The following is a 56,818-nucleotide window of genomic DNA, read 5'->3' on the forward strand; positions in this document are numbered from 1 at the left end:
CTGGCCTACATGACCGACGAAGCCGTCGAGGGCCGCGACGCCTTCCTCGAAAAGCGCGAACCCGACTGGAAGCCCTACCCCTGGTACTTCTGAACTGACCTGCGCTATTGCGGATTTCGCCATGCTGTCCGGTCGGACCCACCTCTGGACAGAGTGTGCTCGGGCCGCGACAGTAGGCAGAAAGCGCGGTTACGCTACGCCAATGCCGTACGTCAGTACCGATGGGGCTCGCATCTTCTACACCGACTCCGGTGCTCGCAGCAGCTCCGTCGTTGTGTTGAGCCATGGGTTCTTCATGGACCTGTCGATGTTCGCACCGCAGGTGGAATATCTGGAAGCGAAGGGCTTTCGGGTGCTGTGCTGGGATGCCCGGGGGCACGGTGGCACTGCTACAGAGCCGCATCGGTCTTTCAGCTATTGGGATTCAGCGCGCGACCTGCTGGCCGTGATGGACGCGGCCGGCGTGGACCGCGCGGTCCTGGGGGGAATGTCGCAGGGCGGCTACACGGCTCTGCGAGCCGCGCTGCTCGCACCGGAGCGCGTGCAGGCACTGATCCTGCTCGACACGGAGGCCGGTGACTCGCCCGACGAGCAGAAGGCAGAGTATCGCGAGCTGTTCGACGCCTGGACGAATCCTGAAGTGCCACTGGCAGTTCTGGCCGACGGTTTGGCGCCGCAGCTGATCGGCGGCACGGCTGCCGATCAGGCGCCGTGGCGCGCCAAATGGGCGGCCAGTGACCGTTCAGCGATCATTCAGGCGGCCGCCTGCTTGACCGAACGGGAGTCCCTCCTTGACCGGTTGGGCGAGATCACGTGTCCCGCAATAGTTTTGCGCGGCGAATTCGACGCCTCGAGCACCGCCGACAAGTCCGGTGCCTTGGCTGCCGGACTGGCCGGGGCCGGTCCCGTGATGACGGTTCCCGGCGCCGGCCACGCAGCCAATTGGACGGCCCCGGATCTGGTCAACGATGCGATCGGCGGATTTCTCAGTCGGTTAGCAAACTCGGCGGCCCGCTGAACGACTGGCGCATGCCGATGAACCACTGAAACGGTGCATCTACGCTGGGCACATCGGTAATCCGGACCCGCACACTGTAGGGCTCGCTGGTGGCCGGGTCACGCAGGTGCATCAAGGGCTGGTGGCGTTCGAAGTCGACGTGCTCGGCTAGATACATGGCCCGGAACTCCGCGCATGAGCTGAGCCTGCCGAGCAGATCCAGTGCCCACTGTGGGTTCTGGTATCTGCCCATGTGCCATCTGAACCAGTTCACGGTCAGCCGGGCTTCGTCCTCCCATTCGATCATTACCTGGTGCGACTCCGGGACCAGGAAGAACCAGACCAGAATATTCTCCACTTCCGACAGCCGCGGATACGCGCGGTCGTAGGCTTCGTTGGTCCACAACACATTCCATCGCTCGTCGATATACCCCGACAGATGTGGAATCAGGCCGTCGGCGGCAGCGCGTAGATCGTCGGAGATCAGTTCACGCATCTCGGCGACCGGCATCGGTGTGTGGGTACGCGGGCCCGGAGTCTTGGGTGCGGCGAGATTGTGCATATGCTGCCGTTCGGCGGGCGTCAGCCGCAGTGCGCGGGCAATCGCGTCCACCACTTCGGGACTCGGTGAGGTCTTCTCACGCTGCTCGATCTGAGCTATATAACTGGCGCTGACGTCACAGAGACCGGCCAGTGCCGGACGGCTGAAGCCGCGGGGATGGTCCGGGTGCCTCGGAATCGTGCGGTGGGTCCGGACGAAGTCACCGAGGTTGGGGGCCAGCAACTGGTCAACCTCGGTTCCCCCCGGTGCGGTGTAGCCAGCGTTCACGGCGAGCAGGATACTCTCCGGGAAGCGATACAGCCCGAATGAGTTTGAGCCCATGCACACCGGAAACCCAAGTGGGAGCGCGGGTCCCGCCTATGTCGAATCGACCACTGGCCAGAGGTACCTCTGGCCAGCGTGCGCCCGGCGTCTTTACCGGCGCAATCCGGGCGTGTTCTTATTTCCCTCGCACCGGCTCCTCGGACACCAACCTCGGAGTCGTCGGTGAGTAGTTGCATTCGGCTCCGCGTATATCGGAAGCACCCTGAATGGTGCGGAGCCCGATAGTTTCCCCGCCTCGCAGGAGGAGGACGGGGATCCCGCTGCGAGGGCTGCGTGAAGGGGGCGTAGCCCTCGCAGAAGGGCGTGCACAGGGGATTGGTACGAGATGTCCACGGTTTTGCCGTGTCCGGCGTGGTGCGTAGAGCACGACGACCCGGATCCGTTCGCACCCGGCGATGGCTGTCACCATTGTGGCCAGGAGCGGCCAGTGCTGGTTGAGATGCCGGCGCGGTCCGGGCTTCCAGCGTTGTTCGTGCAGTTGAACGCTCACGACTGTCATGGGCTGCGATACAGCTGGATCGATCTGGTTGCGCCGAGCCGCGTCCATTCCGAGATGACCGCCGCACAGGCACGGCAGCTTGCCGAAGCTCTCGTAGCGACCGGGGATTTATGGGATTCCCGAATTCTGGCAGACGGCCTGCTGCAGGCCCATGCCTGCCCTCCGTGGTGTAGACAGCACGACGAGGCGATGGATCCGAAGGCCGAACAGTGGCACAGCAGCAGGCCGTGGACGGTGCCGGTGATAGGACCTCAACTGTCCGGTAGCAGAGTCCGAGTGCGGTTGTGCGCCAAAGACACCCGTTTCGATCGCCGACTGGCTGTGGCCCTGACAGTGCGGGAAGGCGAAACAACGGAGCTTACCGGCCCTGAGGCCCGCCGCATCGCGGCAGCGCTTCTGAACGCCGCCGATGACCTCGACAGCACCCTTTAGCCCGGATCGTCATCGGTCCGATGTGCTGGCCCCTGAATGGACCGCGAGGCGATGGCGAGACCTGCTACCTACCAATAACACTCGATCGACCCCGGCCTGCCGGGGTTCAGCGATAGCCACTGGTTAGCCTTCCAGTGTCTGAGGGCACTCGAACACCGGGTTCGTCATACGTGGCACAGATGCCACGCTGCTGTGCGCGAGGCGGGACTTGAACCCGCACGTCCTAGGACACCAGAACCTAAATCTGGCGCGTATGCCAATTTCGCCACTCGCGCTAACGGTACGACCGTCCAAACTTTACCGGGTCTAACTGGGATCGCGAAGCACCGGGCGGGTGTGGCGTACTGGTCGGTAACCTCACCAGGGATTATAACGATTTAATAAACCTCAACGTGAGGGAGCCTCACATTTCCTACACGAACGTAACCGAGCCAACCAGCGGCTTCAAATATGAGGGAGAGTCATGTTTCGCGTCATTCTGGTACGAACGTACGGAAAAACTGCCCAGTAAGTACCCGGTTGGTGACCAAACATGAGGAGATCCTCATGATTTTGTGCCATCCTCGGCTTCTACCAGGGCCTGCGGGCCGGAGGGATACCTGCGCACCGTGAGCGCGGCCCAGTCCTTGGAGGCTGGCCGCCAGGAGAAGGAAGTCGAACGTCTTGACGATCAACGAGAGCACCGGAACCGGATCGAAGGCCAGGGCGGCGGGGAAGTCACGGGAGAGTGGTGTCAGGTCGTCACTGCTGGACCGGTTGCTGGGGGGTGCGCCGTATGCTCTCGCATTCGGTGGGCAGGGCGCGCAGTGGCTTACCGAGCTCGAGGAGATCGGGCGGGATTCCGCCCTGGAGCCCGAGCTGAGGGCGCTGGTCAACGAGGCCGCCACCACGCTGGAACCGATCGCGGCGCAGCTGCTTGTGGTCCGGCCGGTCGGTTTCGACCCCATCGCATGGATGCTGGAAGAAGAGATCGCCGACCCGGAACAGGGGGAGGTGTCGGGAGCGCCGTCAGCGCAGGTGTTGCGCTCCGCCGCCGTCTCGATGCCGGGTGTGTTCCTGACCCAGGTCGCCGCGCTGCGCGCGCTGCGCCTGCAGGGCCTCGACATCGTCGCGCACGCGCCCGCCGCCGTTATCGGCCACTCGCAGGGCCGCATCGCCGCCGCCGCCGCCGAGGCGCACGGGCAGCGGGACGCCGAACTGCTGGCCATCGCCCAGATGATCGGCGCCGCGGCCGGCCTGGTCGCCCGCCGCCGCGGTCTGCTCCCGGTGGGGGAGAAGTCCCCCATGGTCGCCGTCTCCAATGTCGACCCCGAGGACCTGGAAGCCGTTGTCGCCGAGGTCATGGCCGGTGTCGCGCCGGAGAAGGCCGCCGTACTGTCCATTCGCAACGGCCGCCGCCGCACCGTGCTGAGCGGCCCGGTCGGCCAGCTCGACCGCGTGCGCCAGCGTGCCGCCGAGATCAATGCCGAGCAGGCCGCCGAGCGCGACGCCAAGAAGCGCGGCGGCGCGGTCTTCGCCCCCGTTTTCGAGGACGTCCCGGTCGAGGTGGCCTTCCACCACCCGGCGCTGGCCGAGACCGTCGACCTGGTCGAGGGCTGGGCCCAGCAGTGTGGCCTGGACACCGAGCTGGCCGCGCGCCTCGCCCGGGAAGTGCTCGTCGACCCGATCGACTGGGTCGGCACCGTCGACGACACGGTCTCCCGTGGCGCGCAGTGGATCCTGGACCTCGGTCCCGGCGACCTGCTGACCCGCCTCACCGCCGGCTCGCTCAAGGGCACCGGCGTCGGTGTGCTCGCCGCCTCCACCCGCCCGGGCCAGCGCAGCCTGTTCACCCCCGGCGCGGCCCCCGAGGTCGCCGCGGCCTGGAGCGAATTCGCGCCCAAGCCGGTCCGCCTGCCCAATGGCCGCATCGTGGTCGAGACCGCGTTCACCCGCCTCACCGGCCGCTCGCCCATCCTGCTGGCGGGCATGACCCCCACCACCGTCGACGCGAAAATCGTTGCGGCCGCGGCCAATGCGGGCCACTGGGCCGAGCTGGCCGGTGGCGGTCAGGTCACCGAGCAGATCTTCGCCGACCGGGTCGAGGAGCTGAAGCAGCTGCTGCAGCCCGGCCGCGCGGTGCAGTTCAACTCGCTGTTCCTGGACCCGTACCTGTGGAAGCTGCAGCTGGGCGGCAAGCGCCTGGTGCAGCGCGCCCGCAGCGCCGGCGCCCCGCTGGACGGCGTCATCGTCACCGCCGGCATCCCGGAACTCGAAGAGGCCGTCGCCCTCATCGAGGAGCTGTCCGAGGTCGGCATCACCCACGTGGCCTTCAAGCCCGGCACCGTGGCCCAGATCCGCGCCGTGCTGCGCATCGCCGACGCCGTGCCGTCGTACCCGGTGATCATGCACATCGAGGGCGGCCGTGCCGGTGGCCACCACTCCTGGGAAGACCTCGACGACCTGCTGCTCGCGACCTACGCCGAACTGCGTGGCCGCGAGAACGTGATCGTCTGCGTCGGCGGCGGTATCGGCACTCCCGAGCGCGCCACCGAATACCTCACCGGCGAGTGGTCGCAGCAGCACGGCTACCCGGCCATGCCGCTGGACGGCGTCCTGGTCGGCACCGCCGCCATGGCCACCCTCGAGGCCACCACCGCCCCCGAGGTGAAGCAGCTGCTGGTCGACACCCCCGGCACCCCCGACTGGGTCGGTGCGGGCACCGCGGTCGGCGGCATGGCTTCCGGCCGTAGCCAATTGGGCGCGGATATCCACGAGATCGACAATGCCGCCTCCCGCACCGGCCGCCTGCTGGACGAGGTCGCCGGTGACGCCGAGGCCGTGGCCGCCCGCCGCGCCGAGATCATCGCGGCCCTCGACGCGACCGCCAAGCCGTACTTCGGCGATGTCGCCACCATGACCTACCTGGAGTGGCTGGAGCGCTACGTCGAGCTGGCCGTCGGACTGGACCGCCGCAAGGACTTCGACTGCGGTGCCGACTTCTCCGACGCCATCGTCGACGCCACCCGCTCGGTGTGGCTGGACATCACCTGGCGCGACCGGTTCGCGGAGATGGTGCGCCGCACCGAATCCCGGCTCAACCCGGCCGACCGTGGTGAAATCGCAACCCTTTTCGCGGACGACTCCGCCTTCGAGACCCCGGTCCAGGCCATCTGCACCCTGAAGGAGCAGTACCCGGCCGCCGCCGGCACCGTCCTGCACCCGGCCGACGTCCCGTTCTTCGTCGCGCTGTGCAAGACCCCCGGCAAGCCGGTCAACTTCGTCCCGGTCGTCGACCAGGACGTGCGCCGCTGGTGGCGCTCGGATTCGCTGTGGCAGGCCCACGATCCGCGCTACACCGCCGACCAGGTCTGCATCATCCCCGGCACCGTCGCCGTCGCGGGCATCACCCGCGTCGACGAGCCGGTCGGTGAGCTGCTCGACCGTTTCGAGCAGAACACCGCCTACTCCCTGGTGCGCGCGGGCGTCGTCCCGGCCGCCGTGGACGGCCGCCGCCGCGCCGAGGTCGCCAACGGCCTGCTCGACATCGTGCTCGCCGCCCCCGACGTGCAGTGGGCCGGCCGCACCACCGTCAACCCCATCCACCGCCTGGGCGACCTGGACGAGTGGGAGATGAACGGCAAGGGCGCCAAGCACCCGCGCACCGGCTCCACCCTGTCCGCCACCGAGGGCCCCGAATCCGATTCCGCCTACGTGGAATTGACCGTCCCGCTGCTGGGCCAGGATGCCGTCCGCATTCGCATCACCGTCCCCGGCTCCGTGTACAACGGTGGCGCGCCGGTCATCACGGACACCGATGCCGAGGCCGCCATGTCGGCGCTGCTGGCCGTCGCCGCCGGCCAGTCACTGCCCGAGGTCAAGGCCGTCGACGGCGCCCAGGTGGCGCACGTCAACCTGGCCTGGAGCCCGGACCTGATCGCCGACCACGCCGGTGTCACCGGCGCGGGCCTGCCCGACAACCTGAGCACCATCGGCCGCACCGCCCCCGACGTGCTCGTCGGCGCCTGCTGGCCCGCCGTTTTCGCGGTCCTGGGCGCTACCCGTACCGCCGACGCGCAGAGCGTCATCGAGGGCATGCTGGATCTGGTCCACCTGGACCATCAGATCGAGCTGCTGGGCGAGCTGCCCGCGGAGCACGCCGTGCTCGCCGTCCGCGCCGAATCCGCCGAGGTGCTCGACACCGACCTGGGCCGCGTGGTCGAGGTCAAGGTCACCGTCGGTGTCATGCGCGACCACGGCCTGGAGACCCCGGCCGTCGCGAAACTGGTGGAGCGCTTCGCCATTCGCGGTCGCACCGGCCGGGCCGAGCTGGCCGACCCGCCGCGCGCCGCGGGCTCGCTGTCCGAGGCCGCCTCCGACACCCCGCGCCGTCGCCGGCGCGACGTGGCCCTGGTCGCGCCGCGCGCCATGGGCGCCTTCGCGCAGGTCTCGGGCGACTTCAACCCGATCCACACCTCCGACAACGCCGCGAAGCTGGCCGGTCTGGGCAACCCGATCGTGCACGGCATGTGGCTGTCGGCCGCCGCGCAGCACGCCGTCTCGGCCATCGATCTGAGCGACAAGGTGCCGCCGCGCACCATCACCGCCTGGACCACCCGCTTCCTGGGCATGGTCCGGCTCGGCGCCAAGATCGATGTCCGCGTGGAACGCGTTGCGGTGGACCGGGGTTCGGAGATCGTCGAGGTCTCCTGCCGCATCGACGGCAACCTGGTGATGACCGCCACCGGTCGCATCGCGCCGCCGAAGACGGTCTACGCCTTCCCGGGACAGGGCATTCAGGCCAAGGGGATGGGTCTGGAAGCCCGGACGCGGTCCAAGGCCGCCAAGGACATCTGGGATCGCGCCGACAAGCACACCCGTGAGGCCCTGGGCTTCTCGATTCTGGCCGTGGTGCGCGACAACCCGACCTACCTCAAGGCGCGCGGCGTCGAGTACCGCCACCCGCAGGGCGTGCTGCACCTGACCCAGTTCACCCAGGTGGCCATGGCCACGCTGGGTGTCGCGCAGGTCGCGGAGCTGCGTGAGGCCGGCGCCTTCATCGAGGGGGCCATGCTCGCCGGGCATTCCGTCGGTGAGTACAACGCGCTGTCCGCCGCGGCGGGCGTGCTGCCGCTGAACGCCGTGCTGGAGGTCGTCTTCCAGCGCGGCTCGGCCATGCACGAGTTGGTGCCCCGGGATGCCCAGGGCCGCAGCGACTACCGCATGGCGGCCATCCGGCCCTCGCAGATCGGCATCGCCGACGACCAGGTCATCGACTGGGTGAAGAACCTCGGCGAGCAGGCCGGGGAATTCCTCGAGGTGGTCAACCTCAACCTGCGCGGCGCGCAGTACGCCATCGCGGGCACCGTGAAGGGCATGGAGGCGCTCGAGACCGAGATCGAGCGGCTGCGCGCCGAGACCGGCGGCAAGCGGGCGTTCGTGCTCATCCCGGGTATCGACGTGCCGTTCCACTCCACCGTGTTGCGCGCCGGTGTGCCGGAATTCCGCGGCAAGCTGCTGGAGCTGCTGCCGCAGGACCTGGACCCGAGCCTGCTCATCGGCCGCTACATCCCGAACCTGGTGCCGCGCGTGTTCAACCTGGAGCGCGAATACGTCCAGGAGATCGCCGATCTGGTGCCGTCCGAGCCCCTCGCGGAGGTGCTGGCGAACTGGGACGAGTGGTCCGCCAAGCAGGTGGAGCTGTGCCGCGTGGTTCTGGTCGAGCTGCTGGCCTGGCAATTCGCCAGCCCCGTCCGCTGGATCGAGACCCAGGACCTGCTGTTCACCGATGTCGAGCACGGTGGTGTCGGCATCGAGCGGTTCGTCGAAATCGGTTTGGCCGCAACGCCGACCGTCGCGAACCTGGCGTCCAACACGCTGAAGCTGCCGCAGTTCGGCAGCGCGGTGGTCGAGGTGCTGAACATCGAACGCGAGCGCGGCGTCGTCTACTCGACCGATACCGATCCCGCGCCGGTGGAGGAGCCCGAGGAGACCCCGTCCACTGAGACATCGAAGGACACCGCTTCCGCCGCACCGGCTCCCGCGGCCGCCGCTGCCCCGGCCCCCGTGGCCGTGCCGACCGGTGGCCCCACCCCGGACGACATCGCGTTCTCCGCCGCCGACGCCACCCGCGTGCTCATCGCGCTGTGGACCAAGCTGCGCATGGACCAGATCGGCCCGGTGGACACCATCGAGGGCCTGTGTGACGGCGTGTCCTCGCGCCGCAACCAGCTGCTCGTCGACCTCGGCGCGGAGCTCTCGCTCGGCGCCATCGACGGTGCCGCCGACGCCGACATGGGCGCGCTGTCCGGCACGGTCGACCGCCTGGCCCGCACCTACAAGCCGTTCGGCTCGGTGCTCTCCGACGCCATCGGCGACCACCTGCGCAAGGTTTTCGGCCCCTCCGGCAAGCGGCCCGCCGCCATCGGCGACCGCGTCAAGAAGGTCTGGGGTCTGGGCGACGGCTGGGTCAGCCACGTCACCGCCGAGGTTTCGCTCGGCACCCGTGAGGGCCAGTCGGTCCGCGGTGGCGACCTGGGCGGCCTGGTCTCCGGCGGCCTCTCCGATGGATCGTCCGTGGATGCCGCCATCGACGCCGCCGTGCAGGCCGTGGCCCTGCGCCGCGGAGTCGCGGTCTCCATGCCGTCCGCCGGTGGTGGTGGCGGCGCGACCGTCGACGCGGCCGCGCTGGGCGAGTTCACCGAGCAGATCACCGGCCGCGACGGCGTGCTGGCGCAGGCCGCCCGGGTGATCCTGGAGTCCCTGGGCCACGCCGAGCAGGCGTCCGCGCCGGAGGCGACCACGGACACCCTGGTGGACCTGGTCTCGGCCGAACTGGGTTCGGACTGGCCGCGACTGGTCGCGCCCGCCTTCGACGCCCGCAAGGCTGTGCTCATCGACGACCGGTGGGCCAGCGCCCGTGAGGATCTCGCCCGCCTGTGGTTCGGCAACGACGGCTCGCTGCCGGCCGAACCGGTGGTGGACGGCTACCTCGGCGCCGGTGAAGCCGTTGCCGCGCAGGCCACCTGGTGGCGCAACCGGGCCATGACGGAGGCCCGCTCGGTGCTGGCCGGTGTCTACGGCGCGATCGCCGAAGCCGCCCGCAGCAGCGCGGATCCCGGCGTCTGGTCCTCCGACATCGCCGTGATCACCGGTGCCAGTAAGGGTTCCATCGCGGCGGCGGCCACCGGCCGGCTGCTCGCGGGTGGCGCCACGGTCGTGGTCACCACCTCCAAGCTGGACGACGAGCGCCTGGGCTTCTACAAGCAGCTCTACCGCGAGAACGCCCGCAAGGGGGCCGCGCTGTGGGTGGTCCCGGCGAACATGGCCTCCTACACCGATATCGACGCGCTCATCGACTGGGTCGGCAACGAGCAGGTCGACAATGCCGGTGGTGCAAAGGTTCTCGTCAAGGAGGCGATGACCCCCACCCTGCTGCTGCCCTTCGCCGCGCCGCGCGTGGCCGGTGACCTCTCCGACGCCGGCGCTCGCGCCGAAATGGAGATGCGGGTGCTGCTGTGGTCGGTGGAGCGTCTCATCGGCGGCCTGTCCAAGCTGGGCGCCGACCACGACGTGGACGCGAAACTTCATGTGGTGCTGCCGGGTTCGCCCAACCGCGGCATGTTCGGCGGGGACGGCGCCTACGGTGAGTCCAAGGCCGCCCTGGACGCCATCGTCGCCAAGTGGCGCGCGGAGAAGTCCTGGTCGGAGCGGGTCACCCTGGTGCACGCGCTGATCGGCTGGGTGCGCGGCACCGGCCTCATGGGCGGCAACGACCCGCTGGTCACGGCCGTCGAGAAGGCGGGCGTGCACACCTGGTCCACGCTGCAGATGGCCGACGAACTGCTCAAGTGGTGCAGCTCGCGGGCCCGCGTGGTGACCGCGGCCGGACCGCAGCAGATCGACCTGACCGGCGGTCTCGCCGGAGCCAAGCTGGATCTGCCGGAGCTGGCCCGTGAAGCCCGCGAGCAGGCCGAGGCCGCCGCCGACGAGTCGGAAGGCACTGACGGCGCGACCATTTCGGCCCTGCCCGCCCCGCCGACCCTGTCCTCCAAGCTGCCCACCCCCGAATGGGGTTCGGTCACAGCCGATCTCGACGACATGGTCGTCATCGTCGGCGCCGGCGAGCTCGGCCCCTACGGTTCGGCGCGCACCCGCTTCGAGATCGAGGTCGCCGACCAGCTCTCCGCCGCGGGCGTGCTCGAGCTGGCCTGGACCACCGGCCTGGTCACCTGGGAGAACGACCCCAGGCCCGGCTGGTACGACACCGAATCCGGTGAGTACGTCGAGGAATCCGAGCTGGCCGACCGCTACCACGACACCGTGGTGGAGCGCTGCGGCGTGCGCCGCTACGGCGACGACGGCGCCATGATCGACAATGCCGCCCCGCTGCTCACCTCGGTGTTCCTGGACAAGGACCTCACCTTCGTGGTCAACAGCGAGGCCGAGGCGCGGGCCTTCTTCGCCGCCAACCCGGAGCAGACGGTCGTCACCCCGGTCGCGGGCACGGACGACTGGCAGGTGACCCGTAAGGCGGGCACCGAGATTCGCGTGCCGCGCAAGGCCAAGCTGTCGCGCACCGTCGGCGGTCAGATCCCGACCGGCTGGGATCCCACCAAGTGGGGCATCTCCGCCGATATGGCCGGCTCCATCGACCGGGTGGCGCTGTGGAACATCGTCTGCACCGTGGACGCCTTCCTGGGCTCGGGCTTCAGCCCGGCGGAACTCATGAGCTGGGTGCACCCGGCCATGGTCGCCAACACCCAGGGCACCGGTATGGGCGGCATGTCGTCGATGCGCTCGCTCTACATCGACAACCTGCTCGGTGAGCCGCGGGCCAACGACATCCTGCAGGAGGCGCTGCCCAACGTGGCTCTGGCGCACGTGGTTCAGAGCTACGTCGGCTCCTACGGCGGCATGATCCACCCGGTCGCGGCCTGCGCGACCGCGGCGGTCTCCGTCGAGGAGGGTGTGGACAAGATCCGGCTCGGCAAGGCCGACCTGGTGGTCGCGGGCGGCTACGACGACCTCGGCATCGAGGGCATCGTGGGCTTCGGCGACATGTCCGCCACCGCCGACTCGGCCGTCATGTCCGCCAAGGGCATCAGCGACCGTTACTTCTCCCGCGCCAACGACCGCCGCCGCGGCGGCTTCGTCGAATCGCAGGGTGGCGGAACGGTATTGCTGGCCCGCGGCTCGGTGGCGCTGGAGATGGGCCTGCCGGTGCTGGGCGTCGTCGCCTACGCACAGTCCTTCGCCGACGGCGTGCACACCTCGATTCCGGCTCCGGGCCTGGGCGCCCTGGGTGCGGGTCGCGGTGGCCCGGAGTCCAAGCTGGCCAAGGAACTCGCCAAGCTCGGCGTCACCCCGGACGAGATCGCGGTGATCTCCAAGCACGACACCTCCACCGCGGCAAACGATCCCAACGAGTCCGAGCTGCACGAGCGTCTGGCCACCGCCATCGGCCGCTCGGAAGGCGCTCCGCTGTTCGTGATTTCGCAGAAGACCCTCACCGGTCACGCGAAGGGCGGCGCGGCGGCGTTCCAGATGATCGGCCTGTGCCAGGTGCTCGAGCATGGTGTCATCCCGCCCAACCGCAGCCTCGACTGCGTGGACGAGAAGATGGCCCAGTACCCGCACCTGGTGTGGCTGCGCGAGCCGCTCGCGGTGGGAGATCGCTTCCCGCTCAAGGCCGGTCTGGTCACCTCGCTCGGCTTCGGGCACGTGTCCGGCCTGCTGGCCATCGTGCACCCGCAGGCGTTCGTCGAGGCCATCGCCGACGCCGAGCAGCGGGAGGCGTACCAGCGCAAGGCCGAGGAGCGGCAGCTGGCCGGCCGCCAGCGCTTCGCCGAGGCCATGTGCGGCGGCGCCCCGCTGTACGAGCGGCCCGCGGACCGTCGCCTCGGCGGCGACGGCACCCCGGCCAAGCAGTCCCGGCAGCTGGAAGCCGACATGCTGCTGTCGCAGCAGGCCCGGCTCGGCGCCGACGCCGTCTACGTGGCGGTGCCGAAGGGACCGGCCTGCCAGTAGGCCACACAGACCGGCCTGTCGGTAAGTAGCCCCCGGCAGGTCTGACACAGCGGGCTCGCGCCGGCGCTCCTCCGAGTGCCGGCGCGGGCCCGCTGTTTCCACGTCCGCGAGCGGACCAAATGGCACTGCGACGACTGGGACATGTGTTCGAGGGAGCCTACGGTGCCGTAGGTCCGCTGGTATGTTCGCAGCCAATTCGACTGCACGCACAAGGAATCTAGGAGTCCCGCACTGTGACGATCCTGGGTATCGGCCTGGACTTGGTCACCATCTCCGAGTTCGCCGAACAACTGGAACGCACCGGAACCACCATGCTCCGGGAGAGTTTCACCGCTGGGGAACGGCGCTACTGCCAAAGCAAGGGCACCGACCCGGCCCGCAGTTACGCCATCCGGTGGGCCGCGAAGGAGGCGGTCATCAAGGCGTGGGCGACCTCTCGCTTCGCCCGCAGCCCGCAGATCGGGGACAACCCGTACCCGTTGATCGAGGTCGTGAACGACGCCTGGGGACGGCCCAGCATCAAATTGCACGGGCTGGCAGCGGAATTCCTGCCCCGGGTGCGAGTTCACCTGTCGCTCACCCACGATGGCGACACCGCCGCCGCCATGGTGGTGCTGGAGGATCCGGGCGAACTGGCCGATCTGATGCGCGACTGATCCGCGCGGATCCGCAACGGGAGGGTCGCGGTTACTCCGGATCGAAGGTGGTGCGCTGCCCGCCGGAGCGCGATTCCTTTTCCGCGATCAGCAGATACGCCACCATGAGGCGCTTGAGCTCGGCGACGGCGTCCTCATGGCTGAGCCCGTCCTGCACCGAGAAGTTCAGCATCGAGTACACGACGTGCACCAGCACCTGCGCCATCATGGAACGGCGGCCGCGCGGGGTGCGCGGCATGAGCGGGCGCAGCATCTGCGAAACCGCTTCGGCGAATTCCTTTTCGTGGATCGCGCCGGTCGCACGCGTGGACGGGGTGGACTGCATGGCCAGCCACACCTCGCGCCGTGACGGGTCGGTCATCCACAGATCGGCCAGGTGATCGACCAGCTGCGTCATGTGCCGCAGCCAGTCCATGGACGGGATCTCGCCGTGGAAATCGGCCAGTTCCTGCGAAACCGCCACCAGGTCTTGTCGATTCAGCTCGCAGACGATGACGTACTTGTTGGCGAAGAACTGGTAGAGGGTGCCGATCGGCACTTCGGCGCGGGCCGCGACCTCTTCGCAGGTGAACGATTCGAAGCCGACCTCGACGAGTAATTCCCGGGATGCCTGCAGCAGGGCGTCGAACTTGCGTTTTGATCGTTCCTGCGTCGGGCGGCGACGGGGCATCAGCTCCTGTGGATCGTCCTGCAGCTCCAACGCAGGGTCCGGTCGTCGCGTCGACCCGGTTCCCGTGCGTGCTTCCACGATGAACAGCCTACGGGTAGCGACACGCGCATGACACGCTGCGGTACTTCGTGTGTCATCGCATCCCAACCCATCCACGCCGCGTTCGGCTCCGAACACCCATCGCAGCTGCCTCCCAGCTGCGGATCTCTGCCGGCGCATCTCGACTGTCCGTCCGCCAGTACGTCGACGTTGGAAGGCTGATTGTGGTTGCTTCTACCCCTGTTCGTTCCGCGGTGACCATCGGCGTCGCGACCGAGCGCGGCACGGTGCGCGCGGTGGCCCTCACCGAAGACGGCGACAAGGTGTCCGAGCGCGTGGTGCTCGAGCGTGTCGAACCGATCACCGGCGATACGAAGGCCGACTTGGCGGTCGCGGTGGAGTCGGCGCTGGAGGACATCGCCGACCGGATCGGTACGGGCCGTGAGATTCTCGGCGCGGCGGTCGCCTACCGGGATGCCGCCGAGCGCCGCGCGATCGTCACCAAGCTGGCCGCCGGCTCCTGGCGCGACGCCTCCCTGGTGTCGGCCAAGGCCGCGCACCTCGCGATGGCGCGCGCCATGACCTGGGTGGATGAATTCGAGGATCTCGCCATCTGCGAGGTGGTGCCCGGCTTCCAGGCCTTCTCGCTCATCTCGCCCGAGCGCAGCCGGGTGCTCGCCGCGGTGACGCTCACCGGTGGCGCGGCCACCGAGGAGGCCATGCGCACAGCCGTCACCGCCGCCTGGGACCAGTTCGACGCGGCGGGTGTGAAGCCGGACGCGGTGGTGCTGATCGGTTCGGCCGCAACCGAACCCGCGGTGGTGGCCGCCCTGGAGTCGGGCTTCGGCGCACCGGTCATCCCGTGCTCGGTGGCGGCGGCCGCACCGGCCATCGGCGCGGCCCTGGCCGCCCTGCCCGAGGTCGAGTTCGCGGGCGAGGCCGCCGACCGCATCCGCCGAGTCCGCGGTACCGCGGCCCTGTTCGCGGCGGCCAGCGTGCTGGCGGGCGGTCTGGTGGCGGGCGGGATCTATACCTCGGGCAGTGATTCCAAGAAGGTTCCGGCCCCGATGCTCATCGACTCCCGGGTCTCCGCCGACCCGCGCAACCCTGCCGAGCATCCGGCCGGCGAGGCACCGGCGCCCGCCACAACTGAGATCGGACCTGGCGGTCCCTTCGTCGACGGACTGCCGGTCGGCCCGGCCGATCCGACGGATGGGGTGACGCCGAGCTACGGTCAGCCCGCCTACGGTCAACCCACGCCCGAACTGCAGCCCAGCGATATGGTGACCATCGATCCGGCCACGCTCAACTGGGGTCCGCGCGGCGACAACCCGCGGACCGGCGGAAAACCCAGGCCGCTGATCAAGGCCCGTCCGGAGCCGGAGGTGGCCTCCAATCCGGAGTCGATCATCCCGGCCCCGACCCACACGGTCGGCGCACCCACCGAATCCGGGCTGTTCCCGGGCGAACTCGCGCCCCCGCCATTGGACACGACCGAGTTCTCCTCCTGGTGGGACAACCATTGGCGGATGATGTTCCAGTGGGCGGCACAGGCGCTGCCGAAGGCGTAGCGGCTTCCCTCCCGAGATCCTTGCTCGGAATCCCGGCCCGAATCAGGACCGGGATTCCGGGTTTTCGCGGTCAGACGGACAGATCGCGGCGCAACTTGGCGACGTTCCCGGTGGCCTTCACGTTGTACTGCGCGACCTCGACCTTTCCGTTCTCGTCGACCAGGAGGGTGGACCGAACAACGCCGGTTATTCGTCGATTGACACCTACATGGGTTGACCTGGGCACGGCGCGCGGTTATACCGACAGGTCGCGGCGGAGCTTGGCTACGTGGCCGGTCGCGCGCACGTTGTACTGAGCGAGGGCGATCTTGCCCTGCTCATCGACAAGAAAGGAGCTCCGGATGACGCCGGTGACCTTCTTGCCGTACATCATCTTCTCGCCGAACGCGCCGTAGGCGGACAGCACCTCCTTGTCCGGGTCGGACAGCAGCGGGAAGGTGAGCTGCTCGGTGTCGCGGAATTTGGCGAGCTTGGCCGGCTTGTCGGGGGAGATGCCGACGACCTCGAGGCCGGCGCCTTCGAGATCGGCCAGGTTGTCGCGGAAATCGCAGGCCTGCTTGGTGCAGCCGGGCGTGCTGGCGGCCGGGTAGAAGTACACGATCACCTTGCGCCCGCGGTAGTCCGACAGCGAGACGTCCTTGCCGTCGGCGTCGGGCAGGGTGAAGGCGGGCGCGGTGTCGCCGGGACTGAGTCGGTGATTCTCGGTCATGCCGCCACGCTAGTCGACGGGCTCGAGCCGATGTTGGCGATACACTCCTGAACAGGTCGGCTCGCATGCGCCTGCGTCGCGCGAGCGGCCCCGAGACGACAATGCCGCCTTCCAGCGCGGTTTCCAGACAGGAGTGTGACGTGGCGAGAGATACCGAGGCGATCGAGCGGGAGATCGAGGCAGCACGCAACCGGCTCGCGAGTACCCTCGATGAACTCGCGGTCCGCGCCGATCCCCAGCGGCTGGCCGACAATGCCAAGCGGTCGGTTCTGGCGAAGCTGAACGAGCCCAAGATCAAGTACAGCCTCATCGGCGCCGGCGCCCTGGTCGCGACCCTTGTCGTGGTCAAGATCTTCCGCCGCTGAGCAGCGCCGACTCTCGGACACTCAGGGGTCGCCCCTGAATCCCGAACCCGAATATGGCCCGGTCCAACAGGACCGGGCCATATTCGTATCGCTGGGTCCCAAACGCCAGGCGGCCCGGTCCGAAAGGACCGGGCCGCATTGGCTTTTGGGGTTTCAGGGGTGTGTCCCCGAGGGCCCGAGAGTTGTCAGACGGTGGGGCAAGCCATTCCGGTGCCGTCCGGGTCCAGGTGCGGGCTGTAGCCGGGCTGGCCGCGGAACAGCGGCGCCACGCCGGCCGCACGGGCCTGGTCGCAGTTCTGGTAGGTGGGTCCGCCGGCCGAACCGGTCTGGGACAGGCCCGCCGAGCCGGTGGCGGCGGAGCCGGTGTCGATGGCGGAGGAACCGGTGCCGGAGGAACCGGTGGGGACGTCGGCGAGGGCGACGGTCTGGGCTGCGATGGTCGTCAGTCCTGCGACGCTGGCGGTGACGAGAAGCCGGCGAACGTTCATGTATTCCTCAATGTCGGCGCAATAGGGGTGGCAACTGGCCCGGTTCGGCGCGGATGTGCCACCGCCGCCGCAAGCGCTTGCGGCGCGGTGACCGGTCCGGGCTCGGCGTCGAGTTTTCTGGCGCAACGTTGCATTGTCAACCGGATGGGCTATTCATCCAGGTGAATTAGGGGATTTGCCCCGAATGCCCGGAACCTCTTCTGCCGGTGGGTGTCTCATTCGCCCCGGTCGGAAATGCGCTCGCGCATTGACGATTTCCGCCAGAACTACGCAAATTGGACGGTCAGTACTGTACGGCAGGATGATGCTCGATGGCCGCGCGGATTCGCCGTGAAGTTCCTGAGTATCTTCTTGGTGTCCGTGTCAACTATTCGCCGATACTATGGATGCCATGACGCGCTGGCTGACCGATGCGGAACAGACGACCTGGCAGTCCTACATTCGCATGCGGCAACGCCTGGATGCCGCCCTCGCCGCCGGGCTGACCCAGGATGGACTGTCGACCTCCGACTACGAGGTGCTGGTCGCGCTGTCCGCGGCCGGTGGCCAGCTGCGCGCCAAGGAACTCGGTGCGGAGATCTGCTGGGACAAGAGCCGCCTGTCCAAGCACCTGTCGCGGATGGCGACCCGCGGCCTGGTCGATCGCTGCCAGGCCGTCGACGACGCCCGCGGGCGGGAGGTGCGGCTCACCGATGCCGGGCGCCGGGCGCTCGAGGCCGCCGCCCCCAATCACGTGGAGCTGGTGCGGCGGCTGTTCATCGACGAGATGACCGCCGGGGAGGCGGCCGCGCTGCGCTCGCTGGCCGAACGGGTCGTCGCCGAGGTCGAGCGCACCGACGTGGAGGGCATCGCCTAGTCCTCGGGCCGCTCGACACGGGCGCGCTTCCAGTCGCCGAACGGTTCGTCGCGCTCGCGGACGGCCTCGCGGAAACCGGCGGTGGCCGAACGCAATTGGAAGGCGTAACCCTCGCGAGTGTGCCGCGAGATGCCGTCGAACACGGTGCTGACCATGCCGGAGTTGGCCACGCCCTGATTGAGCAGCGCGCTGTTGAGCGCCAGCTTCGCCATCACCAGCTGATTGATCGGCACCCGTGCAATGCGTTCCAGCAGTTCCTCGGTGCGCTCGTCCAGTTCGGCGGCCGGCGGGGCCTCGATGGCCAGGCCCCACTCCAGCGCCTGCTTGCCGCTGAGGCTGTCGCCGGTGAACAGCAGTCGCTTGGCGCGCTGGTCGCCGACCCGGTGCGCCCACATGCCCGCGGCCGGAATTCCCCAGGTCCGGGTGGGCGGGTAGCCGAAGCGGGCGTCCTCGGCGCAGATGATCTGGTCGGCGAACAGCGCGATATCGGTGCCGCCGGCGATGGCGAAGCCGTGCACCTTGGCGACGGTCGGCTTGTTGGCGTGCAGCAGGCTGGCGAAGCCGCGGTTGAAACGCGACATCATGGCGTAGTCGACCATGGGATCCCAAGTGCCCCAGGGATTGTGATTGCGCGCCTGCACGACCGGGTCGAGCACGGTGCCCTCGGTCGGCTGGGCGCCCTCGGCCGGGGCAACGGTGCCGGCCTCATGATTGTTCTCAGCGAAGATCGACAGGTCGTAGCCGCCGCAGAAGCCCTTGCCGCGCCCGCTCACCACGATGACGTGCACGCGCGGATCCAGATCGGCCCGCTCGACAGCGGCGGCCAGCTCGATCGGGGTGTCGGCGGTGATGGCATTGCCGCGTTCGGGCCGGTTGAAGGTGATGCGGGCGATGCGGCCGGTCACCTCGTAGGTCAGCGTGCGGCCGGTGTATTCGTTCACCGGTTCGGGGCGGCCCGCGAACAGCGAGTCGTCACCACCGGTCAGATCGTCGCGCCAGGCAGCCGGGCGGGTGCCGGAGTGGTTCTCGTAGTCGGGGGACACTCAAGCAGTGAACCCCGGTTCATTTCTTGCTGTCAAGGGTTTCCGGGCGTTCCTACTCCCAGGGTTTGACCGGCGGTTTCACCCAGAGGATCTTCTCGTCCAGCCGCTCCCGGCGGGCCTGCGGATGCCCGGGATTGCGCTCGGCCCAGGCATCCTTCTCGCCGAGCAGCCCGGCCACCACCTGCCAGGTCTCATCGGTGCTGGGCGGATTGGTGCCGGCCGCCCGCGCCAGCTTGCGCCGTTGTGCGGCGGGCAATTCCAGCAGTTCGGGTCCGCTGATGCCGCGCGCCCAGAGATAGGCCGCCAGCCGCCGGGCCTTCTCCTCCCGGCTGCGGCTGGCGTGATCGGAGTGTGCGTAGTCGGCCATATCTTCCTCGAACTCCGCGCAACCCCGCAGGTCGCGGGCCATGTCTCCTCGACCCTACCGGAGCGCCGGGGCCGGCTCGCCGGGCGCTCCGCCGGGATGGAGCGCACGCCCGCCGTGTCCTCGAATCTCCGCGAGTCACAGAGCTTTTGCGGTTACCGTGGTCGCATGCCGGATGCCGTGCGTATCGATGGTCTGGTCATTGCCCGTGCCACCCCGGCGGAATGGGCCACCGTGGTGGAGTGGGCCGCCGCCGAGGGGTGGAATCCGGGGCTACGTGATGTCACCGCGTACTTCGCGCAGGATCCCGACGGGTTCCTGCTCGGTCGGGTCAACGGGGAGCCCGCCACCGCGGTCTCGGTGGTCAACTACGGCGACGACTACGCGTTCCTGGGCTTCTATCTGGTGCGCCCGGACCTGCGCGGGCGCGGGTTCGGCCTGGCCGCCTGGGAAGCCGGGCTGAAGCACGCGGGGGAGCGGGTCGTCGGGCTCGACGGAGTTCCCGCGCAGCAGGACAACTATCGGCGCAGCGGGTTCGAACTCGCCTACAGCAGTGCGCGATTCGTGGGCGTGCCGCGTCTGCCACTGCCGGATGACACGGTCACCGCGCTCGCGCCGGCGGATTTCGCGGCGCTGCAACCGTACGATTCCGCGTGCTATCCAGCGGACCGGCCGGTATTCCTCAGCGCCTGGCTCGCCGAGCCGGGGCACCGGACCTTCGCCCGCATTGTCGATGGCACGGTCACCGGCTACGCCACCCTGCGTCCGGCCCGGGATTCGCTGCGGGTGGGCCCACTGTTCGCCGATACCCCCGGCGACGCGCACCAGTTGCTGGCCGCGCTCGCCGCCCACGCGGCGGGTATGCCGCTGGCGGTGGATGTCCCGCTCGACAACGAGCCCGCGGTGCGGTTGATGGAGGCGGCCGGGTTGACCCCGAGCTTCGAGACCGCGCGCATGTACACCGGGCCCGTCCGGGCGTATCACCGGGAGCGGGTCTACGGCGCGACCTCCCTCGAACTCGGCTGAGCGGTAGTGGAATTCGTCACCAGGCCGACGGGCGCACCCGGCCGGGCGTGACCACTCGGGTGAGGGCATTGCGCAGTTCGACTGTGGCTGCCGGTCCCAGCGTGGCGGCCCACCGCTCGGTGAAGCGGGCCGCGGCGGCGTCGGCGGCGCGGGTGCACGCCCACCCGCGCTCGGTGAGGGTGACGAGCTTGGCGCGCGCGTCGTGCGGATGCGGATTGCGTTGCGCGTAGCCCTTTTTGACGAGTTCCTCGACCAGCTGGCTGGCGGCCTGCTTGGTGACCCCCAGATGGTCGGCGATCTCGCCGACCGTCGCGCCGTTCGGCGCCATGCGCACGAAGGCGAAGCCGTGGGTGGGCCGGATGTCGGTGAATCCGGCCGCGACGCACCCGTCGTTGATGGCGTCGGTGACCTCCGCGGCGGCCGCGAGCAGTAGCAGCGGCAGGTCCTGTGCGTATCCGGGCATATCTGGAATCTTGGCACTTGACAAAGAAGTCAACAAGCTTGACTATATAGTCAAGCAGCTTGACCAAAGGAGATGGCAATGCCCGTAATCCACGCCGCCGACGCTCAGTCCCACGAAATGCACGGCTCCCGCTTCACCCCGCTGGTCCGCCCCAGCACCGGCAGTAGTGAACTGTGCCTGTGGCGGCTGGAGGTCGCGCCCGGCATCCAGGGTGTCCCGCACCGCGTGCACCGCGAGGAGGCGTTCGTCCTGCTCGCGGGATCGATCACGCTGACCATCGATGGCGAGGCCGCGCGGCTGGCGCCCGGTGACGCGGCGGTGGTGCCGGCCGGGTCCATCATCCGCCTGGACAATCCGGATGACCGGACCGCCGAGGTGCTCGTCAACGCGCCCGTCGGTTTCACCGGCGAGCTGCTCGACGGCACCGTCGTCAACCCGCCGTGGGTGAACTGATCACCCGCTGATTGGGACGTGGGTCTTCCCTCCCGTTTCTGTAACGTGTTCTAATTCGGGAGCTCATCAACCGGTAGGGGAGGCACCATGGCCGCGTTCTTCACCCACGAGAACGGTCGCTTCACAGCGACCCGTATGGCGGTCAGCGCCTGGTCCTCGGGGCAACTCGCGGGCACCGCCGTCTGCGGCTTGCTGGCCCACGAACTCGAAACGCACCGCCCTGGAACCGATTTCGTGCCCGCCCGCTTCACCGTCGACCTGTTCAGTCCGGTCCTGAACGAGCCCATCGAACTGCGCAGCTCGATCGTCCGCGACGGCAATCGAATCCGGGTGGCCGACGCCGCCATCGTCCAGCACGATCGCGTGCGTGCCCGCGCCACCGTGCAATTCCTGGTCGCCACCGCCGAGCCGCCGGGCCGGATCTGGCAGCCCGCCCGGGACCTCCCCGCCCCCGCGACCCCGCTCGACGGCCCCGAGGGCAGCCCGCCGCTGTTCAAGTCCGGATCCTTCGACTGGACCCACGATTTCGCCTCCGGCGTCAATCCGCACCAGAAGGCGGCCTGGAACAACGTCCCTGCCCTCATCGAGGGCGTGCCCATCACTCCGTTCGAGCGCGCGGCCTTCGTGAGCGACTCCACCAACCTCGTCTGCAACTGGGGCACCGAGGGCGTCGGCTACATCAACACCGACGTCACCATGACGCTGTCCCGCCTCCCCGAGGGGGTGGAACTGGGTCTCCAGGCCCGAGACCACGTCTCCTCGAACGGCATTGCCGTCTCCACGGCGACGCTGTACGACCGCAGTGGCGAGCTCGGCGTCTGCACCATCACCGCATTGTCCAATGCCCGCCGTCAGGTCGATATGGCCGCCTTCGCCGAAGCTCAGGCTTTCCCCGCCTCCGCCAACTGACGGTCCGGGTGCGTTGGCGCACATCAGCGCCCGCAATCCGCCAGGCCTGAGCCGGTTTTCACGCGGTGCTCGTCGGCGGCGCCTGCCGGTGATCGAGGCAGCTGCGGATGAAGTCCTGCACGACCGGATCGGTGTCCGCGCCGGGCCGCCAGGCCACGCCGGCCTGGCTCGGGCTCACGCCGCTGACCGGGCGATAGACGATGCCGGGACGCGTGTAGAAGCGTGCCGCGGATTGGGGCGCGAGGGCGATGCCGTCACCGTTGGCGATGCAGATCAGCCAATCGTCGGGGTGTTCGGTGACCGCGCCGATCCGCACCGGATGCCCGTCGCGCTCGTCGGCCGCCAGCCAATAGTCGTGCCACGCACCGGTTTCCGGCGGGGCCGCCACGAACGGCTCGTCCCACAGGTCACGGAACGGGATCACCTCGCGGGTGGCGAGCGGGTGCGAGGCGCGTAGCGCGACCCAACGCGGTTCGGTCAGCAGCAATTCCACCCGGAACTGCTCCTGACCGGGAAATGGCAATCGCAGCAAAGCGACATCGACCTCCCCGGCGGCCAGCCCCGCAGTCGGGTTCGACCAGGCCGCCTGCCGCATCTCGATCCGCCACTCCGGCCGGCGGCGGACGAAATCCGCGATGATGAGCTGGGTGGCCTCATTGGCCCCGCCCGCGATGAACCCGACCCGCAGCACGCGCGCCGCCGCGCTCGCGGCGCTCATCGTCTCGGTCAGCGCCCGATCCCAGCTGGTCAGTACCTCCGGCACCCACCGCGCGAGCGCCCGCCCCGGCTCCGTCAGTGCCATCCCGGATTTCGACCGCGTGAACAGCCGCACCCCGAGCTGGTCCTCCAACTGCTTGATCTGTTTGGTCAGCGCCGGCTGCGACACGAACAACCCCTCCGCCGCGCGGGTCAGGTTCCCTTCCCGGGCCACCGCCGCGAAATACCTCAGCAATCGCGTGTCCACATCCATGCCATCAGGTTATAGATGCAGGTATTGGACGTGGAAAGTCGCGGTCGGTCAGCATCGTTGGGTGTCCATCGCCTACCTGGTAATCACCTTCGTCACGATCGCAATCAACGGCGGAATGGCCATCGCCGACTTCGCGCGGGCAAAGTTCGTCCTGGCCAACTCGGCCGAGGTGAACTTCCCCTCGTCCTGGATCCCCGTCGCCGGCACCGCGAAAGCCGCCGGCGCCCTCGGCCTCGTACTCGGCCTCCTCGGCGCCCGCCCCCTCGGCATCGCCGCTGCCCTCGGCCTGGTCCTCTACTTCATCGCCGCAATCGTCGTCCACATTCGCGCGCGGGTGCTCCACAACATCGCTTTCCCCGCAATGTACTTCGCCTTCGCCGCAGCATCCCTGACCTTCGCCCTCGCCCGATAACGCAATGCCGACCCCAGCGTTGCGCGCAGCCTGCTTCCGAGTCGGGTTCGAACACGTGCGCGGCCGCCGCGAGTCGATTCGCTCAGGCGGCAGCGTGGTTTTCGGCGAGGCGGTTCGGTTCGTGCAGTAGTTCGCGGGTCAGGAGAGTGGCGCCCGCGACGGCACCCGGCATGAGGAATACCGCGACCAGCGGCACCAGAAAGGCCAGCCCGAGGGGCACGCCGAAGCCCCATGCCAAGCCTTTGCGGGCGCGCAGCAGAGCCAGCTGCTCACGCAGGTGAACCGTGCGTCGCTGGAGTGCGACCGAGGTGAGCTCCTGCGTGAGGAAGAACCCGGTGACGAACACCGCGACAACCGGAATCACGGTCTGACCGACGACGGGGACGAACCCCAGCACGAACAACAGCACAGCCCACACCATCGCCCGCACCAGAATCCGAACGCTGTCCCGAACCGACACCCACAACTCCCGCCACCAGGAAAGCCCGGACTCCGGCGCAGTCCCATCCGGCGAGACCGACCGATCCACCCGCTGCGAAATCACGTCATAGAACGGCGCCCCGATCACCAAGGTCACAGCGGTGAACGTCAGCACCGCCGCAAGCACCGCAAGCGCAATCAACGCAATGTCCAACGCCCCGCGAAACAACCCCGCCCAAGGACTCGGCCAGTGGTCGGCGAACGGCGTCACCGTCTCGGTCAGATCTCCACCCCACGCCACCACCGCAATCAACGCCCCCACATACAACACCAACGTCACAAGCGCCGGCGCGATCCCGAACCCGAACTCCCGCGGCCGCCCACCCACCCACCGCTGCCCCCGCACAAAGTATGTGAAACCAACCCCGAAATCGCGCATCCCCGAACGATACTGGCGCCCGCCCAACTGTCATCCGGCCGCGTACACCCCGAAATTGGCGAAGGCCCCCACGGCATGCCGATGTCACCGGCGACTACGGATATGTCGTCGTTCCGGTGACCTACTCGTACACCCTTCAGGGTGAGCCGGTCACGCAAACCGGCGCAATCTTCACTGCGGCACTCGGCAAGGTCGGCACCGACTGGCGCTTGACGGCCTGGGCCTGGGCAAAAGGCACCCACGCGGCTCAATGACGAGCCTTCCGCCGGATCCGAGTACCGAGATTCCATGCATGCGCTAATGCGCGCCGAACACGATGCGCCACAGCACGTTCGCAACAGAGTGGCTGTTCAGGAACTCGTCGGCCACATGATGCGCACTGCACAGCGCAGCCTCGCCGCCGGCGACCTCGGGCGACTCGCCCGGCGCGTCGGGGTCGTGCCTGCCGGGGTTGCCCCGCGGCAGCGCTCGATGTCGAACGCAGAGAACCGCACCCGGCCGTATCCGGTGCTGCGTCCGAGTTGAGTTCCTCCGCGTCGTCCAAACACTGTGTAGGCCTTCGGTCACCTGGGCCGGGCTTGATTCGTGTTCGGGCGCATGCGATGAGCTCGGGGCGGCCTCGAACGCACCGTCGCTGACCGTGTCCCGTGGTTGAGAACTTACTGACCCTGCACGACGACGTTTTCCGCCTGCGGGCCCTTTGCTCCCTGCACCACGTCGTACTCGACGCGGTCGTTTTCCTGCAACGTTTTGTAACCGGTCGACTGGATCGCGCTGAAGTGGACGAAAACGTCCGGTCCACCCTCGTCTTGTGTGATGAAACCGAACCCTTTGTCGGCGTTGAAGAACTTCACGGTGCCTGTTGCCATTTGGTGCCGCTCCCTTCCGATCGGACGAGTGGACCGCTCGAGCCTACCGGCCGACTTGTCTCCTCACTGGCCGGACACGGCGAACGAGGACCCTTCGGTTCGTCGCAGACCGCCGTTCACGGGTTTGCGGGGGCCGCCACCCGACCGGGATAACGATTCGGTCGCTTGATCTATCGGCTGCCGGGTCATCTCGTACCGTCTGTGGCTGTTCGCCCTGAGCTCGACCGCGAGGACCTATATCGTGAATCTGAAGTACTGCCTGTCCACTGTTGCGATCGTCGCGGCCGGGACCCTCGTCAGTATCGCCCCCGCTACCGCCGACGCCGGCACGAAGTATGTGGCGCTGGGGGATTCGTACGCGGCGGGAGTCGGGATCTCCAACATCCTCGACAAGACCTGCTCACGCTCCGATCGCAACTACGCCCACCTGTTCGCGGCGGCACGCGGTTACAGCCTCACCGATGTCACGTGTGGCGGCGCGACGACCGACTCGGTGACCAGCACCCAGCTCTCCGCCGTCACCGCCGACACCAATCTGGTCACCCTGGGCGTCGGTGGCAACGACATCGGCTTCACCAACATCGTGAAGGACTGTGTGACGGCGGGAACCCTCGGCACGGGATCCGGGACGGGCAGCGCCGTATTCCAAAATCTCGGAACGGGAATCGCCAGCGGTAGTGCCGAGGTGCTGCTGGGATGCAAGAACAAGTACGACGCCTCGATGCCGACCCGGCTGTCACAGGTCTCGGCCAAGGTCGCGAAACTGGTGTCCGACATCAAGTCCCGAGCCCCGCAGGCGCGGGTCGTCCTGGTCGGTTACCCGCACATCCTGCCCGACAACGCGGCCCTGTGCGCCGGGCGGCAGCCGGTGCTGCCCGCCGATGTCGACTGGGCGCGTGACACCGTCGTCGGCGGATTGAACACCATGCTGCGTTCCCAGGCCGGCACCGAGTACTTCAGCACCTACGAGATCTACAACGGGCACGATGTCTGCGAGGCGATCCCGGACCGCTGGGTCAACGGCACCTCGGTCGACAATGGCGAAGGCGCGCAATTCCATCCGAATCAGTACGGGCACGCGGCCACCGCGCAGAAGATGGCAGCCACGTTCTGAGCAATTCGGGCAGACCCAGGTCAGGGCGGTGAGTTCGGATTTACCATGGTCGAGGTCGAAGGTTGGATGCGTCGAGGGGAGCGTGGATGTCCGGGCCGGCACCTGGTTACCCGAGCGCGATACCGGTCGGAGTGGACGCCACGCGCGCCAGTATCGCCCGCGTCTACGATGCGGCGCTGAACGGCAAGGACAATTTCGAGGTCGATCGCCTGGTATTGGATCAGGTCCGCGCGGTCGCCCCCGGCGTCGCCGAATTGGCCTGGGCCAACCGGGATTTCCTGATCCGTGTGTGCCGCTTCCTGGCCAAGGAAGCGGGCATCGACCAATATCTGGATCTGGGCTCGGGCCTGCCCACCACCGAGAACACCCATCAGGTGGTGCAGCGCGTCAAGCCGGATTCGACGGTCGTCTATGTGGACAACGACCCCATGGTGCTGGCCCACGCCCACGCCCTGCTGGTCGGCAGTCCGAACACCTCCATCGTCACTGCCGACATCTTCCGGCCGTTCGAGGTGTTGAAGCATCCCGAGGTCCGCGACGAACTCGACTTCACCCGCCCGCTGGCGATGTTCCAGATCGGGACGCTGCACCACTATCCGTCCGACGATGCCGCCGCCCTCATGCGCACCTACATCGACGCACTGCCCCCGGGTTCCTATGTCGCGATCGCCCATTTCTACGATCCGGAGGCCGACGAGTACAGCGAGCTGGCCCGCAAGATGGAGGAGAAGTTCGTTCACAGTCCGATGGGCTCCGGCCGCTTCCGCACCCGCGCCCAGATCCAGGCCCTGTTCGGTGACCTGCAGATGATCGACCCGGGTCTGGTGCTCTGCGACGACTGGTGGCCCGACGGCCCCCGTCTGTCCCCCCTGAACGCCGTGCGGCACTGCATCGTCGGCGGCGTCGGCTTCAAACGCTAGCCGGTTCGCCGCATTTCGTCACATGGCCGCTCCGTCACCGGGATCCGGAACGACCGGAGCCGGGTAGAGGTGGTGGATGATGAGGGCGGCGGCGAGCAGCCGGGAATCGTTGGGGTCGCTGGGATCCAGGCCGGTCAGCTCGGCTACGCGGCGGAGGCGGTAGCTGAAGGTGTTGGGGTGGACGTGGACCCCTGCGGCGGCGGCCTTGCGGTCGGCGGAGCCGTGGCGGATGTGGGCGTCGAGGGTTTCGAAGAGGTGGGGGTGGCGCAGGATCGGTGCGATGCGTTCGGCCAGGCGGTCGCGAGCGGGGCCGGGGCGGGTGAGCTGGTATTCGAGCAGGAGGTCGTCGAGGCGATAGACGCCGGTGGAGCGGCCCAGCAGGCGGGCGAGTTCGGCCAGGTCGGTGCTCTGCCGCGCCGCGCCGGGCAGATCGGCGCGTGCGACGCCCGGACAGTCGGCGATGAAGACGTCGACGCCGAACTGGTCGGCCAGGCTCGCCGCCACGCGCGCGAAGGGACTTTCGCCGACTTCGGAGAGCGGACGAGATCTACTGGGCAGCAGGGCGATTCCATTCGATCCGTCGAAGGTATTGAGGACCGTCGTCCCGAGCATCGCGTCGAGTGCCTGTTGGAACTGCCGGATCCGGCGGCGGGTGACCATGGTGTCGGCCACCAGGACCAGCGGGTCGGGGCGCAGGTGGAAGGTGAGGACGTCGTAGCGGTCCGCCAGCGCCATGTCGGCGCGCGCCGCCAGTTCCTCGACCGGCGCGCCCCGCAGCAGGGCCGAGCACAGGGCGCGGCGCGCCTCGCGTTCGACCGTGTAGATGGACTGCTCGACGTCGGAGTGCACTTCGGAGATGGTGATGGTGATGTGCATGAGCGCCTCGAGCGCCCGCTGGCCGATCGCGACGATATCGGGCAACTCGTGCGGCTCCGCGGTCGCGGCGACCTCGTCCCAGAGATAGCGGGCGCCGCCGAACAGGCCGGTCATGAGCTGGCGCACGGGGATTCGGTCCTCGGCGTGCCGCTCCACCACCGGGACGACGTACTCCGCGACCTCTTCGGCGGTGATCACGCGCCGCTCCTCGATGGCCCGGATGAACGCCACCGTCCCGGCCAGCAAGCTGGGCATGACATCGGCGAAGTGGTCCTCGGGCAGATTCTCGAGGCCGGGCACCGCGCCCAGTGCGGCTTCGAAGATACCGGCGGCAATCTCCGGGAGCCGCGGCAGCAGGCGGGCCAGGACGGGCGAGTCATCACCCAGTGGGGGAACGAGGGCGAGCATCTGCCGATTGTCACCAAGAACAGACTCGAGCACCAAGGAGTGTGTGCGAAATACCAATCGGCACAGCATCATCCCTGGTCGTCATGACACCAAACAGTTGCTTGGCAAGGGGTGCAGTCACTTTCACTCGATTCCAGGTCGATTAGTTTCGCGAGACCAAATTGCAACGAATTTCTTGTCTCCGAATGCAAAGCAGTTCTTCATCTTTCGCATTGGAGCCAATTCGCGGTTAAGCTCCTGTAGTGTCCCTCTCGACTTCTCGAATGGTGTCAGTGGACGATCTACCGGGGCCCCGAGGATGGCCACTGGTCGGCAATCTCCCGCAATTGACACCCTCCCTGCTGCATCGCCAATTCGACTCCTGGAGCGACGAATACGGGGCGTTGTACCGGGTCGGCATGCCCGGTCGGCGGATCGTGGTGGTGAGCGATCCCGAACTCAATCGGGAGATCCTGCGGGACCGCCCCGGCGGCTTCCGGCGGCAGTCCGCCATCGAATCGGTCATGGACGACATGGGCTCCAACGGCCTGTTCTCCCTGGAGGGCGAGGCCTGGCGGCGGCGGCGCAAGCTGGCCATGCCGGCCTTCAACGCGACTCATCTGCGCGGTTTCCAACCCACCCTGGAGACCATTACCGAACGCCTGCGCCGGCGCTGGGAACGCCGGTCCCCGGAGGATGTGCGCGCCGAATTGACCCGCTACACGGTCGATGTCACCGCCAAACTGACCTTCGACTACGACATCAACACCATCGAAGAATCCGGCGACGTCATTCAGCGCCATTTGGAGCTGATCTTCCCCATTCTGAATCGCCGGCTCGCCATGCCGTTCCCATACTGGCGCTATGTGAAGCTGCCCGACGATCGGGCCCTCGAGCGCGCATTGGCGGCCCTGCGGCAGGATCTGACCGACGTCATCGCCCGTGCTCGCGCGAGTCTCCCCGAGCGGCCCACGAATTTCATCGAGGCGTTGCTGCTGGCGCAGGACGGCCGCGGCTCGTTCACCGACGACGAGCTTTTCGCGGAAGCGCTCACGATCCTCATCGCGGGCCAGGACACCACCAGCAATGCCATGGCCTGGCTGCTCTACCACCTGGCCGGGAAACCCGAAGTGCAGCAGCGGATTCGGGAGGAGATCGCCGAGATCCCGTCCGTGCTGGACCGGCAGCCGTACCTGGAGGCGGTCGCGGCCGAATCCATGCGGCTGCAGCCCACCACCCCCCTCATCGGCTTGGAAGCGATCGTCGACCGGACCATCGCCGGGGTGCACATCCCGGCTGGAACCTGGGTCATCGTCAATGTCCAGCACGCTGGCCTGCAGGAGGAGAACTTCAGCGAGCCACTGGTTTTCGATCCCGATCGCTGGCTGAACGAGGGCCCCGGCAATCACCGGCCCGACGCCTCCACCCCGTTCGGCTCCGGCCCCCGCTTCTGCCCGGGCCGCGGCCTGGCCATGCTGGAGGTCAAGAGCGTTACCGGCATGGTGTGCCGCAACTTCGACATCGCGCTGCCGGCGAATGGCGAACCACCCAGGGACCGTTTCCATTTCGCCGTCATCCCGACCGGTATGCGGCTGGATATCACGCCCCGGCCGGCCCACTGACTCTCGAGCACGAAAGGATCGCGCATGGCGATCAAGCGGCTGTCGGCCACCGACGGCGTCTGGCTGTCCCTCGAATCACCCGATATGCCCATGCATGTCGCATTCCTGCTGGAGTTCACCGTCCCGGACGGGGATGCGGCCCGCTTCGTCCGGCGCTGGCGCGCACAGGTTGTCGCGCCGATCGCGGTGCCGCAGCCGTGGAATCTGGTGCCGGTCGGCGGTCCGCTGACCCGCCTGGTGGCCCTCATGCGCGAGGCCGCCGAGGTCGATCCGGCCGACCACATCCGGACCTGGCAACTGAACCGGCCCGGTGACCGCCGCGAACTCGTCGAGCTGGCCGCCCGCATCCACCGCGAACAACTCGATGCGACCCGGCCGCAGTGGGAGATTCATCTGGTCGAAGGCCTGGCGCCGGACCGCTTTGCCCTCATTCTCAAGGTGCATCACAGCCTGTTCGACGGCGCCTCGCTGATGCGGCTGTTCACCGACACCTTCTCGACGGATCCGGCCGACCGGGACACACCGAACCTGTTCACCGTCGGCCGCGTGAATCCGGATGCACCGCAGCGGGTTCCGTCCGCGAGCCGGTTGCGGACCCTGCTCGCGACGCTGCGGGGCGTGCTCGAACTGGTGCGCGGCATCGGCGCGGCGGGCCGCGACGCCCTGCGCCGCGCCCGCGGCCGGACCCCGGCGCAGCGGGCCTACCAGCAGCCGGCGTCCATCTTCGACGGGCCGATCACCGGCCGCCGGGACCTGTCCCTGCGCCGCTATGACCTCGGCCGGTTCAAGCGGCTGGCCAAGGCCGCCGACTGCACGATCAACGACATCGTGCTCTATCTGGTCGGCACGGCCTTGCGCGACTACCTGACCGAACATGCGGAGCTCCCCGCGCGCCCGCTCACCGCCGGAGTCCCCGTGGACCTGCGGGAAGGCGACGACGACCGGGTGGGTACCCGCGCGGGCATGATGTTCACCGCGCTGGGTACCGATATCGCCGACCCCGCCGAGCGCCTGGCTGCGGTGCGCGCGGCGATCCGCGCCGCGAAACAGGAGATGGCGGGCCTCCCGGCCAATACGGTCATCGGCTACGGCCTGGCCGTCACCCTGCCGTGGATCATGGGACTGACCTGGGGTCGCACCAACACTCCGGCCTCGCATCCGATGGGCATCTCCAATGTTCCCGGACCCCGAAATCCGTTGTACTGGAACGGTGCCCGGCTGGAGTCGCTGTACCCGATCTCGCTGCTCATGCACGGCAACCCGTTCAATGTCACCTGTGTGGGCTACCTCGACGCGCTGCACTTCGGCGTGCTGGGGGCGGCTGACAAGCTGCCGGCGATGGAGCACCTGACCGACGGTTTGGACACCGCTCTCGACGAGCTGACCGCGCTGTTGTTGCCCGCGGAAGAACGCGCGCTGCCGTCTGCGGGGTGAGCCGAAACGACGGCGGGGGAGACGAAACGGCGACGCTCCCGGTCCATTCCGGACCGGGAGCGTCGCGCTGTCCTGGTGAGCAGACCAGGGCGGCAGGGCGAATCAGGACGGCAGGGCGAATCAGGACGGCAGTGCCGACAGTCCGCCGATCGATTCCGCCCACGCCACATAGCGATCCAGACCGTCGCGCAGGGAAATCGTCGGGGCATAGCCGAAATCGCGCCGGGCCGCGCCGGTGTCGTAGGTGCTCGACACCGTGAGCGCCGCGACCGTCCAGCTGGACAGCGGGGGCGCGACGCGCGACCGCAGTCCGGGGATCTTCCAGACGGTGTCGAAGACCGCGATGATGCCGTCCAGCACCGGTTTCGGAATGGTCCGGGTCGGCGGTGCCAGGTCGAAGGCCCTCGCCAGATCGCGGGCGAAGCCCCACAGGTCGACGTCCTCGGCGTCGGCCAGGAAATAGGGCTTCCCGGCCACCGCGTCGGACCGCGACGCCTGCACGCACGCGCGAGCGGCATGCTCGCAGTAGGTGATCGACACCAGCACCGGCTTGCCGCCCGACAGATCGGGTAGACGCCCGGAGCGAATCTTGTTCAGCAGCAGCGTCATCCAGCCGCCCGAGCGCGGCCCCCAGATCATCCGGGGGCGCAGCGCGCAGGTGGTGAAGTCGGGCCCGTTCGCCGCCAGCACCTCACGCTCGGCAATCGCCTTGGTCTCGACGTAGTAGCTCTTCGGGTTGCGCACATAGGGTTCGGATTCGTCGATGCCGAACCGCTCGCGATCGTACTCGGTGGCCACACTCGGGCTGCTGACGAAGACGAAACGGCCCGTGCCGGCGCGTCGTGCGGCATCCATGAGGCGCCGGGTGCCCTCGACATTGGCCTCCCAGAACTGGTGGCGGTGGCCGGTCTCGGCCACCCGGCCGGCGCTGTGGTGCACCACGTCCACGCCCTTGCAGGCCGCGGTGAGCGACTCCGGGTCGCCGAGGTCGCCGTGCACGATCTCGACCTCGGGCAGTGAGCGCAGATAGCCGAGATCGGCGGTGGGGCGGGCGAGTACGCGCACCTGGTCGCCCGCGGCCAGGGCCTGCTCGACGATGTGGCTGCCGAGGAATCCGGTGCCGCCGGTGACGAGGACTTTCATCGCTGTTTTCCTTCACTGTCGTAGCCGAGGCGGGCGCCGGCCCACTCCGACAGCGCCTCGCGGCCGATCTTAGCGTTGTGCCGGATGTCGACCGGGAAGCCGTCGTGCCGCAGGAAGGTGCGGATCGGCGCGGTGATCTCGTGGGACTCGGCCAGTCCCCGCAATTCCCGCTCGATGCGGGGGCCCGCGTCGCGATCGACGCCGGCGCGCGGCTCGTAGCAGAGCACCGGCACCTGCGCGCCGGCCCGGCCGACGCCGACCAGCGCAGTGCGGTGGACATCCGGGTGGGTATTGAAGATCTGTTCGCACTGCACGGTGAACAGGTCCCCGGCGCCGGTGCGTACTCGCTGGGAGATGCGGCCGCAGAACCACAGCCGGTCGTCGGTGTCGCGCCAGGCGAGGTCGCCGATGCGATGCCAGCGGCGCAGCGTGCCGTCGGGGAGCCGTTCGTCGATCTTGGCGCGCGCATCGGCGGCCGGGTTGTCGTGGTAGCGCTGACTGACCTGCGGCCCGGCGGCGACGATCTCACCGATCTCGCCCGGCGCGACCTCCAAATCGTCTGTCCAGACCGGTATTTCGTCATCGGTGATGCGAATGATCCGCACTCGGGTATCACTGTCGGACTCCGGCAGTGCCCGTCCCACGCAGGTGCCGGCCCCGTCCCGGGTCCGCTCCCGCAGCGTCTCGAGCTCCGCCCACTCCAGGGTGGTCAGCGGAAGCGCCTCGGTCGCACCGTAGGTGGTGAAGACCCGGGCCCGCGGTCCGAGCGCGCTGCGCACCGCGACCAGTGCCTCCAGGTTCGCGGGCGCACCCATCGAAATGACCGTGGTGAGGCTGGGCAGCTCGCTTCCGGTCCGGTCCAGATAGGCGCCGAGGGGGCCCAGCAGGGCGGGCGAGGCGGTCAGATCGGTGATCCGGAAGGCGCGGGCCACCTCGACCAGCAGCGCGGGATCGGCCTGCGACACCTTCACCGGATCTACCGGCCCGAGCACCACGTGCGCGCCCTGCATCAGATCGAACAGCCCGAACAGCGGCACTGTGGCCAGTGAGACGAAACCGTCCGCGCGATCGTGCAGATCGGTGACCACCCGCAGCGAGGCGGCGAAGCCCGCGCGGGTGAACTCCACCCCCTTGGCGGGGCCCGTGCTGCCGGTGGTGAACGCGATCATCAGCAGATCCCCGGGTGCGTGGGCGACCGCGACCGGCTCGCCCACACGGCCGCGCTCGGCCAGCTGCGCCAGTGTGTAACCGCCCCAATAGGAGCGAGCGCCCGCCGTGACGTGCACGCGCACCGACCGGAAGGTGCGACGCGCGGCGATTCGGATCAGGTGGGCCTCCGGGACGCCGATGAACGCCTGTGCGCCGACACTGCGGAAGCAGTGCAGCATGCGATTCACGCCCATGCCCGGGTCCACTACCACCGGCACCGCGCCCACCCGGAACAGCGCGAAGATCACCGCGAACAGATCCGGGTCGGGCCGGACCATCACAATCGTCTTGACGCCCTTGGTGATTCCGATCTCGGCAAAGGATCGCGCGTAGGCGTCGATCCGCTCGCCGAGGTCGGCGAAGGTCAGCGCGTCGAAGGCGGCGCTGACGCCGACGCCGCCCGCGCCGCCCAACGGCCGGGTCCGATAGCTGACGGCGGGCAAACCGGCGTACTTCTCGATCTGGCGCGCCAGCAGCAGATCCGGATCGTCGAGTACCGGATTCACGCGGCCCCTTCCACCCGGTAGCTCACGCATCCGGCCATCGGACCCGAACCCGCCGCCAGGAATACCAGCTCGGCGCCCGGCGTCAGTGCGCCCTGCTCCCGAAGCTGGTGGTAGGCAATGGCCAGGCCCGAGCTTCCGGCGTCGCGGTCGCCGGTCATCGCCTGGTAGCCGCGGGCGAATCCGAATTCCTCCGCGAGGCCGCTCGCGAGTCCGGGCACCGGGTTGTTGGTGACCAGAACGGTATTGCCCGTGTCGATTTCGGGCCGATCGGCCAGGTAGCCGCGCAGCGTGTCGGCCGCCGTCGCGGTGATCACCGTCTCGTAGTCCGGCGCGACCTCGACCGTAATCGTCTGCTGCCCGGCACTTCCCATGGCCTTCAGGTCCAGATATCCGGCGACGCCCGGATTCGCGCCCGCTGCCCGGCCGCGCACCGGGGAAATACGTAGCGGGCCGAAACCCGTCTCTCGATCCACCCCCTTGCTCAGCAGCCAGGCCGAACCGACGGTCGCGTACCGGAAGTCGTTCGGCCGGTGGGCGATTCCGCCCGGGTGCGCATCACTGCCGACGACCAGCACCCGTTGCGCGGTGCCATTGGCCAGCAGCGCGGTCGCGGCGTGCACGGCGTTCAGCACCCCGCACGCGCCGTTGCGCAGGTCGAACGAGAAGGTGGAGCGGCCCGATCCCGCCTCGTAGTCCAGGTGCATGCGCAGCCCGAGCTGGATGAGCGCGGAGTTCGCGGGCTCGACCACATTGCCGTCCCGATAGACGCCGACATTGACCAGCACGTCGATATCGCCGGGTTCGATTCCGGCTCGCTCCAGGCATTCCCGGCCCGCGGCCACGGCATGGTCGATGGATCCCGCGGTGGCCGGGGCGGCGCTGATCGCGGATTGTTCGATGACAACAGACATGCTCATCCCACCAGAGAATCGAGAGTGGCCGACATGACGCCGAAGATCATTCCGGAGGCGGTCGGCACCACGCAGATCTTGGAACCCTTCGGTATTTCTCCCCGCGATATGTAGTCGTATATCGCGAGGAAATGCGTGCTGGCACCGGTATTCGCGTATTTGTGCACGGTCGCCAGCCGCGGCGGCATTTCCGCCTCGTGGATCTTGGCGCCGGATTCGGCCAGCTTCTCGGTGAAGGCCACCCCGAGTTGATGGAAGACGATGAAATCGAACTTCTCGTCGGCGAAGGTGGTGCCGCGCTTGACGAGCCGATCGCGGTGCAGTTTCGCCCAGGTTTCCCGGCGCGGGGCCGCCTGCATGGTCATATTGTCGGTCAGCATGATCATGTTCTCGGAGGCGTCGCTGGGCTTGGCGATACACAACGGCGAGAACTCGGCGCAGGTGATCATGTCCACGTAGTGGATGCGGTCGTGTTCGTCCTCGGCGCGGTCCACGATCACCGCGACGGCGGCGTCGGCCAGGGTGAGCGCCGGGAACTGCAGATCGCGCGCGTCCTTCGCCTCGGCGAGTGCGCCCTCGGTGACCGGGGAGATGATCTCCGCCGTCACCACCATGCCGGTGCGCACCAGACCGGCGCGAATCATGTTCTCCAGCAGGTAGATCGCGGTCATGGTGCCGCCGCAGGCATTGACGACGTCGTAGCCCATGGCATGGTCCGCGCCGATCCGGCGGGCGATCTCGTGGGCGGCGGCGGGCTCGAACACCATGTGGAACCCGTCGTGCACCGTGGTGCCGGCGCTGATGATCACATCGAGGTCGGTGGCCTCGTACCGCGAGCGCGCCAGGCAGTCCTGCGCGGCGCGCGCGCCGAGCGAGAGGCTGTCCTCACCCGCGGATCGGTCGACCATGCGCCGGGTGCGGATTCCGGTGATCCGCTCGACTTCGAATTGCCCGCCGCTCGACATTCGGGCCAGTACTTCGTCGGTGGTGTATTCGCGCTGGGGGAGAGCGGCTCCCAGCGCACCGAGGCGCGCGGCACTCACAATCGTGACTCCCGATCGTAATGGGATGGATGGAACCGGCGAGTGGGCCGTCCATGTGAATCGAACGAGGCGAACAGTGGCTCGGTTCGGATTCCACGGACGCTAGAGACGAGCGCCATACGGTGTCAAGGAAACTCGGTCCAGAGAGCGACAGACATCACCCGGAGACCGTGTCATATCGAATACCACTGCTCCCGGAAAACCAATAGCGGCAACGGTTTTTGGCTCCGGAGACAAAGACGAAAGTCCGGTTGCGACGGCATCGAATTCCTGGTTACGCTGGCCGAGACCGGCACCCTTCCGGCAATCGACAGCCGGGCCATCGCCCGCAATCACCAAGAGTCCGCGCGTCGTCGCGCGATCCGGCCCGCCAGATTTGGAGCACCTTCGCGATGACATCCACCGCCACCGTTACGCCGATCGCGCATCGCGCGGCGCCCACCGCGCCCGGCGCGATCCCATTGCTCGGCCACTGGCCGCGGTTCGGCCGCCGGCCCTACCGATTCCTGTCCACGCTCTCGTCGGTGGGACCGGTTGTGCGCGTGCGGATTCCCGGCTACGACACCTATGTCGTCACCGACCCCGAGCTGGTCCGCGAGGCGTTCGTGGCGCTGTCGGACCAGGGGCTGATGATCGAACGCGCCGAGGCGCTGCTCGGTGAGGGCGTGACGGTGCTCCAGGGCCAGCGGCATCGGCGCGAGCGGCGCATGATCGCGCCCGCCTTCGCGAAGTCCCGGATCGCGCGTTACGCGGCGGTCATGACACGGCTCGGGGCGGAGCGCGCCGCGTCCTGGCGCAACGGTGATTTCCTCGCGGTCAACGAACAGATGCACGACCTGGCGCTGCGCACCGTGGCCGGATCGCTGTTCACCGGCGAACTCGGTTCCGAGACAGCCGAACACATCCACCGACTGCTGCCGCCGGTCATGACCCTGCTCTCCCGGCGCGTCACCCGGCCCGCCTGGATCGACCGGCTGCCGCTGCCCGGCAATCGCCGTTTCGACCGCCTGGTGGTGGAGATGAAGGCGGCCACCGGCACCATTATCGCCGCGTACCGCGCCGAGCTCGCCGCGGATCCGGACCTCGATCACGGTGATCTGCTGGATACGCTGCTCAAGGCCCGCGATGAATCCGGGGGTGCGCTCACCGACTCCCAGGTACACGACGAGCTGATCAACTTCCTGGTCGGCGGCACCGAGGCCATCGGGGCGACGCTGGCCTGGGTGTTCCACGAGCTCGGGCAGAATCCCGAGGTGGAGGCCGCGCTGCACGCCGAGGTGGACGCCGTGTTGCGCACGCAGGGGGATCCGCGGGCCGCGGAGTTCGGCGATCTGGCCGAGCTCGAGATCACCAAGCGCATTGTGCTCGAGACGCTGCGCAAGTATTCGCCGTGGCTGACGGTCCGGCACGTGCCCACCCCGTACACCCTCGGAGATATCGAAATCCCGGGTGGCAGCATGCTTTTCGTCTGTCCGGTGGCAGTGCACCGAGATCCCGTCGTGCATCCCGATCCGCAGCGTTTCGATCCGGACCGGTGGCTGCCCGAGAGGATGGCGGACATGTCCAAGGGCGCGCACATCCCGTTCGGCATGGGCGCCCGGCAGTGCCCCGGAAACGTGTTCGCGCTCACCGAGATCGCCCTGCAGGTGGCGACCATCTGCGCCCGCTGGCGGCTGCGGCCGGTGCCGGGTATTCCGGTGCGGGAGACCGTGATCGGCGCGCTGGTGCATCCGGAGAAGCTGCTCATGCGGGCGGAGGCGCGCTGACCGATGGTGCGATTCGTAGTGCGCAGGCATCGTGCGGTGCTGGTCGTCGCCGGGGTGCTGGCGGTGCTCGCCGGACTGGCGAGCACCACGCTGTTCGGCAAGCTGCAGGGTGGCGGATACTTCGACCCTAGTGCGGAATCCAGCACCGCCGCCGATGCGCTGCGGGACCACTTCGGCCAGGGCGCGCCGAACCTGGTGTTGCTCGTGGACGACGCCGGCAGGACCGTCGATGATGCCGAATCCACGCATGCCGCAACGGAACTTGTGCGGCGTCTGCAGGCCGAGCCCGATATCTCCGGGGTGATGTCGTACTGGACCTCGGGGCACCTGCCCGCGCTGCGCGACAAGTCCGGCCGTCAGGGCCTCATCGTCGCGACGATCATGGGCGATGAGATGCGGATCGACCACCGGATCGCCGATCTGGCACCGGAATTCGGCGGTACGCACGACGGGATCGAGGTCCGGGTCGGCGGGTACGCCATGATGATGCACGAAACCGTGCAGCAGGGGCAGCGGGACGTGGCCGCCGGTGAGGCCGTGGCGTTTCCGCTGACCCTGATCGCGCTGCTCGTGGTCTTCGGGACCGTGGTGGGCGCGGCGCTGCCGCTCATCACCGGAACCGTCACCACCATGCTCACCATGGGTGTGCTCTGGCTGCTGGCGGAGTTCACCGAATTGTCTTCCACCGCAACCAATGTGGCTTCGCTGCTCGGGCTGGGCCTGGCGATCGACTACAGCCTGCTGATCGTCAATCGGTATCGCGAGGAGCTCGCCACGGCCGCCGATCCGCGCGCGGCGCTGATCACGACCATGGGATCCGCGGGGCGAACCGTGGCCTTCTCCGCGCTGACCGTGGCCGTCGCGCTGTCGTCCATGCTGATCTTCCCGCTGCTGGCGGTGCGATCGATCGGGTATGCCGGGATCGCCGTGGCGCTCACCGCCGCCGTGGTCTCGCTGACGGTCTTGCCGGCGATTCTGCTGGTGGCCGGCGATCGCATCGACAGGTTCCGGATCGGCCGGAAACGGGTGTCCGACAGCGACTCCCGCGCGCTGGACCAGGGCTTCTGGCATCGGCTCGCGACAATGGTCATGCGGCGGCCGATTCCGGTCGCCACCGTCACGGTGGCGTTGCTGCTCGCCCTGGGGCTGCCGTTCCTGCGCTTCCACCCCGGTTTTCCCGACTATCGGTCCATGCCGGCGGGGTCGTCCGCGCGGCAGGTGGCCGAGACCGTACAGCGCGATTTCGACGCGGCCGAACTCAGCGGACTGTTCGTGGTGCTGCCGGACAGCAACGCCGGGGTCGCCGAGTACGCCGTGGCGCTGTCGTCGCTCGACGATGTCGCACGCGTGGATACCGCGACGGGCAGCTACATCGGGGGCGCGCTCGCGATACCCGCCACCACCGCCCATCACCGGTTCGAAACCGGCGATGCCGCTTACCTTTCCGTGGTGCCCACCACCACCGACCCTCGGACGGTGGACGCCGTCATCCGCGCCGTCCGCGCCACCCCTGCACCGTCGCGGGCGCTGGTCGGCGGGGTGGACGCGGCCAATATGGACGCCATCCACGCCCTGACGGCGCGAGCGCCCTTCGCGCTCGGCTTCGTGGTGATCGCCATGGCGCTGCTGCTGCTCCTGCTGACCGGCAGCGTGCTGGTGCCGGTGCTGGCGCTGATCCTGAGCGCGCTGAGCCTGACCGCCACCTTCGGCGCACTGGTGTGGATCTTCCAGGAGGGCAGGCTGTCCGGGCTGCTCGGGTTCACCCCCACGGGCGACCTGTCGGCGGTGGTGCCGGTCATGCTGTTCGCCGTCGCCTTCGGGCTGGCCATGGATTATCAGGTCTTCCTGCTGGCACGTATCCGTGAGGAGTACGAGAACACCGGGGACGCAACGGCTTCGGTCGCGATCGGGCTGGAGCGGATCGGCCGCATCGTCACCGCCGCCGCGGTCCTCATCTCCATCGTGTTCCTGGGCTTCCTCGCCTCCGACATCACCTTCATGAAGGCCTTCGGCATCGGGCTGCCGCTGGCGGTGCTGGCCGACGCCACCGTGGTGCGCGGATTCCTGCTCCCGGCGACGCTGCGCCTGGGCGGACGCTGGACCTGGTGGGCTCCGCGACCACTGCGCCGCTTGCACACCCGATTCGGGCTGCGCGAAAGCAGCGCCGCGCCCGCCGAAGTCGCGGCCGTCTCCGCCTGACGATTCGCCGCCCATCACTACTTCTCATTCACGAACCGAGGTGCCCGCATGCCCGAGTCCTCCTCCGGCCCCGACCGTTACGACGTTGCCATCATCGGCACCGGATTCAGCGGGCTGGCTGTGGCGATCAATCTTCGCCGCCTCGGCATGGACAACTTCGTCCTGCTGGAGCGGGCCGACGCCATCGGTGGCACCTGGCGGGACAATGTCTATCCCGGATGCGCGGTCGATGTGCCCTCGGTGCTGTATTCGTATTCGTTCGCACCGAATACGGAGTGGACGCGCCTCTACGCGCCCCAGCCCGAGCTGCGCGCATACACCGAGTCGGTGGTGGATCGCTTCGATCTGCGGCGGCACGTGCAGCTGAACAGCGAAGTGGCCGACGCGGATTTCGACGAAGCCGCCGCGGAATGGGTGATCCGGCTGAGCGACGGCCGGACGGTGCGGGCGCGTGCCGTCGTCATGGGGTACTTCTCACTGCACACCGCCGCCATCCCCGACATCCCGGGCCGCACCGAATTCACCGGCGCGCAAATGCATTCGAGCGCCTGGAATCGGGACTTCGAGCCGGCCGGCAAGCGCATCGCCGTGGTCGGTGCGGGCGCGAGCGCCGTGCAGATCGTGCCCGCCCTGGCGCGCACCGCCGGAGGGGTGGTGTCCTTCCAGCGCACCGCCGCCTGGGTGCTGCCCCGCGGCGACCGCCCCATCCCGCCGACGGTCCGGACCCTGTTCCGCCACATCCCACCGCTGCGACTGGCCGCCCGCGGCTTCGTCTTCGCCTTCCTGGAGGCGCTGCACTTCGCCGAGTTCCATCCCCGCCTGGTGCGACTCTACGAGCGAATCTGCCTGGCCGCCTTGCGGCATCAGGTTCCCGATCCCGAGGTTCGCCGAAAGCTGGTCCCCGACTACCGCTTCGGCTGCAAGCGCCCGATGGTGTCCGACGAGTACTACGCCGCTTTCGCCCGGCCCACCGTCGACCTCGTCACCGAGAAGATCATCGAGATCACCCCCACCGGCCTGCGCACCGCCGACGGCGCCCACCACGAAGTCGACGCCATCGTGTGGGCCACCGGCTTCCACGTCCAGGACTCCATCGCCCGCTTCCCCGACTTCCGCACCGAAACCACGTCCACTCGAAAGAAATTCACCGAGGACGGTTTCACGGCCTACCGCGGCATAGCCTTCGCCGGCCTACCCAACCTCTTCGCCGTCACCGGCCCCAACACCGCCCTGCCCCACACCTCCCAATTCCTGGCCATCGAACCCACCGCCCGCCTCATAGCGCGCACCATCGCCCACATGCACACCCACGCCGTCCGCCGCTACACCCCTGCGCAATCCGCCGAACGCGCCTGGGCATCCCGAGCCCGCACTCTCCTCAGCACCCGAATCTGGTCCACCGGCGGTTGCACCAGCTACTTCGTAGACCCCGAAGGCGCCAACACCCTCACCTACCCGGGCGGCACCTGGACCCTCCGCCGCGACCGCCGCCACCTCCGCTTCGAGGACTGGCAGCACCTCTGAACATGACCCCGCTCACCCCGGTGAGACTCCCTATCGGCCTGCCCCAGAACAGAATCTCGCGCAGCGAGCGACGATCCGGGGCAGCGCGCAGGTAGGAATCTGCGGCGGTTCTTAAGCTACAGAGCTCATGAAGAAAGCCTCTCCGGCTTTGGTGCGCATCGGGTAGCGACCCGAAGTAGTCCACTCAGATCACGTGACTAGGTAGTATTGCCCCTGCAACCCATCGAAGGATTTCGTTCTCGCCATTTCCAGCGCTCTCGGCCCGAGGTGAGGAGTATGGTGATGCCCCAGCCATGGGAGACCCCGCAGGGTCAAGCGTGTATCGAGAAGTGGATTGCAGTGTCGATGGCGAAGCTCAACGCCTTCGACGGCTCGCCCGAATTCAATGCTCGAAAACCATGGAGTATCAACCAGTACGGGGTCCTGGAGGGCGGACCACACGGCCCCCATTCCACCCACGCCCCCGACGACTTTCCTGAGCATGGGAACAACAAATACTGGTGGATGTGGGATCACATGGTCCCGGTAGGCCCATTCGGCACGTGGGCCTCCCCCGACTGGGAAGCCGCTCACATCGAATCTATTCAGTCTTTCGTCAAGACGTGCGCTGGTTGAGCCGAAGGAAGATGTCACCGAAAGCCCACCTTCTGCGCGCCGCCTCAGCGGATAGATTGTCGATCCGCCACTGACTCCCCACCTTCCTCATAGTGGCCGCCCTCAGCGGAAGAAGGCCGGGTCAAGGGTAGGCGGAGCCTTCGGCGTAGCCGACGCGAAGCGCCCTCGAGGCGGTCTCCTGGAGCGAGACAAGACCGTCGAGCTGCAGGCAGTCGCCGGGGTCGTCCTTCGGTCCGGCCGGCCCGGTGGGTCCGGCGGGCCCAGGTGTGGACAGGATGATTCCGCCCGGGCGAGATTACGAAACTGTGGATCATCACCCGCGCCGGTGTGTGACGATCTCCTCACCCACCATTGTGCGGATCACCGCTGTCAAAACCCTGTACTTGGTGCACATCAGCGGCGGGACAACGGCGGTCGCGACAGCTGGGTTGGCTGTGATGCGTAATGGCTGCACTACTACAGCAAATCGCCCCCAGTCGTGTCGGCTGGGGCGATTTCGTGATTTCAAGCAGGCTGCGCAGTTTGGCACGGAAGGTCACCAACCTGGCGGCGAATGGTCTTGTGCACACTCCTAGCAACCTGGTTACGTCAGCGTCCTGGTGTCTTCCAGGCCTCGGATCGAAGGGAATAACACAGGCGGGGTACCGGACTCGGACTCGGCCCGTGTCCGCGCCCACTACGACCGGCTGCACCATGAGCTGACGCTCACGCCGTGCTCGCCCAAGTGCCCGGTGTGGCTGCGCTATGGCATCGTCCCGCGTGGCGTCTCGGACAAGACCGTGCCCGGCCACGCCGAACTCCTGGAACGGGCTCGGCGCAACAGCGTCCGATCGGAGCAGTTGGTGTATGAGCCAGCGCATCGACGGGGGAGGTGTAGTCGATGATGTCGGGGTGCAGGCCGATCTGGATCGCGGTCACGGACATGGGAATGCTCCCATTGACAGGGTTGGGGCTCAACTCTTTTGGGTCCAGAAGGCTAGGGTGTCGCGCCAGCCGTGGTCGGCGGCGGTGCGTCCGGCCCAGGCGATGTAGCCGTCGGGACGCACCAGCAGGGCGGGGCCGGTGTCGGTACGTTCGGCTTGGATGAGATTCGTTGCGACGGGGGCGGTGCCGCGTTCCCGGATGAGGACGAAGCCGGGTGTGCGCTGTAGCACGGTGAGCCGGTCTCCCCGCAGGGGAGTCTCCGTGGCGCGGGTTCCGACCAACGGAGACTGGCCGCGGCCGGACGGGTAGCGCAGGGTAACTCCGGCGAAGCTGCCCGCGATCGCATCCGAGATCGGGCCGAAGCCGAGCACTTTCGGGGCGATACGGTCCCGCATCCAGCGCGCGACGCGCGGTTTCACCGTGACCGCGCGCATCATCGCGCCGCTCTGCCGCAGGACACGGCGGCCGATAGGGTGGCGTTCGGCGTGGTAGGTGTCGAGCACCGCGTCGTTCGCGCCGCCGAGGACGGCGTCCAGTTTCCAAGCGAGATTGGCGGCATCCTGGATGCCGGTGTTCATGCCCTGCCCGCCCATCGGGGAGTGCACGTGTGCGGCGTCGCCCGCGAAAAACACACGTCCGGAACGGTATTCGTGGATCTGGCGCTCATCGCAGTGGAAGCGGGAACGCCAGCTGATCTCGGCCACGCCGACATCACGTCCCATCGCCCGCGTGAGCACGTCCTCCACCTCGCGCTCGTCCACGGGCGCGGAGTCCGGCAGCTGGTTGCGGCGATCCCAGGTCATCGACCGGTACCAGCGGGAGCCGGAACCGTCGCCGTAGGGGACGAGGAATCCGAAGCAGTCGTGCGTGTCGCCGAGCGTCAAAGCCACACCGGCTGGTCCATTGGTGAGCAGCACATCGGCCAGCACCACCGAGGACAACACCGACTTGCCCGCGAATTCCACCCCGAGCAGAGTTCGGATGGTGCTGTGGGCACCGTCGGCGGCCACCAGATACGGTGCGCGCCAACGGGTTGTCTCGGTGGCCGCCGGTGCGTCCTTGTGCTGGGTCGTCGCCGTGACACCGTCGCGATCCGGCACCAGGCCGACGACCTCGACACCGCGGTGGATATCCGCTCCCTGTGCTTCGGCATAGCGGGCCAGGGCCCGGTCGACATTGGTCTGCGGCGTGATCAGCGCGCAGCGGTAACGCGAGGGCAGATGAGTCAGATCGACCTTCGCGCCCGCGAACAGGTTCACCGCCGGTGTGGTGCTGCCCTGCGCGAGTAGATCCTCGGCCAGACCGCGGGCGTCGAGGACCTCCAGGGTGCGAGCCATGGTCGCGAATGCCCGGCTGGCCGGGTTGATCTGCGGCCATCGCTCCAGCACGGTCACCGACCGTCCGGCGCGAGCGAGATCACCGGCGGCCGTCATGCCGGTGGGGCCACCACCCACCACGATGACATCGGCAGAGTTCACAGGCGTGTCCACGACTGCTCCTCGACCGCGGCGATTCCGGGGCAGGCCATCGGAATGTCTTCGGCGTCAGCCGCCGAACCGAGCATTCGATACGCCACACCGAGCAATCGTGCCCGATGCCGCACGAACATTTCGACCGCCCATGCCGCCATATCGCAAGCATGACAGGGACACAGCCAGACATACGCCGGCTTTACGCACCTCACCGCCGATCTCGACCCCGAGACCATCGAGGCCACCGTGCACGCCTACCAGCACAGCAGCATGCAGAAGGGTGTGCACGCACTTTTGCCGGGGTCGCCCGCTTTTGCAGGTAGCAGGAATATCGGTCCGGGGGAGAGAATAGAAGCCTGATGTTATGTGCACCATCAATATTGGGGGTATGTCCCTGACATGCGCCGTGTCCGTTCAGCGGGGTGCCCGAAGCGGGCAGTGCCGTTGTGAATGAACTCTCTGCGCCCTTTGTTTGGAATACGGCAGCCTCCCGGAAACGCTGCCTCGATATTCGATTCGTGACCAGGGGACTCGATGAAACCCACAGTAATGACCAGGCCGGAATCTGTGGGCGAGCCGACCCCCGGCCGCCGCCGCCACGTAGTGGAGTATCCATGACCGATACCACTGCTTCGGTGGCCGAAACGCCGAGCCAGGCTGCGCCGCATCTCTGGGGCTTCGGCATCGACGTGGGCGGTAGCGGCGTGAAGGGCGGCGTCGTCGATCTCGGCACCGGGCGACTGATCGGCGACCGCTTCAAACTCCCGACCCCGCAGCCGGCTACTCCGGAGGCTCTCGCCGAGGCGATCCGCGAGGTGGTGAAGCACTTCCAGTGGGACGCGCCGCTTGGTGTCACCTATCCGGGCGTGGTCAGTGGCGGCGTAGTCCGCACCGCCGCGCACCTCGACCAGTCTTGGATCGGAGTGAACGCCCAAGAGGTGATCAGCGCCGAACTCGGCGGACAGCCGGTGACCTTGCTCAATGACGCCGACGCGGCGGGATTGGCCGAAGTCCAGTTCGATGCCGGCAAGGACAAGGACGGCGTCATTGTGCTGCTGACGTTCGGCACCGGCATCGGTTCGGCGGTGATCCATGACGGGGTGTTGTTGCCCAACACTGAATTCGGTCACATCGAGGTCGGCGGAATGGAGGCCGAGTGCCGTGGCGCCGTGTCGGTCAAGGAAAGGCACGCCTGGAGCTACAAGCGGTGGGCCCCGGAGGTGACGAAGGTGCTGGTCGCCATCGAAAACGCGATCTCGCCCGACCTGTTCATCGCTGGTGGCGGGGTCAGCCGCAAGGGCGACAAATGGATTCCGTTGCTGAAGAACCGCACGCCTGTGGTGGCCGCCGCGTTGCAGAACACTGCGGGGATCGTAGGGGCAGCAGTGGCTGCGCGTGCCGATCCAACGCACGCAACCAGCCCGCTCGGCGGCAGCGGTCGTCTTCGCTGGGTTTGACGGCCTCGACGCCCCCAACTGCAGGGAATTCGTCTCCTGCACCCGCTGCGGTGGGCGGCCAGCCAGGTTCGGACCGATTCATCTCGGTGAGGTTCACTTGCTGCTGGCCTGGTCGCGGTTCCGCAGACTTGGGCTATGACCGAACCCGTTGGCGAACCGAGGAGGTCGACACCGTTCGGCGCGGAGCGCGATCCCGCGCGACTTGTCCTGTTCAGCGACGCCGTCATCGCCATCGCCGTCACTTTGCTCGTTCTGGAGATCCGTGTACCGCCCGGGGCTCAGGACCTGCTGCACGGTCTCATCACCCTCTGGCAGTCCTACCTGGCCTATGTCGTCACGTTCATGTTGATCGGACAGATATGGGTCAATCATCACGTGATGTTCGATCAGATCCGTCGTGTCGATCGGGTGGTGCTGTTCCTGAACACCGTGCTTCTGATGGACATTGCGTTCTTGCCGTTTGCCGCTGCCGTTTGGCCCACGCCTTCGATGAAGGGCACGGGCAGCGCACTGCCGTCGTGTTCCACGGCCTTGCGTTCGAGCTGGCAGCCGTTCTGTTCAATGCGATCTGGGAGTACGCGCGTCGAGACCACCGGCTGCTGGTCGCAACCATCGATACTGCTGGAGCGCGGGCGATCGGCTGGCGATTTCGTCTCGCCCTGGCCTGGATCGGCAGCGGAGCCCTGCTGGGTGTCCTGCTTCCTGTTCTCGGCCTCGCCGTAATCGCCGCCTTCATTTGCTTCTACTGGCTGCCGATCCCGGGCGAGAGTGACAAGGCGAAACAACGGCGATGACCGTGGCGGTCAGGAGCAACCGGGTCATGGTCGGTGCCCGGAGGGTTACGAGTCGGTCGGGCGGTCACAGATCCAGCACGATGTCGCTGTCCGGGCGGGCACAGCAGATCAGTATCTGACCGTTGTCGGGGGCTTCCAGCGGGTCCGGTAGGTAGCTGGTGGCTCCGGCCAGGAGCGGGGTGATGCAGGTGTGGCATACGCCGGTGCGGCATGACCACCGGGTGGGCACATCACAGGCCTCGGCGAGTTCGAGCAGTGATCGCTTTTCGAACTGCCAGCGCGTGGACAGGCCACTGCGGGCGAATGTGACCGAGGGCCCGGTGCCTGGCGTACCTGGTGGTTGATGGGGTGGGGTGCTCGACACGGTGGTCACCCCCGGGTTGATCGGTGTCCGTGTCCCGAATAGTTCGGTGTGGATGCGTGTGATCCCCAGTTTGGTTAGCGCTTCGCCGATATCGGCCATGAAGCGTTGCGGCCCGCATATGTAAGCCGTGGCGGCCGAGGGCAGATCGAGGGTGGCGAGCGTTTCGGCGGTCAATCGGTGGGGCGGAATCCCAGCGGCCGGAGCAGTGTGGAATACGTGCTCGTGGGTGGTGGGTAGTGATCGCAGCAACTGGTGTGCCTCATCGGCGAACGCCTGCTGGTCGCTGTTGCGCGCGGTATGCAGCCACCACACGTCACGGTTGCTGTGGTGGGCGGCGAGTTGGTGCAGCATCGCGAGTACCGGCGTGACTCCGATGCCTGCGGATACCAGCAGCACGGGTTCGGTGCCCGCCGTGAGCACGAAGTCACCGCGAGGGGCAGCGACCTGAATGATGGTGCCGGTGTGCAGTCGAGTGTGCACGTAAGTGCTGACCAGTCCCTCACGTTTGACACTGATGCGGTAGGTGCCGCTGCCGGGTGCGGAAGACAACGAGTAGCTGCGGACGGGCGCGGGGTCGCCCGCACCGGGGAAGCGGAGTGTGAGGTACTGGCCGGGCAGCGCGCTGGACAGGCCGGCTCCGTCGGCTGCCGCGAGGTACACCGAAGTTATGGTCGAGCTTTCGCGGACGACATCGACAACCTTCATCGCACGGAAGCCGTTCCAGCTCGGTTCGACACCGATGGTCGGCGCGGCGGGGCGCTCGCTGGTCAGTAACTCCCGGAACGATCGCCGCCAGCCCGGGCTGAGCGCCGGAATATCGAGTGCCGTCTCCAGGTCGTTCGGATCGCGGTCGGGAAGATAAAGCAGTGCATCGATCGCGGCGACACTCATCTGGTGCGCGCCACGGCGGGTGCGGGTGATCTGGTCGCCGGCCTGAACCCGCCCCTCGGTGATTACTCGGAAATAGAAGCCCGGCCGGTGGTGGGCGACCAGCAGTGCTGCCAATGTCGGTATGCCGAGCCGCATTCCGACGCGAAAGCAGGTGACCCGGGGTTGGGTCACTTCGAACTCGGCCTCTCCGATCCGGTACCGGTCGCCAATGCACACATCCTGGTCGCTGAGCCCTGCCACGGTGAAGTTTTCGCCGAACTGGCCGAACTCGTACCCGGTGTGCCCGAAGTAGTGCTGCCAATACCGGATCGAGTCGATTTGGTACACGAGCACAGCGCGCTGTTCGCCACCGTGGCCGTTGAGGTCGCCCTGGCCATCACCATCGATATTCAGTTTGCGCACCATCACCGAACCACCGACCGGTGATTTGAATATTCCGGTGTGGACCGTTCGTCCTTGCCAGGCAACATCTTTGGGCATACCGACGTTGACCGAGAGCAAAGAAGCCATGGGTTTCGTCTCCGCGGTTGTTGCTGTATTCAAGCTACTCCGGCGGACCGTCATGTCCGAGGCTGTCGCGAATGCTCGGCGTCGACGACAATCGGCCGGATTACGCTGGTAGCCGTACCGGCGGGGCCTGGACGGTGCGACGAGTCGAGCGGGTCGCTCGCGGACCTCACTACGACCATCAGGGCGTCGGAAACGGTTGAGCGACCGACTGCTCGGCCCCATCGGAAGTACTTCGAGCGCGTCCGAGTGGAGGGAGCTGGGTTATGGGACTGTCATGGCAGCAGGGACCATTTTCACCGAGATCGGTCGGCCGGTTCCTGACCGAGCAGCCGCTACCCGAGCGGCTGCTGTTTGCAGAGCCACTGCGTCGCCGCATGCGTGTGCGGTTCGGTGACGAGTGGATCGCCGAAAGTGACGATGTGGTCCTGCTGCACGAGCCGGGTCACTATCCGGTGGCCTACTTCCCGCTCGATGGCGTCGAAGATGGTGTCTTGCGGCAGACGGATCGCCGAACACAGCACCACGATCTCGGCACGACGGCCTGGTTCACCGTGACGGCGGGAGACCGCAGCGCCGAGCGGGCCGCCTGGCAGCACATCGAGTTGCCCGACTACGCGAGCGAGTTGCGCGATCGCGTGGCCTTCGCTTGGCGTGCAATGGACGCCTTTTACGAAGAGGACGAGCGGATCGTCGGCCATGCCGCCGACCCATATCACCGTAACGACATCCGCGCCACAGCACGACATCTGGTCGTCCGCGACGGGCACCGCACCATCGCCGACACCAGCCGACCAGTGGTGCTGTACGAGTCGGGATTCGCGCCCCGCTGGTATGTGCCGAGAAAGGACGTCGACGAAACGGAACTGACACCCGTGGATGGTCAAACCTTCTGCCCTTACAAGGGCCTGGCCAGCTACTACGACATCGGCGAGCACCGACGCGCCGCATGGTCGTACCTGGATGCATGGCCGGAGGTAGGTCGCGTACGCGGGTTGGTGTCGTTCGAGCCCGACAAGATCGAGGTCTACCTCGACGGCAATCGGCTCCAACTCGAACCTGGCCAAGCGGTCGTCGCGCACGGCATCGACCGCGGTCTGGAACCCGACGAGATTCTTGCGCGGCGATAAGCCGTCGACAAACGAACCAGCCGCGCGACCAACGTGGCAGCGTGTCCTTCACGTCCGTTTCAGCGGCGCGTCGCGGTGCTGGTGCAATGCGTCGGGCCCCATGGAAACGGGCAGCTGTGGTCTGCTTCCGCGCCGAACCCTCTGGGCCCGAACGGCGCTCGACGCAACAGCATCTGATCGGAACGGTTGGTGTGAAGCGGAGTGTGCAGTGCCAACGAGAAAAGCCCCTCCCGTTCAGCATCGCTGCTGTTGGAAGGGGCTTTTCGTGGTGCGCCATCAGGGACTCGAACCCCGAACCCGCTGATTAAGAGTCAGCTGCTCTGCCAATTGAGCTAATGGCGCGTGTCACTCCCAGGGGGCTTGGGCTTTCGCTTGGGCCGCTCTGCGGTGCGAGAAGAACATTAACAGGGTGGAGTGCGGAAAGTGAAATCGGGTGTCTGAGCTGCGGGTTTGTGAGGGGTTGGGGAGTTGTTAACGCGGCGGGGGCGATTACGGATGTTTCGGACGAAGCCCCTGTGGGCGGGACGCTTGGTTGGAAGCCGGGGTGGTTGTGACTGCCAGGGCGGGGTCTCGGTCGGACGGGGTGGATCGAACAGGCGTGGTCGGGGCCGGGAGTTGTGCGGTGGCCGGTTGTGCACCGAGATGTGAAGCGGGGTTGTGATGAGTGACGGTCGGGGGCGGCGACGGCTGCTGGGTGCCGGGGCGGTGGTGTCCGTGCTGGCGTTGGCGCTGGTCGGGTGCTCGTCGGGGGATAAGGGTCAATCCTCGACGGTGGCAATCGATTCCAATCCCATCGGCGAGCTCATGAAGCCGAAGCTGATCTCACCGGTGAAGGACGGCGACAGGGGGGTGTCGCCGGGGGAGCTGACGTTGAAGGTGGAGGATGGCCGGCTCACGACCGTGGCACTGACCAATCCGGACGGCAAACCGGTGCCGGGTGAGCTGGCGGCGGACGGCCGTTCGTGGCGGCTGACCGAGCAGTTGGCGTTCGGGCGCACCTACAAGTTGAGCGTCGACGCGATCGGCCTTGGCGGCACTACCAATTCGACTATGAGTTTCACCACTATCTCGCCCAATAACCGCACCCACCCGTACCTGTTGCCGGCGGAGGACGATGTGGTCGGTATCGGCCAGCCGGTGGCCGTGCAGTTCGACGAGAACATTCCGGATCGCAGGGCCGCCCAGGCGGCGATCAAGATCACTACCACGCCCGCGGTGGAGGGTGCTTTCTACTGGGTCAACAATCGCGAGGTGCGCTGGCGGCCGCAGAACTTCTGGGCCCCGGGCACCAAGGTCGACATCGCGGTGAACGCGTACGGCCGGGATCTCGGCAACGGCCTGGTCGGCGACAGTGACATCCACTCCAGCTTCACCGTCGGCGACGCCACCGTCTTCACCGCCGACGACGACACCAAGATGGTGACCGTCCAGCGCAACGGCGAGGTGATCAAGACCATGCCGACCTCGATGGGCAAGAACTCCACACCCACCGACAACGGCGTCTACATCGTCGGCGACAAGTTCGACAAGATCATCATGGATTCCTCCACCTACGGCGTCCCGGTGAACTCACCGGCCGGCTACCGCACCCCCATCGACTGGGCGACGCGGATCTCCTACTCCGGCATCTTCTTCCACTCGGCCCCGTGGTCGGTGGGCGCACAGGGCTCGGTCAACACCAGCCACGGCTGCCTGAATCTGAGCCCGGCCGACGCCAAGTGGGTGTACGACAACGTCAAGCGCGGCGACATCACCATCGTCAAGAACACCGTCGGCGGCACGCTGTCCGGTCTGGACGGGCTGGGCGACTGGAACATCCCGTGGGAACAGTGGAAGGCCGGCAACGCCGACGACAACCGCTGATCGCGGGCGCGCCGAAGGGGCATCAGCGGGTTCGCTGATGCCCCTTCGGACGCGCTCGATCTCGGAGTGGGAGGTCAGCCGATGGTGCCCGGCCCGATGCCGCCGCCGCCATTGAGGTTTCCGCAGCCCAGTCCTGCGAAGCCGGAGAGCGCCGCGGCACTGCCGGCGACGGTGCAGCCACCGTTCTTCGCGGAACCCGTGGTCGCCGAACCGGTCGCCCCGCCGAGCTTGAAGCCGGAGGAGCCGGTGACCCACGAGGACATCACGTCGCTGGGGTCCGGGCCGGGGTCGTCGCTCGGGTCGGTGGGCTTGGTCGTCGTGGGGGTCGGCGTGGTCGCAGTCGGGGTCGGGGTGGTGGTCGACGGCGTCTGAGTCGTCTGGGCGGCGTCGGTGAGGACGATGTCCGCCGATGCGACGGGTGCGGCGGCGATAACAGCCGCAACGGCTAGCAAAGTGGTTACGGCACAACGATTCACGTGCGAATATCCTTCGGATCGAGCATGGATCGGGGCCCCGACTCCCCGGTGTCCAGAGCAGTCTACGAAGATCGCGTGACCCGCGCCGCAAAATGCGACACACTGGTGTTTCTGTCACACTCCGAGACGCGCTCGATCAGACTCCGATGCATGCCACGGCCCGCACCGGAGCGCCGTCCGCACCGGGCAGGTTGAGCGGGAACATCGACACCTCGACCCGCTCCCCGGCCTGCTGCGCCGCGAGCACCTCGCCCAACCCGGTCAGATTCTCGGCGATGACCGCGTGCGCCCCGCACAGAATCCGGTGCACCGGGATGTCCTCGGTGGGCGTCGGGTCGACACTGAGCGCGTCGATCCCGACCGTCCGTACGCCCGCCGCGATCAGATACTCGGCCGCCTCCACGGTGAGATGCGGATGGTTCAGGTACGTGTGGGTGCCCCAGTGCCGCGACCACCCGGTGGCGATGAGCACGATCTGCCCCGCCGCCACCCGGTCCGCGAAGTACTCGCGCCCGATCACCCCGCCCGCCCCGGCCGCCCGCGCGTCGATGACCACGCCCGGACCGGTGAACCGGTCCAGTGGCAGCTCGTCCAGCGCCGGCAGCGAGTCGTCGATATGCCGCGGCGCGTCCACGTGCGTGCCGGTCTGCGACCCGAGATCGAGGTGCAGCACGTTCACCCCGTCGACGGCCACCGTGAGCGCGGGCCGGATGGTGACCTCCGGATCGCCGGGATACACCTGCATACCGGACCGAACCGGTACCGAAAGATCGATGATGCGCACTTTCCGCCTGCCTCCCTGTGGATTTCACGCGATGATGACAGTCAGCAAGATCGAATACAGTCGCCGATGAGGAATTCGAGAATCGCTATGTCTGCCATACATATTGCCGTGTTGAACCGCAGTACCGTACTGACCGACGCGCAGGTTTCTGCCGTGGTCCCAGCATTGCAGACGCAGGTGCACCGGGATTGGGCCCCGGTGTGGGGGAGTGACGCCGACCTGAGTTTCGTGGCGACCGGCGCGCAGCCTCCTGCCGGCGCCTGGTGGCTGGTGGTCTCCGACGACTCCGATCAGGCCGGGGCGCTCGGCTATCACGACCTCACGAATGAGGGTCTGCCGATGGGAAAGGTGTTCGCGCGCAGCGACATCGACGCCGGCCTGCAGTGGACGGTCACGGCCAGCCACGAGCTGCTGGAGATGCTCGGTGACCCTGATATCAACCTGGCCGCCTACGTGTTCTCCACCGCCACCGCCGGACGCATCTACGCCTACGAGGTCGCCGACGCCTGTGAGGCGGACCAGTACGGGTACGCGATCAATGGAATCCAGGTGTCGGACTTCGTCTTTCCCGCCTGGTTCGAGAACTTCCGCAAGGCGGGCAGCACCCGGTTCGACTACGGCAATCACATCAACGCGCCGTTCCAGCTGCTGCCCGGCGGATACATCGGCGTGTTCGACATCAACGGCGGGAGCGGTTGGCACCAGCTGACCGCGGAGAGCAAGCCCGCGCAGTACACCATGCGGGCCCGGGTCGGCAGCCGCCGGGAGCGCCGCCGCACGCCCCGCGACCAGTGGCTGCTCAGCGAAGTGCGGTGAGATCCGCCAGTTTCCGGCGGCCCGGCCGCGGCAGGGAGCTGTCGCGACCGGTCAGTGAGCCCGGGCGTCGAGCAGCCAGCAGGCGGCGGTGAAGCGGGCCTCGTCGCCGTGCACGAAGGGTTCGAAGGCCGCCCGCACGGTCTCGATGACCCGCTGCCGGGTGGTCTCGTCCACCTCGAGCAGCGCCAGGCCGACCGGTGACCGCGGTGCGCGATGGCCTGCGACAGGCCGCCGCCTGTCCGGCCCCGAGTCACGCGGAATGCCCGACCTTCCGGCATCTGCCGGGCGAGGTCATGGCGGGCCGGATCGCCACCATCGACGCGCTGACCCCGTGACAACCGCTGTGCCGCACCGCATCTGAGCGATCCCACTGGATGGCGGAGCGTCATTCCGTCTTGTAGCCCGGATGTACGCCCGGGGTCAGTCCATGATCGGCGGCCAGGCGAACCAGCAGCCCGGACAGCTGTGCTTGTTCCTCCGGCGTCAGCGACCGGCACATGTGCTCCTCGGCCTCGCGGGCGACCGCGCCCAGTTCGACGAGGGTGGTCCGTCCCTTCGCGGTGAGGAACAGCGAATGCTGCCGCCGATCGTCGGGATTGCGTTTGCGCTCGATGATTCCGCGTTCCTCGAGCTTGTCGGCGAATTGGACGAACCGGCTGGGCGGCATGCCCAGTTCGTCGGCGAGCTCCCGCTGGTTGCGGCCCGGCTGGACGATGAGCATGCGGAGCAGTCCGGCCTGCGCGGGCGTCAGGTCCAGGGTGGCCGTGCGCTCGGCGAATCGATTGGCCGCGTAGGCGCCGATCTGGGCCAGCAGGAACCCGACGGCCGTCACGCCGCGCTGCGGCGCGACCTCGTCTTTCGCATCCATGGCGCAATAGTAGCAGCGGCAAAATAATAGACAGTTGACAATCATTACAGTCTGTAATCATTATTTGGTCAGCACGGTTCGCCCAGAGATTGAGGATCACCGCTGATGAGCACCGCCATCGCTCGCACCAACCCCGCCGTTCTCGTCCCCGTCGCCGCGTTCGCGGCGCTCACCATCGCCTACGTCGCCACCAATGCCCGCACCCCGCACCCGGACGCGAGCGGTGCGGACGTGCTGGCCTACACCACCGCGCATGCCGGGCTCATCAATGCCGGAGCGCTGCTGCTGGTGCTGTCCGCCGCGCCGCTGGCCATTGCCGCCGGGCTCATCCAACGGGTGCTGCGCGGTCCGTCCATCGCCACCATCGGCGGTGCGCTCGCCGCCGGCGGGCTCACCTTCAGCGCCCTGTTCTCCTGGGCCGGCGGGCGGCTGAACGATGCCGCCGCACCGGAATTGGCACGCGCGATCGCCGATCTGGGCTTCCTGTCCGGCGGCCCGGCGTACGCGGCCGGCTTCGGGCTGCTGGCCGTCGGCATCGCGATTCCGGCGCTGCTGGAACGGACGCTGCCGACCTGGCTGATCTGGTGCGGACTGGCCGTCGCCGCCGCGGCCGCGCTGTCCACGCTCGCACTGATCGTCTCCGCGTTCACCTTCCTGCTGCCGGTCGTCCGCTTCGGCGGTCTGCTCTGGCTGATCGCCGTGGCGGTCGTGCTGTCCCGGCGCTGAACCGCCCGCCGCTCTGCCGATTCACCTGCCGCTCAACCCGATTCACCGAGTAGCGCGCCGATCGAGCGGCGGTGGCCCACCCCGGGTCACCGCCGCTCAATGTTTCCGGCGGCCGGTAACTTTCGGCGGGCATGTCCCGTCATATGGGTATGAGCACCGAAGACCGGCCGGACGACGCGTTCACCGGAGCCTGGCGGCGGCATCGCGCGTACGTGGTGGATCTGGCCTTCCGGCTGCTGGGCGATATCGGCGCGGCCGAGGACGCCGCGCAGGAGGCCTTCACCCGGCTGGCCCGCATGCGACCCGGTGAGGTGAGCGACGAGCGCGCCTGGCTGACCGTCGTCACCAGCCGCCTGTGCCTCGACGAATTGCGCAGTGCGCGAGCGCGTCGCGAGCAGGCCGGTGATCCGGGACAGCTGGAGGCCGAGACGCCGGTCGCGCATTCCGTGCCTCTGGATCCGGTCGATCGCATCACACTCGACGAGGAGGTGCAGCTGGCGCTGTACCGCATGCTGCAACGCCTAGCACCCGCCGAGCGGGTGGTGCTGATCCTGCACGATGTGTTCGCGGTGCCGTTCGAACTGGTCGCCGACACCGTCGGCCGCCCCGTCGGCACCTGCCGGCAGCTGGCGCGGCGCGCACGGATCAAGATGTCGGAGGCGCAGCGGCCCGACGGCCCGGTGGCGCCGGCCGAGCATCGCGCAGTGACGGAGCGGTTCATCGCCGCCTGTGCCGGTGGGGATCTGGACGAACTGCTGGCGGTACTGGATCCGGAGGTGTGGGGCATTGCGTCGTTCCGGCCGGACTCGCCGATCGTGGCGCGGCCGAGCCAGGGGCCGGAGATGGTGGCCGCCAATATGATCGCGTTCTGGGGGCCGGGGATCACGCTGGTCACGCACTCGGCTTTCGGACGTCCCGCCCTGCTCGCCTATC

49 protein-coding genes, 2 tRNA genes and 3 pseudogenes (1 of these 54 cut by a window edge) are annotated in these 56,818 nt (G+C 67.8%); 29 read left to right on the forward strand and 25 right to left on the reverse strand.

The annotated features are described in order from the left end of the window. Both ACFXKA_RS25265 and ACFXKA_RS25270 read left to right on the forward strand, forming a co-directional pair. Window positions 1-93 (forward strand): annotated as a pseudogene (locus tag ACFXKA_RS25265) (1,4-dihydroxy-2-naphthoyl-CoA synthase); the annotation flags it as partial. 109 nt (window positions 94-202) lie between these two features. Further along, the gene (locus tag ACFXKA_RS25270; RefSeq protein ID WP_379429154.1) at window positions 203-1,018 is read left to right on the forward strand and encodes an alpha/beta fold hydrolase; all 816 of its coding nucleotides are present in this window, start codon (window positions 203-205) and stop codon (window positions 1,016-1,018) included. On the opposite strand, the gene ACFXKA_RS25275 is transcribed toward ACFXKA_RS25270, so the two are convergent. Further along, window positions 987-1,880, reverse strand: coding sequence for a helix-turn-helix domain-containing protein (locus tag ACFXKA_RS25275; RefSeq protein ID WP_379429249.1), 894 nt, complete (start codon window positions 1,878-1,880; stop codon window positions 987-989). The two genes, ACFXKA_RS25270 and ACFXKA_RS25275, sit on opposite strands and share 32 nt — an antisense overlap. A gap of 328 nt (window positions 1,881-2,208) precedes the next feature. Between ACFXKA_RS25275 and ACFXKA_RS25280 the strand changes: the two genes are divergently transcribed. Further along, window positions 2,209-2,814, forward strand: a complete 606-nt coding sequence (locus ACFXKA_RS25280) for a DUF6907 domain-containing protein (protein WP_379429155.1) — start codon at window positions 2,209-2,211, stop codon at window positions 2,812-2,814. Between the two features lie 193 nt (window positions 2,815-3,007). Here ACFXKA_RS25280 and ACFXKA_RS25285 read toward each other — a convergent pair. Then, window positions 3,008-3,089 (reverse strand) — tRNA-Leu (locus ACFXKA_RS25285). A gap of 388 nt (window positions 3,090-3,477) precedes the next feature. Between ACFXKA_RS25285 and ACFXKA_RS25290 the strand changes: the two genes are divergently transcribed. Continuing rightward, the gene (locus tag ACFXKA_RS25290; protein WP_379429156.1) at window positions 3,478-12,822 is read left to right on the forward strand and encodes a fatty acid synthase subunit beta domain-containing protein; all 9,345 of its coding nucleotides are present in this window, start codon (window positions 3,478-3,480) and stop codon (window positions 12,820-12,822) included. Between the two features lie 233 nt (window positions 12,823-13,055). After that, complete coding sequence (locus ACFXKA_RS25295; RefSeq protein ID WP_354834180.1) at window positions 13,056-13,478, forward strand: holo-ACP synthase; 423 nt, start codon at window positions 13,056-13,058, stop codon at window positions 13,476-13,478. A 31-nt stretch (window positions 13,479-13,509) separates the two neighbouring features. Here ACFXKA_RS25295 and ACFXKA_RS25300 read toward each other — a convergent pair whose 3' ends face one another. Then, window positions 13,510-14,148, reverse strand: a complete 639-nt coding sequence (locus tag ACFXKA_RS25300; protein ID WP_230329926.1) for a TetR/AcrR family transcriptional regulator — start codon at window positions 14,146-14,148, stop codon at window positions 13,510-13,512. Between the two features lie 293 nt (window positions 14,149-14,441). Between ACFXKA_RS25300 and ACFXKA_RS25305 the strand changes: the two genes are divergently transcribed. Further along, on the forward strand, window positions 14,442-15,758 hold the full coding sequence (locus tag ACFXKA_RS25305; protein WP_379429157.1) for a hypothetical protein: 1,317 nt from the start codon (window positions 14,442-14,444) through the stop codon (window positions 15,756-15,758). 70 nt (window positions 15,759-15,828) lie between these two features. Here ACFXKA_RS25305 and ACFXKA_RS25310 read toward each other — a convergent pair. Beyond that, window positions 15,829-15,933 (reverse strand): annotated as a pseudogene (locus ACFXKA_RS25310) (peroxiredoxin); the annotation flags it as partial. A 60-nt stretch (window positions 15,934-15,993) separates the two neighbouring features. Continuing rightward, window positions 15,994-16,467 (reverse strand): thioredoxin-dependent thiol peroxidase, encoded by a 474-nt coding sequence (gene bcp / locus ACFXKA_RS25315; protein ID WP_354834189.1) that lies wholly within the window; start codon window positions 16,465-16,467, stop codon window positions 15,994-15,996. Between the two features lie 140 nt (window positions 16,468-16,607). Between bcp and ACFXKA_RS25320 the strand changes: the two genes are divergently transcribed. Continuing rightward, entirely contained in the window at window positions 16,608-16,832 is a 225-nt protein-coding gene (locus ACFXKA_RS25320; protein ID WP_354834192.1) for a DUF3618 domain-containing protein, read from the forward strand. A gap of 185 nt (window positions 16,833-17,017) precedes the next feature. Here the strand turns inward: ACFXKA_RS25320 and ACFXKA_RS25325 are convergent, their stop codons facing one another. After that, entirely contained in the window at window positions 17,018-17,320 is a 303-nt protein-coding gene (locus ACFXKA_RS25325) for an excalibur calcium-binding domain-containing protein (protein WP_354834195.1), read from the reverse strand. A 391-nt stretch (window positions 17,321-17,711) separates the two neighbouring features. Here ACFXKA_RS25325 and ACFXKA_RS25330 point away from each other — a divergent pair, with 391 nt between their 5' ends. Further along, on the forward strand, window positions 17,712-18,176 hold the full coding sequence (locus tag ACFXKA_RS25330) for a MarR family winged helix-turn-helix transcriptional regulator (protein WP_379429158.1): 465 nt from the start codon (window positions 17,712-17,714) through the stop codon (window positions 18,174-18,176). Here the strand turns inward: ACFXKA_RS25330 and ACFXKA_RS25335 are convergent. Both ACFXKA_RS25335 and ACFXKA_RS25340 read right to left on the reverse strand, forming a co-directional pair. Then, window positions 18,173-19,219: a crotonase/enoyl-CoA hydratase family protein gene (locus ACFXKA_RS25335; protein WP_379429159.1), complete on the reverse strand. Its 1,047-nt coding sequence runs from the start codon at window positions 19,217-19,219 to the stop codon at window positions 18,173-18,175. The two genes, ACFXKA_RS25330 and ACFXKA_RS25335, sit on opposite strands and share 4 nt — an antisense overlap. A 52-nt stretch (window positions 19,220-19,271) precedes the next feature. Then, the gene (locus ACFXKA_RS25340) at window positions 19,272-19,628 is read right to left on the reverse strand and encodes a hypothetical protein (RefSeq protein WP_379429160.1); all 357 of its coding nucleotides are present in this window, start codon (window positions 19,626-19,628) and stop codon (window positions 19,272-19,274) included. A gap of 123 nt (window positions 19,629-19,751) precedes the next feature. On the opposite strand from ACFXKA_RS25340, the gene ACFXKA_RS25345 reads away from it, so the two are divergent. After that, entirely contained in the window at window positions 19,752-20,609 is an 858-nt protein-coding gene (locus ACFXKA_RS25345; protein ID WP_379429161.1) for a GNAT family N-acetyltransferase, read from the forward strand. Window positions 20,610-20,625: 16 nt separating this feature from the next. Here ACFXKA_RS25345 and ACFXKA_RS25350 read toward each other — a convergent pair whose 3' ends face one another. Beyond that, entirely contained in the window at window positions 20,626-21,072 is a 447-nt protein-coding gene (locus ACFXKA_RS25350) for a MarR family winged helix-turn-helix transcriptional regulator (protein WP_354834206.1), read from the reverse strand. 78 nt (window positions 21,073-21,150) lie between these two features. Here ACFXKA_RS25350 and ACFXKA_RS25355 point away from each other — a divergent pair, with 78 nt between their 5' ends. Next, a complete protein-coding gene (locus ACFXKA_RS25355; RefSeq protein WP_379429162.1) occupies window positions 21,151-21,525 on the forward strand; it encodes a cupin domain-containing protein in 375 nt (124 codons plus the stop codon). An 87-nt stretch (window positions 21,526-21,612) separates the two neighbouring features. Next, window positions 21,613-22,434: a thioesterase family protein gene (locus ACFXKA_RS25360; RefSeq protein ID WP_379429163.1), complete on the forward strand. Its 822-nt coding sequence runs from the start codon at window positions 21,613-21,615 to the stop codon at window positions 22,432-22,434. Between the two features lie 58 nt (window positions 22,435-22,492). Here the strand turns inward: ACFXKA_RS25360 and ACFXKA_RS25365 are convergent, their stop codons facing one another. Beyond that, a complete protein-coding gene (locus tag ACFXKA_RS25365) occupies window positions 22,493-23,404 on the reverse strand; it encodes a LysR family transcriptional regulator (protein WP_379429164.1) in 912 nt (303 codons plus the stop codon). Window positions 23,405-23,465: 61 nt separating this feature from the next. Here ACFXKA_RS25365 and ACFXKA_RS25370 point away from each other — a divergent pair, with 61 nt between their 5' ends. Beyond that, window positions 23,466-23,816, forward strand: a complete 351-nt coding sequence (locus tag ACFXKA_RS25370) for a DoxX family protein (RefSeq protein ID WP_354834217.1) — start codon at window positions 23,466-23,468, stop codon at window positions 23,814-23,816. Window positions 23,817-23,898: 82 nt separating this feature from the next. Here the strand turns inward: ACFXKA_RS25370 and ACFXKA_RS25375 are convergent, their stop codons facing one another. Further along, window positions 23,899-24,675: an EI24 domain-containing protein gene (locus tag ACFXKA_RS25375; RefSeq protein WP_379429165.1), complete on the reverse strand. Its 777-nt coding sequence runs from the start codon at window positions 24,673-24,675 to the stop codon at window positions 23,899-23,901. Window positions 24,676-24,791: 116 nt separating this feature from the next. On the opposite strand from ACFXKA_RS25375, the gene ACFXKA_RS25380 reads away from it, so the two are divergent. Further along, on the forward strand, window positions 24,792-24,929 hold the full coding sequence (locus ACFXKA_RS25380; RefSeq protein ID WP_379429166.1) for a hypothetical protein: 138 nt from the start codon (window positions 24,792-24,794) through the stop codon (window positions 24,927-24,929). A gap of 405 nt (window positions 24,930-25,334) precedes the next feature. Here the strand turns inward: ACFXKA_RS25380 and ACFXKA_RS25385 are convergent, their stop codons facing one another. Continuing rightward, window positions 25,335-25,544: a cold-shock protein gene (locus ACFXKA_RS25385; RefSeq protein ID WP_354834223.1), complete on the reverse strand. Its 210-nt coding sequence runs from the start codon at window positions 25,542-25,544 to the stop codon at window positions 25,335-25,337. Between the two features lie 241 nt (window positions 25,545-25,785). On the opposite strand from ACFXKA_RS25385, the gene ACFXKA_RS25390 reads away from it, so the two are divergent. Both ACFXKA_RS25390 and ACFXKA_RS25395 read left to right on the forward strand, forming a co-directional pair. Further along, window positions 25,786-26,658: an SGNH/GDSL hydrolase family protein gene (locus ACFXKA_RS25390; protein WP_379429167.1), complete on the forward strand. Its 873-nt coding sequence runs from the start codon at window positions 25,786-25,788 to the stop codon at window positions 26,656-26,658. Between the two features lie 86 nt (window positions 26,659-26,744). Next, the gene (locus ACFXKA_RS25395; protein ID WP_379429168.1) at window positions 26,745-27,578 is read left to right on the forward strand and encodes an SAM-dependent methyltransferase; all 834 of its coding nucleotides are present in this window, start codon (window positions 26,745-26,747) and stop codon (window positions 27,576-27,578) included. An 18-nt stretch (window positions 27,579-27,596) separates the two neighbouring features. Here the strand turns inward: ACFXKA_RS25395 and ACFXKA_RS25400 are convergent, their stop codons facing one another. Continuing rightward, complete coding sequence (locus ACFXKA_RS25400) at window positions 27,597-28,862, reverse strand: helix-turn-helix domain-containing protein (RefSeq protein ID WP_354834232.1); 1,266 nt, start codon at window positions 28,860-28,862, stop codon at window positions 27,597-27,599. Between the two features lie 272 nt (window positions 28,863-29,134). Between ACFXKA_RS25400 and ACFXKA_RS25405 the strand changes: the two genes are divergently transcribed. Together ACFXKA_RS25405 and ACFXKA_RS25410 are read left to right on the forward strand one after the other, a co-directional pair. Continuing rightward, window positions 29,135-30,463 carry a cytochrome P450 gene (locus tag ACFXKA_RS25405; RefSeq protein WP_379429169.1) on the forward strand — a complete coding sequence of 443 codons (1,329 nt, stop codon included), beginning with the start codon at window positions 29,135-29,137 and terminating at the stop codon, window positions 30,461-30,463. Window positions 30,464-30,487: 24 nt separating this feature from the next. Next, window positions 30,488-31,897 (forward strand): wax ester/triacylglycerol synthase family O-acyltransferase, encoded by a 1,410-nt coding sequence (locus ACFXKA_RS25410; RefSeq protein ID WP_379429170.1) that lies wholly within the window; start codon window positions 30,488-30,490, stop codon window positions 31,895-31,897. A gap of 120 nt (window positions 31,898-32,017) precedes the next feature. On the opposite strand, the gene ACFXKA_RS25415 is transcribed toward ACFXKA_RS25410, so the two are convergent. Genes ACFXKA_RS25415 through ACFXKA_RS25430 form a run of 4 tightly spaced genes read right to left on the reverse strand, consistent with a single transcriptional unit; the run spans window position 32,018 to window position 36,709 of the window. Continuing rightward, window positions 32,018-33,040: an NAD-dependent epimerase/dehydratase family protein gene (locus ACFXKA_RS25415; protein ID WP_379429171.1), complete on the reverse strand. Its 1,023-nt coding sequence runs from the start codon at window positions 33,038-33,040 to the stop codon at window positions 32,018-32,020. Then, on the reverse strand, window positions 33,037-34,755 hold the full coding sequence (locus tag ACFXKA_RS25420) for a fatty acid CoA ligase family protein (RefSeq protein ID WP_379429172.1): 1,719 nt from the start codon (window positions 34,753-34,755) through the stop codon (window positions 33,037-33,039). The genes ACFXKA_RS25415 and ACFXKA_RS25420 overlap by 4 nt, the downstream gene beginning before the upstream one ends. Beyond that, window positions 34,752-35,672, reverse strand: coding sequence for a hypothetical protein (locus ACFXKA_RS25425; RefSeq protein ID WP_379429173.1), 921 nt, complete (start codon window positions 35,670-35,672; stop codon window positions 34,752-34,754). The genes ACFXKA_RS25420 and ACFXKA_RS25425 overlap by 4 nt, the downstream gene beginning before the upstream one ends. Beyond that, window positions 35,669-36,709 (reverse strand): 3-oxoacyl-[acyl-carrier-protein] synthase III C-terminal domain-containing protein, encoded by a 1,041-nt coding sequence (locus ACFXKA_RS25430; protein WP_354834250.1) that lies wholly within the window; start codon window positions 36,707-36,709, stop codon window positions 35,669-35,671. Before ACFXKA_RS25430 ends, ACFXKA_RS25425 begins: the two co-directional genes overlap by 4 nt. A gap of 392 nt (window positions 36,710-37,101) precedes the next feature. Between ACFXKA_RS25430 and ACFXKA_RS25435 the strand changes: the two genes are divergently transcribed. The 4 genes from ACFXKA_RS25435 to ACFXKA_RS25450 all read left to right on the forward strand — a co-directional run bounded on the left by ACFXKA_RS25435 (window position 37,102) and on the right by ACFXKA_RS25450 (window position 42,813). After that, window positions 37,102-38,475 carry a cytochrome P450 gene (locus ACFXKA_RS25435; RefSeq protein ID WP_354834253.1) on the forward strand — a complete coding sequence of 458 codons (1,374 nt, stop codon included), beginning with the start codon at window positions 37,102-37,104 and terminating at the stop codon, window positions 38,473-38,475. A 3-nt stretch (window positions 38,476-38,478) separates the two neighbouring features. Next, the gene (locus ACFXKA_RS25440) at window positions 38,479-40,674 is read left to right on the forward strand and encodes an MMPL family transporter (RefSeq protein ID WP_379429174.1); all 2,196 of its coding nucleotides are present in this window, start codon (window positions 38,479-38,481) and stop codon (window positions 40,672-40,674) included. 48 nt (window positions 40,675-40,722) lie between these two features. Beyond that, window positions 40,723-42,198, forward strand: a complete 1,476-nt coding sequence (locus tag ACFXKA_RS25445) for a flavin-containing monooxygenase (RefSeq protein ID WP_379429175.1) — start codon at window positions 40,723-40,725, stop codon at window positions 42,196-42,198. Between the two features lie 276 nt (window positions 42,199-42,474). Beyond that, window positions 42,475-42,813: a hypothetical protein gene (locus ACFXKA_RS25450; protein ID WP_379429176.1), complete on the forward strand. Its 339-nt coding sequence runs from the start codon at window positions 42,475-42,477 to the stop codon at window positions 42,811-42,813. Between the two features lie 953 nt (window positions 42,814-43,766). On the opposite strand, the gene ACFXKA_RS25455 is transcribed toward ACFXKA_RS25450, so the two are convergent. Both ACFXKA_RS25455 and ACFXKA_RS25460 read right to left on the reverse strand, forming a co-directional pair. Then, window positions 43,767-45,227, reverse strand: coding sequence for an FAD-dependent oxidoreductase (locus tag ACFXKA_RS25455; protein WP_379429177.1), 1,461 nt, complete (start codon window positions 45,225-45,227; stop codon window positions 43,767-43,769). 41 nt (window positions 45,228-45,268) lie between these two features. Continuing rightward, a pseudogene (locus tag ACFXKA_RS25460) lies at window positions 45,269-45,367 on the reverse strand (RNA polymerase subunit sigma-24); the annotation flags it as partial. A 456-nt stretch (window positions 45,368-45,823) separates the two neighbouring features. Here ACFXKA_RS25460 and ppgK point away from each other — a divergent pair. Then, the gene (ppgK, locus tag ACFXKA_RS25465; RefSeq protein ID WP_379429178.1) at window positions 45,824-46,666 is read left to right on the forward strand and encodes a polyphosphate--glucose phosphotransferase; all 843 of its coding nucleotides are present in this window, start codon (window positions 45,824-45,826) and stop codon (window positions 46,664-46,666) included. Between the two features lie 135 nt (window positions 46,667-46,801). After that, window positions 46,802-47,389 carry a TMEM175 family protein gene (locus ACFXKA_RS25470; RefSeq protein WP_379429179.1) on the forward strand — a complete coding sequence of 196 codons (588 nt, stop codon included), beginning with the start codon at window positions 46,802-46,804 and terminating at the stop codon, window positions 47,387-47,389. Between the two features lie 135 nt (window positions 47,390-47,524). Here the strand turns inward: ACFXKA_RS25470 and ACFXKA_RS25475 are convergent, their stop codons facing one another. Next, window positions 47,525-49,225, reverse strand: a complete 1,701-nt coding sequence (locus ACFXKA_RS25475) for an MOSC domain-containing protein (protein WP_379429180.1) — start codon at window positions 49,223-49,225, stop codon at window positions 47,525-47,527. 263 nt (window positions 49,226-49,488) lie between these two features. Here ACFXKA_RS25475 and ACFXKA_RS25480 point away from each other — a divergent pair, with 263 nt between their 5' ends. Then, window positions 49,489-50,352, forward strand: a complete 864-nt coding sequence (locus tag ACFXKA_RS25480) for a DUF427 domain-containing protein (protein WP_379429181.1) — start codon at window positions 49,489-49,491, stop codon at window positions 50,350-50,352. Between the two features lie 266 nt (window positions 50,353-50,618). Here ACFXKA_RS25480 and ACFXKA_RS25485 read toward each other — a convergent pair. After that, window positions 50,619-50,694 (reverse strand) — tRNA-Lys (locus tag ACFXKA_RS25485). Between the two features lie 318 nt (window positions 50,695-51,012). Between ACFXKA_RS25485 and ACFXKA_RS25490 the strand changes: the two genes are divergently transcribed. Beyond that, a complete protein-coding gene (locus tag ACFXKA_RS25490) occupies window positions 51,013-52,215 on the forward strand; it encodes an Ig-like domain-containing protein (protein WP_379429182.1) in 1,203 nt (400 codons plus the stop codon). A gap of 74 nt (window positions 52,216-52,289) precedes the next feature. On the opposite strand, the gene ACFXKA_RS25495 is transcribed toward ACFXKA_RS25490, so the two are convergent. Then, window positions 52,290-52,667 (reverse strand): hypothetical protein, encoded by a 378-nt coding sequence (locus ACFXKA_RS25495; protein ID WP_379429183.1) that lies wholly within the window; start codon window positions 52,665-52,667, stop codon window positions 52,290-52,292. A gap of 160 nt (window positions 52,668-52,827) precedes the next feature. Further along, the gene (locus ACFXKA_RS25500) at window positions 52,828-53,475 is read right to left on the reverse strand and encodes a cyclase family protein (protein WP_379429184.1); all 648 of its coding nucleotides are present in this window, start codon (window positions 53,473-53,475) and stop codon (window positions 52,828-52,830) included. 108 nt (window positions 53,476-53,583) lie between these two features. On the opposite strand from ACFXKA_RS25500, the gene ACFXKA_RS25505 reads away from it, so the two are divergent. After that, entirely contained in the window at window positions 53,584-54,291 is a 708-nt protein-coding gene (locus tag ACFXKA_RS25505; RefSeq protein WP_379429185.1) for a hypothetical protein, read from the forward strand. A 51-nt stretch (window positions 54,292-54,342) separates the two neighbouring features. Here ACFXKA_RS25505 and ACFXKA_RS25510 read toward each other — a convergent pair whose 3' ends face one another. Continuing rightward, window positions 54,343-54,465: a hypothetical protein gene (locus tag ACFXKA_RS25510; RefSeq protein ID WP_379429186.1), complete on the reverse strand. Its 123-nt coding sequence runs from the start codon at window positions 54,463-54,465 to the stop codon at window positions 54,343-54,345. 23 nt (window positions 54,466-54,488) lie between these two features. Between ACFXKA_RS25510 and ACFXKA_RS25515 the strand changes: the two genes are divergently transcribed. Then, complete coding sequence (locus ACFXKA_RS25515; protein ID WP_379429187.1) at window positions 54,489-54,626, forward strand: hypothetical protein; 138 nt, start codon at window positions 54,489-54,491, stop codon at window positions 54,624-54,626. Window positions 54,627-54,676: 50 nt separating this feature from the next. Here ACFXKA_RS25515 and ACFXKA_RS25520 read toward each other — a convergent pair whose 3' ends face one another. Continuing rightward, window positions 54,677-55,159: a MarR family transcriptional regulator gene (locus ACFXKA_RS25520; RefSeq protein ID WP_354834323.1), complete on the reverse strand. Its 483-nt coding sequence runs from the start codon at window positions 55,157-55,159 to the stop codon at window positions 54,677-54,679. 105 nt (window positions 55,160-55,264) lie between these two features. Here ACFXKA_RS25520 and ACFXKA_RS25525 point away from each other — a divergent pair, with 105 nt between their 5' ends. Then, window positions 55,265-55,885 carry a DUF4386 domain-containing protein gene (locus ACFXKA_RS25525; RefSeq protein WP_379429188.1) on the forward strand — a complete coding sequence of 207 codons (621 nt, stop codon included), beginning with the start codon at window positions 55,265-55,267 and terminating at the stop codon, window positions 55,883-55,885. A gap of 149 nt (window positions 55,886-56,034) precedes the next feature. Then, on the forward strand, window positions 56,035-56,818 hold the 5' portion of the coding sequence (gene sigI, locus ACFXKA_RS25530; RefSeq protein ID WP_379429189.1) for an RNA polymerase sigma factor SigI. Its footprint extends 83 nt past the window's final position; the window shows 784 of its 867 coding nt (coding positions 1-784); its start codon is at window positions 56,035-56,037; the stop codon falls past the right edge of the window.

Origin of the sequence: Nocardia sp. NPDC059228, assembly GCF_042754245.1 — a bacterium.
Lineage (GTDB): Bacteria > Actinomycetota > Actinomycetes > Mycobacteriales > Mycobacteriaceae > Nocardia.

Coding starts and splice junctions, on each gene's coding strand:
- ACFXKA_RS25270 (WP_379429154.1), top strand. CDS start 203: ATGCCGTACGTCAGTACCGATGGGGCTCGCATCTTCTACACCGACTCC.
- ACFXKA_RS25275 (WP_379429249.1), bottom strand. CDS start 1,880: ATGGGCTCAAACTCATTCGGGCTGTATCGCTTCCCGGAGAGTATCCTG.
- ACFXKA_RS25280 (WP_379429155.1), top strand. CDS start 2,209: ATGTCCACGGTTTTGCCGTGTCCGGCGTGGTGCGTAGAGCACGACGAC.
- ACFXKA_RS25300 (WP_230329926.1), bottom strand. CDS start 14,148: ATGCCCCGTCGCCGCCCGACGCAGGAACGATCAAAACGCAAGTTCGAC.
- bcp (WP_354834189.1), bottom strand. CDS start 16,467: ATGACCGAGAATCACCGACTCAGTCCCGGCGACACCGCGCCCGCCTTC.
- ACFXKA_RS25325 (WP_354834195.1), bottom strand. CDS start 17,320: ATGAACGTTCGCCGGCTTCTCGTCACCGCCAGCGTCGCAGGACTGACG.
- ACFXKA_RS25330 (WP_379429158.1), top strand. CDS start 17,712: ATGACGCGCTGGCTGACCGATGCGGAACAGACGACCTGGCAGTCCTAC.
- ACFXKA_RS25340 (WP_379429160.1), bottom strand. CDS start 19,628: ATGGCCCGCGACCTGCGGGGTTGCGCGGAGTTCGAGGAAGATATGGCC.
- ACFXKA_RS25345 (WP_379429161.1), top strand. CDS start 19,752: ATGCCGGATGCCGTGCGTATCGATGGTCTGGTCATTGCCCGTGCCACC.
- ACFXKA_RS25350 (WP_354834206.1), bottom strand. CDS start 21,072: ATGCCCGGATACGCACAGGACCTGCCGCTGCTACTGCTCGCGGCCGCC.
- ACFXKA_RS25355 (WP_379429162.1), top strand. CDS start 21,151: ATGCCCGTAATCCACGCCGCCGACGCTCAGTCCCACGAAATGCACGGC.
- ACFXKA_RS25360 (WP_379429163.1), top strand. CDS start 21,613: ATGGCCGCGTTCTTCACCCACGAGAACGGTCGCTTCACAGCGACCCGT.
- ACFXKA_RS25365 (WP_379429164.1), bottom strand. CDS start 23,404: ATGGATGTGGACACGCGATTGCTGAGGTATTTCGCGGCGGTGGCCCGG.
- ACFXKA_RS25375 (WP_379429165.1), bottom strand. CDS start 24,675: ATGCGCGATTTCGGGGTTGGTTTCACATACTTTGTGCGGGGGCAGCGG.
- ACFXKA_RS25385 (WP_354834223.1), bottom strand. CDS start 25,544: ATGGCAACAGGCACCGTGAAGTTCTTCAACGCCGACAAAGGGTTCGGT.
- ACFXKA_RS25395 (WP_379429168.1), top strand. CDS start 26,745: ATGTCCGGGCCGGCACCTGGTTACCCGAGCGCGATACCGGTCGGAGTG.
- ACFXKA_RS25400 (WP_354834232.1), bottom strand. CDS start 28,862: ATGCTCGCCCTCGTTCCCCCACTGGGTGATGACTCGCCCGTCCTGGCC.
- ACFXKA_RS25410 (WP_379429170.1), top strand. CDS start 30,488: ATGGCGATCAAGCGGCTGTCGGCCACCGACGGCGTCTGGCTGTCCCTC.
- ACFXKA_RS25415 (WP_379429171.1), bottom strand. CDS start 33,040: ATGAAAGTCCTCGTCACCGGCGGCACCGGATTCCTCGGCAGCCACATC.
- ACFXKA_RS25425 (WP_379429173.1), bottom strand. CDS start 35,672: ATGAGCATGTCTGTTGTCATCGAACAATCCGCGATCAGCGCCGCCCCG.
- ACFXKA_RS25435 (WP_354834253.1), top strand. CDS start 37,102: ATGACATCCACCGCCACCGTTACGCCGATCGCGCATCGCGCGGCGCCC.
- ACFXKA_RS25440 (WP_379429174.1), top strand. CDS start 38,479: ATGGTGCGATTCGTAGTGCGCAGGCATCGTGCGGTGCTGGTCGTCGCC.
- ACFXKA_RS25445 (WP_379429175.1), top strand. CDS start 40,723: ATGCCCGAGTCCTCCTCCGGCCCCGACCGTTACGACGTTGCCATCATC.
- ACFXKA_RS25450 (WP_379429176.1), top strand. CDS start 42,475: ATGGTGATGCCCCAGCCATGGGAGACCCCGCAGGGTCAAGCGTGTATC.
- ppgK (WP_379429178.1), top strand. CDS start 45,824: ATGACCGATACCACTGCTTCGGTGGCCGAAACGCCGAGCCAGGCTGCG.
- ACFXKA_RS25470 (WP_379429179.1), top strand. CDS start 46,802: ATGACCGAACCCGTTGGCGAACCGAGGAGGTCGACACCGTTCGGCGCG.
- ACFXKA_RS25475 (WP_379429180.1), bottom strand. CDS start 49,225: ATGGCTTCTTTGCTCTCGGTCAACGTCGGTATGCCCAAAGATGTTGCC.
- ACFXKA_RS25480 (WP_379429181.1), top strand. CDS start 49,489: ATGGGACTGTCATGGCAGCAGGGACCATTTTCACCGAGATCGGTCGGC.
- ACFXKA_RS25490 (WP_379429182.1), top strand. CDS start 51,013: ATGAGTGACGGTCGGGGGCGGCGACGGCTGCTGGGTGCCGGGGCGGTG.
- ACFXKA_RS25520 (WP_354834323.1), bottom strand. CDS start 55,159: ATGGATGCGAAAGACGAGGTCGCGCCGCAGCGCGGCGTGACGGCCGTC.
- ACFXKA_RS25525 (WP_379429188.1), top strand. CDS start 55,265: ATGAGCACCGCCATCGCTCGCACCAACCCCGCCGTTCTCGTCCCCGTC.